At 70.2% G+C, this 54484-nt stretch carries 56 protein-coding genes, 1 tRNA gene and 3 pseudogenes (1 of these 60 cut by a window edge); 36 read left to right on the forward strand and 24 right to left on the reverse strand.

Going from position 1 to position 54484, the window contains the following annotated elements; all coding sequences use genetic code 11:
• The first annotated feature begins 3 nt into the window (after nt 1-3).
• Nucleotides 4-192, forward strand: a complete 189-nt coding sequence (locus ACGFSA_RS06850; RefSeq protein WP_393300664.1) for a DUF5703 family protein — start codon at nt 4-6, stop codon at nt 190-192.
• 70 nt (nt 193-262) lie between these two features.
• Here ACGFSA_RS06850 and ACGFSA_RS06855 read toward each other — a convergent pair whose 3' ends face one another.
• From ACGFSA_RS06855 to ACGFSA_RS06865, 3 genes are all read right to left on the reverse strand, one after another.
• Entirely contained in the window at nt 263-1045 is a 783-nt protein-coding gene (locus ACGFSA_RS06855) for a chaplin (protein WP_393300667.1), read from the reverse strand.
• Between the two features lie 137 nt (nt 1046-1182).
• The gene (locus tag ACGFSA_RS06860) at nt 1183-1416 is read right to left on the reverse strand and encodes a chaplin (RefSeq protein ID WP_393300670.1); all 234 of its coding nucleotides are present in this window, start codon (nt 1414-1416) and stop codon (nt 1183-1185) included.
• A gap of 152 nt (nt 1417-1568) precedes the next feature.
• A complete protein-coding gene (locus ACGFSA_RS06865; RefSeq protein ID WP_393300673.1) occupies nt 1569-2894 on the reverse strand; it encodes a M20/M25/M40 family metallo-hydrolase in 1326 nt (441 codons plus the stop codon).
• 184 nt (nt 2895-3078) lie between these two features.
• On the opposite strand from ACGFSA_RS06865, the gene ACGFSA_RS06870 reads away from it, so the two are divergent.
• Nucleotides 3079-3166, forward strand: a tRNA-Leu gene (locus tag ACGFSA_RS06870).
• A gap of 88 nt (nt 3167-3254) precedes the next feature.
• Here ACGFSA_RS06870 and ACGFSA_RS06875 read toward each other — a convergent pair.
• Complete coding sequence (locus ACGFSA_RS06875) at nt 3255-3500, reverse strand: hypothetical protein (RefSeq protein WP_393300676.1); 246 nt, start codon at nt 3498-3500, stop codon at nt 3255-3257.
• Between the two features lie 379 nt (nt 3501-3879).
• Here ACGFSA_RS06875 and ACGFSA_RS06880 point away from each other — a divergent pair, with 379 nt between their 5' ends.
• The 5 genes from ACGFSA_RS06880 (at nt 3880) to ACGFSA_RS06900 (ending at nt 9478) form a co-directional block, all read left to right on the forward strand.
• Nucleotides 3880-4410 carry a hypothetical protein gene (locus tag ACGFSA_RS06880; protein WP_393300945.1) on the forward strand — a complete coding sequence of 177 codons (531 nt, stop codon included), beginning with the start codon at nt 3880-3882 and terminating at the stop codon, nt 4408-4410.
• Between the two features lie 721 nt (nt 4411-5131).
• Entirely contained in the window at nt 5132-5557 is a 426-nt protein-coding gene (locus tag ACGFSA_RS06885) for an ester cyclase (RefSeq protein ID WP_393300679.1), read from the forward strand.
• Between the two features lie 23 nt (nt 5558-5580).
• Nucleotides 5581-6357 (forward strand): thioesterase II family protein, encoded by a 777-nt coding sequence (locus ACGFSA_RS06890; protein WP_393300682.1) that lies wholly within the window; start codon nt 5581-5583, stop codon nt 6355-6357.
• Nucleotides 6358-6368: 11 nt separating this feature from the next.
• Complete coding sequence (locus tag ACGFSA_RS06895; protein ID WP_393300685.1) at nt 6369-8735, forward strand: LuxR C-terminal-related transcriptional regulator; 2367 nt, start codon at nt 6369-6371, stop codon at nt 8733-8735.
• Nucleotides 8732-9478, forward strand: coding sequence for a 4'-phosphopantetheinyl transferase family protein (locus tag ACGFSA_RS06900; protein ID WP_393300688.1), 747 nt, complete (start codon nt 8732-8734; stop codon nt 9476-9478). The genes ACGFSA_RS06895 and ACGFSA_RS06900 overlap by 4 nt, the downstream gene beginning before the upstream one ends.
• Before the next feature lie 15 nt (nt 9479-9493).
• Here the strand turns inward: ACGFSA_RS06900 and ACGFSA_RS06905 are convergent, their stop codons facing one another.
• The 5 genes from ACGFSA_RS06905 to ACGFSA_RS06925 are packed head-to-tail and all read right to left on the reverse strand — an operon-like array spanning nt 9494 to nt 14713.
• A complete protein-coding gene (locus ACGFSA_RS06905; RefSeq protein ID WP_393300691.1) occupies nt 9494-9997 on the reverse strand; it encodes a hypothetical protein in 504 nt (167 codons plus the stop codon).
• 55 nt (nt 9998-10052) lie between these two features.
• Nucleotides 10053-11258: an FAD-dependent oxidoreductase gene (locus ACGFSA_RS06910; RefSeq protein WP_393300694.1), complete on the reverse strand. Its 1206-nt coding sequence runs from the start codon at nt 11256-11258 to the stop codon at nt 10053-10055.
• A 40-nt stretch (nt 11259-11298) separates the two neighbouring features.
• Nucleotides 11299-12324: a 3-oxoacyl-ACP synthase III family protein gene (locus ACGFSA_RS06915; RefSeq protein WP_393300697.1), complete on the reverse strand. Its 1026-nt coding sequence runs from the start codon at nt 12322-12324 to the stop codon at nt 11299-11301.
• Nucleotides 12321-12992, reverse strand: a complete 672-nt coding sequence (locus ACGFSA_RS06920; protein ID WP_393300700.1) for an SRPBCC family protein — start codon at nt 12990-12992, stop codon at nt 12321-12323. The genes ACGFSA_RS06915 and ACGFSA_RS06920 overlap by 4 nt, the downstream gene beginning before the upstream one ends.
• Entirely contained in the window at nt 12989-14713 is a 1725-nt protein-coding gene (locus tag ACGFSA_RS06925; RefSeq protein ID WP_393300703.1) for a thiamine pyrophosphate-binding protein, read from the reverse strand. Before ACGFSA_RS06925 ends, ACGFSA_RS06920 begins: the two co-directional genes overlap by 4 nt.
• Before the next feature lie 253 nt (nt 14714-14966).
• Here ACGFSA_RS06925 and ACGFSA_RS06930 point away from each other — a divergent pair, with 253 nt between their 5' ends.
• From ACGFSA_RS06930 to ACGFSA_RS06985, 12 genes are all read left to right on the forward strand, one after another.
• Entirely contained in the window at nt 14967-15218 is a 252-nt protein-coding gene (locus ACGFSA_RS06930; protein WP_393300706.1) for an acyl carrier protein, read from the forward strand.
• On the forward strand, nt 15215-16114 hold the full coding sequence (locus ACGFSA_RS06935) for a class I SAM-dependent methyltransferase (RefSeq protein ID WP_393300709.1): 900 nt from the start codon (nt 15215-15217) through the stop codon (nt 16112-16114). Before ACGFSA_RS06930 ends, ACGFSA_RS06935 begins: the two co-directional genes overlap by 4 nt.
• The gene (locus tag ACGFSA_RS06940) at nt 16114-17439 is read left to right on the forward strand and encodes an NAD(P)/FAD-dependent oxidoreductase (RefSeq protein ID WP_393300712.1); all 1326 of its coding nucleotides are present in this window, start codon (nt 16114-16116) and stop codon (nt 17437-17439) included. Before ACGFSA_RS06935 ends, ACGFSA_RS06940 begins: the two co-directional genes overlap by 1 nt.
• Nucleotides 17436-18455: an SDR family oxidoreductase gene (locus tag ACGFSA_RS06945; protein ID WP_393300715.1), complete on the forward strand. Its 1020-nt coding sequence runs from the start codon at nt 17436-17438 to the stop codon at nt 18453-18455. Before ACGFSA_RS06940 ends, ACGFSA_RS06945 begins: the two co-directional genes overlap by 4 nt.
• A gap of 13 nt (nt 18456-18468) precedes the next feature.
• Nucleotides 18469-19383: an SDR family NAD(P)-dependent oxidoreductase gene (locus ACGFSA_RS06950; RefSeq protein ID WP_393300718.1), complete on the forward strand. Its 915-nt coding sequence runs from the start codon at nt 18469-18471 to the stop codon at nt 19381-19383.
• 110 nt (nt 19384-19493) lie between these two features.
• Entirely contained in the window at nt 19494-20927 is a 1434-nt protein-coding gene (locus ACGFSA_RS06955; protein WP_393300721.1) for an MFS transporter, read from the forward strand.
• Between the two features lie 87 nt (nt 20928-21014).
• Nucleotides 21015-21998 carry an acyl-CoA desaturase gene (locus ACGFSA_RS06960; RefSeq protein ID WP_393300724.1) on the forward strand — a complete coding sequence of 328 codons (984 nt, stop codon included), beginning with the start codon at nt 21015-21017 and terminating at the stop codon, nt 21996-21998.
• Nucleotides 21999-22000: 2 nt separating this feature from the next.
• Nucleotides 22001-23644 (forward strand): AMP-binding protein, encoded by a 1644-nt coding sequence (locus ACGFSA_RS06965; protein WP_393300726.1) that lies wholly within the window; start codon nt 22001-22003, stop codon nt 23642-23644.
• 63 nt (nt 23645-23707) lie between these two features.
• On the forward strand, nt 23708-24802 hold the full coding sequence (locus tag ACGFSA_RS06970; RefSeq protein ID WP_393300729.1) for a pyridoxal phosphate-dependent aminotransferase: 1095 nt from the start codon (nt 23708-23710) through the stop codon (nt 24800-24802).
• 38 nt (nt 24803-24840) lie between these two features.
• Nucleotides 24841-26691 (forward strand): acyl-CoA dehydrogenase, encoded by a 1851-nt coding sequence (locus ACGFSA_RS06975; RefSeq protein ID WP_393300732.1) that lies wholly within the window; start codon nt 24841-24843, stop codon nt 26689-26691.
• Nucleotides 26692-26757: 66 nt separating this feature from the next.
• Nucleotides 26758-27399, forward strand: coding sequence for a hemerythrin domain-containing protein (locus tag ACGFSA_RS06980; protein ID WP_393300735.1), 642 nt, complete (start codon nt 26758-26760; stop codon nt 27397-27399).
• Between the two features lie 141 nt (nt 27400-27540).
• On the forward strand, nt 27541-28476 hold the full coding sequence (locus ACGFSA_RS06985) for a pseudouridine synthase (protein WP_393300738.1): 936 nt from the start codon (nt 27541-27543) through the stop codon (nt 28474-28476).
• A 10-nt stretch (nt 28477-28486) separates the two neighbouring features.
• Here ACGFSA_RS06985 and ACGFSA_RS06990 read toward each other — a convergent pair whose 3' ends face one another.
• The 3 genes from ACGFSA_RS06990 to ACGFSA_RS07000 form a co-directional block, all read right to left on the reverse strand.
• Nucleotides 28487-29116 (reverse strand): MBL fold metallo-hydrolase, encoded by a 630-nt coding sequence (locus ACGFSA_RS06990; protein WP_393300741.1) that lies wholly within the window; start codon nt 29114-29116, stop codon nt 28487-28489.
• The gene (locus tag ACGFSA_RS06995; protein ID WP_393300744.1) at nt 29116-30201 is read right to left on the reverse strand and encodes an S-(hydroxymethyl)mycothiol dehydrogenase; all 1086 of its coding nucleotides are present in this window, start codon (nt 30199-30201) and stop codon (nt 29116-29118) included. Before ACGFSA_RS06995 ends, ACGFSA_RS06990 begins: the two co-directional genes overlap by 1 nt.
• A gap of 362 nt (nt 30202-30563) precedes the next feature.
• Entirely contained in the window at nt 30564-31265 is a 702-nt protein-coding gene (locus tag ACGFSA_RS07000) for a FadR/GntR family transcriptional regulator (RefSeq protein WP_393300746.1), read from the reverse strand.
• Between the two features lie 144 nt (nt 31266-31409).
• Between ACGFSA_RS07000 and ACGFSA_RS07005 the strand changes: the two genes are divergently transcribed.
• On the forward strand, nt 31410-31919 hold the full coding sequence (locus ACGFSA_RS07005) for a gluconokinase (protein ID WP_393300749.1): 510 nt from the start codon (nt 31410-31412) through the stop codon (nt 31917-31919).
• 11 nt (nt 31920-31930) lie between these two features.
• A complete protein-coding gene (locus ACGFSA_RS07010; RefSeq protein ID WP_393300752.1) occupies nt 31931-33328 on the forward strand; it encodes a gluconate:H+ symporter in 1398 nt (465 codons plus the stop codon).
• 421 nt (nt 33329-33749) lie between these two features.
• Here ACGFSA_RS07010 and ACGFSA_RS07015 read toward each other — a convergent pair whose 3' ends face one another.
• Nucleotides 33750-35321 carry an APC family permease gene (locus ACGFSA_RS07015; protein WP_393300755.1) on the reverse strand — a complete coding sequence of 524 codons (1572 nt, stop codon included), beginning with the start codon at nt 35319-35321 and terminating at the stop codon, nt 33750-33752.
• 72 nt (nt 35322-35393) lie between these two features.
• The gene (locus tag ACGFSA_RS07020) at nt 35394-36353 is read right to left on the reverse strand and encodes a hypothetical protein (protein WP_393300758.1); all 960 of its coding nucleotides are present in this window, start codon (nt 36351-36353) and stop codon (nt 35394-35396) included.
• A gap of 222 nt (nt 36354-36575) precedes the next feature.
• Between ACGFSA_RS07020 and ACGFSA_RS07025 the strand changes: the two genes are divergently transcribed.
• Nucleotides 36576-37016, forward strand: coding sequence for an ASCH domain-containing protein (locus ACGFSA_RS07025; protein ID WP_393300761.1), 441 nt, complete (start codon nt 36576-36578; stop codon nt 37014-37016).
• Between the two features lie 187 nt (nt 37017-37203).
• Here the strand turns inward: ACGFSA_RS07025 and ACGFSA_RS07030 are convergent, their stop codons facing one another.
• The gene (locus ACGFSA_RS07030) at nt 37204-38862 is read right to left on the reverse strand and encodes an FAD-binding dehydrogenase (RefSeq protein WP_393300763.1); all 1659 of its coding nucleotides are present in this window, start codon (nt 38860-38862) and stop codon (nt 37204-37206) included.
• A gap of 181 nt (nt 38863-39043) precedes the next feature.
• Between ACGFSA_RS07030 and ACGFSA_RS07035 the strand changes: the two genes are divergently transcribed.
• From ACGFSA_RS07035 to ACGFSA_RS07055, 5 genes and pseudogenes are all read left to right on the forward strand, one after another.
• Nucleotides 39044-39937: a DMT family transporter gene (locus tag ACGFSA_RS07035; protein WP_393300766.1), complete on the forward strand. Its 894-nt coding sequence runs from the start codon at nt 39044-39046 to the stop codon at nt 39935-39937.
• An 11-nt stretch (nt 39938-39948) separates the two neighbouring features.
• Nucleotides 39949-40236: pseudogene (locus ACGFSA_RS07040) on the forward strand (SDR family oxidoreductase); the annotation flags it as partial.
• 15 nt (nt 40237-40251) lie between these two features.
• Complete coding sequence (locus ACGFSA_RS07045) at nt 40252-40797, forward strand: NUDIX domain-containing protein (RefSeq protein WP_393300769.1); 546 nt, start codon at nt 40252-40254, stop codon at nt 40795-40797.
• A 9-nt stretch (nt 40798-40806) separates the two neighbouring features.
• A complete protein-coding gene (locus ACGFSA_RS07050) occupies nt 40807-41202 on the forward strand; it encodes a YidH family protein (protein WP_393300772.1) in 396 nt (131 codons plus the stop codon).
• The gene (locus ACGFSA_RS07055; protein WP_393300775.1) at nt 41199-41510 is read left to right on the forward strand and encodes a DUF202 domain-containing protein; all 312 of its coding nucleotides are present in this window, start codon (nt 41199-41201) and stop codon (nt 41508-41510) included. Before ACGFSA_RS07050 ends, ACGFSA_RS07055 begins: the two co-directional genes overlap by 4 nt.
• Nucleotides 41511-41524: 14 nt before the next feature.
• Here the strand turns inward: ACGFSA_RS07055 and ACGFSA_RS07060 are convergent, their stop codons facing one another.
• Entirely contained in the window at nt 41525-42460 is a 936-nt protein-coding gene (locus ACGFSA_RS07060; protein WP_393300933.1) for an NADP-dependent oxidoreductase, read from the reverse strand.
• A gap of 36 nt (nt 42461-42496) precedes the next feature.
• Nucleotides 42497-42717: pseudogene (locus ACGFSA_RS07065) on the reverse strand (glucarate dehydratase); the annotation flags it as partial.
• Between the two features lie 128 nt (nt 42718-42845).
• Here ACGFSA_RS07065 and ACGFSA_RS07070 point away from each other — a divergent pair.
• Nucleotides 42846-43868: a phosphotransferase family protein gene (locus ACGFSA_RS07070; protein ID WP_393300778.1), complete on the forward strand. Its 1023-nt coding sequence runs from the start codon at nt 42846-42848 to the stop codon at nt 43866-43868.
• Between the two features lie 8 nt (nt 43869-43876).
• On the forward strand, nt 43877-45091 hold the full coding sequence (locus tag ACGFSA_RS07075) for an acyl-CoA dehydrogenase family protein (protein ID WP_393300781.1): 1215 nt from the start codon (nt 43877-43879) through the stop codon (nt 45089-45091).
• 147 nt (nt 45092-45238) lie between these two features.
• Here the strand turns inward: ACGFSA_RS07075 and ACGFSA_RS07080 are convergent, their stop codons facing one another.
• The 3 genes and pseudogenes from ACGFSA_RS07080 to ACGFSA_RS07090 all read right to left on the reverse strand — a co-directional run bounded on the left by ACGFSA_RS07080 (nt 45239) and on the right by ACGFSA_RS07090 (nt 46881).
• A complete protein-coding gene (locus ACGFSA_RS07080) occupies nt 45239-45832 on the reverse strand; it encodes a TetR/AcrR family transcriptional regulator (RefSeq protein WP_393300936.1) in 594 nt (197 codons plus the stop codon).
• 48 nt (nt 45833-45880) lie between these two features.
• Nucleotides 45881-46105 (reverse strand): annotated as a pseudogene (locus ACGFSA_RS07085) (long-chain fatty acid--CoA ligase); the annotation flags it as partial.
• Nucleotides 46106-46116: 11 nt separating this feature from the next.
• Nucleotides 46117-46881 carry an SDR family oxidoreductase gene (locus ACGFSA_RS07090; protein WP_393300784.1) on the reverse strand — a complete coding sequence of 255 codons (765 nt, stop codon included), beginning with the start codon at nt 46879-46881 and terminating at the stop codon, nt 46117-46119.
• Nucleotides 46882-47067: 186 nt separating this feature from the next.
• Here ACGFSA_RS07090 and ACGFSA_RS07095 point away from each other — a divergent pair, with 186 nt between their 5' ends.
• Both ACGFSA_RS07095 and ACGFSA_RS07100 read left to right on the forward strand, forming a co-directional pair.
• Nucleotides 47068-48345: an exo-beta-N-acetylmuramidase NamZ domain-containing protein gene (locus ACGFSA_RS07095; protein WP_393300786.1), complete on the forward strand. Its 1278-nt coding sequence runs from the start codon at nt 47068-47070 to the stop codon at nt 48343-48345.
• 267 nt (nt 48346-48612) lie between these two features.
• The gene (locus ACGFSA_RS07100) at nt 48613-49224 is read left to right on the forward strand and encodes a hypothetical protein (protein WP_393300789.1); all 612 of its coding nucleotides are present in this window, start codon (nt 48613-48615) and stop codon (nt 49222-49224) included.
• A 52-nt stretch (nt 49225-49276) separates the two neighbouring features.
• Here ACGFSA_RS07100 and soxR read toward each other — a convergent pair whose 3' ends face one another.
• Nucleotides 49277-49750: a redox-sensitive transcriptional activator SoxR gene (gene soxR, locus ACGFSA_RS07105; protein WP_393300791.1), complete on the reverse strand. Its 474-nt coding sequence runs from the start codon at nt 49748-49750 to the stop codon at nt 49277-49279.
• A gap of 137 nt (nt 49751-49887) precedes the next feature.
• On the opposite strand from soxR, the gene ACGFSA_RS07110 reads away from it, so the two are divergent.
• Entirely contained in the window at nt 49888-50349 is a 462-nt protein-coding gene (locus tag ACGFSA_RS07110; RefSeq protein WP_393300794.1) for a MaoC family dehydratase, read from the forward strand.
• Here the strand turns inward: ACGFSA_RS07110 and ACGFSA_RS07115 are convergent.
• Nucleotides 50340-50978 carry a TetR/AcrR family transcriptional regulator gene (locus ACGFSA_RS07115; RefSeq protein ID WP_393300797.1) on the reverse strand — a complete coding sequence of 213 codons (639 nt, stop codon included), beginning with the start codon at nt 50976-50978 and terminating at the stop codon, nt 50340-50342. The genes ACGFSA_RS07110 and ACGFSA_RS07115 overlap by 10 nt on opposite strands.
• A gap of 83 nt (nt 50979-51061) precedes the next feature.
• Nucleotides 51062-51352, reverse strand: coding sequence for a YiaA/YiaB family inner membrane protein (locus ACGFSA_RS07120; protein WP_345513546.1), 291 nt, complete (start codon nt 51350-51352; stop codon nt 51062-51064).
• Nucleotides 51353-51538: 186 nt separating this feature from the next.
• On the opposite strand from ACGFSA_RS07120, the gene ACGFSA_RS07125 reads away from it, so the two are divergent.
• From ACGFSA_RS07125 to ACGFSA_RS07140, 4 genes are read left to right on the forward strand one after another with little or no spacing between them, the layout of a single operon-like run.
• Nucleotides 51539-52213: a TetR/AcrR family transcriptional regulator gene (locus tag ACGFSA_RS07125; protein WP_393300801.1), complete on the forward strand. Its 675-nt coding sequence runs from the start codon at nt 51539-51541 to the stop codon at nt 52211-52213.
• Nucleotides 52214-52227: 14 nt separating this feature from the next.
• Nucleotides 52228-52947, forward strand: coding sequence for an ArsR/SmtB family transcription factor (locus ACGFSA_RS07130; protein WP_393300804.1), 720 nt, complete (start codon nt 52228-52230; stop codon nt 52945-52947).
• Nucleotides 52948-52979: 32 nt separating this feature from the next.
• Nucleotides 52980-54005, forward strand: coding sequence for a DMT family transporter (locus ACGFSA_RS07135; RefSeq protein ID WP_393300807.1), 1026 nt, complete (start codon nt 52980-52982; stop codon nt 54003-54005).
• Nucleotides 53938-54171: a hypothetical protein gene (locus tag ACGFSA_RS07140; RefSeq protein ID WP_393300810.1), complete on the forward strand. Its 234-nt coding sequence runs from the start codon at nt 53938-53940 to the stop codon at nt 54169-54171. Before ACGFSA_RS07135 ends, ACGFSA_RS07140 begins: the two co-directional genes overlap by 68 nt.
• On the opposite strand, the gene ACGFSA_RS07145 is transcribed toward ACGFSA_RS07140, so the two are convergent.
• On the reverse strand, nt 54168-54484 hold the final stretch of the coding sequence (locus tag ACGFSA_RS07145) for a Zn-dependent alcohol dehydrogenase (RefSeq protein WP_393300813.1). 763 nt of this gene lie beyond the right edge of the window; only the last 317 of its 1080 coding nucleotides appear in the window; its start codon lies off the right edge, out of view — the gene reads right to left on this strand; the stop codon is at nt 54168-54170. The two genes, ACGFSA_RS07140 and ACGFSA_RS07145, sit on opposite strands and share 4 nt — an antisense overlap.

Consider the following 54484-nt stretch of genomic DNA (forward strand, 5'->3'; position numbering starts at 1 on the left):
GCGATGCCGGAATACGAATTTGTCGATGTGTACGTACCGCGCGGGGTCTCCCGGAAGGATACCGCCCGCCTGCTGACCGACCATGCCGAGTACGGGCACTGGGAGTTGGACCGATTGACGCTGCGTCGTGACGGCAGCCGCAGGGTGCGGCTGCGGCGGCGGATCATTCGCCAGATACGCGCCACCTGGTGAGACGAGCGGGCCCCGCATCCGCGGGGCCCGCTCGTCTTCGTCCGGTCTGCCCCGGTGCCGCAGCCCGTGGTTATGCGGCCATCCGGGAGCGGCGGTACAACACCGTACCCGCGCCCGCCAGCAGCAGACCCGCGCCCGCGGGGACCAGCAGGCCGAGCCCGCCCGCTCCGGTGTGGGCGAGCTGGGGCTCGGGCGCGTTCGGCACGCCTCGCGGTCCGGGTACTTCGGGCTTCTCGGGGGTGAGCGGGGTGACCGGGGTGATCGGGGTGACCACCGGGGGCGTGCTCACGTCGGGGTCGTTCTCGCACGTGTTGCCGGTTGCGGGGCTGAGCAGGCCGCCGATGGTGACACTGTTCCCGCAGGCGTTCACGGGGACGTCGACGGGGACCTGGATGGTGTTGCCCGAGAGGATGCCGGGCGAGCCGTTCGCGTACCCCTCGGCCGTGGCGCCGCTGAAGCTTCCGTCGCCTCGGGCCCGGTGCTTGCGCGTTCCGGCGCGGTACTCGCGGGTGAGGTCGCCCATGGCACGGCCGGCCGCTGCGTGGCGGCCCGATGCCTGCGCACCCGACGCCTGGGCGCCCGAGCCGTGCCGCCCCGAGGCACTGCTTCCCGAACCGTTTCCGCAAGCGTTTCCGGCCGCCGGATTGAGCAGTCCGACAACACTCACGGAGTTACCGCATACGTTGACCGGGACGTCGACCGGGATCTCCACCGAATTCCCCGAAAGTAACCCCGGGGAATTCGACGCGTCGCCGGCCGCTCCCGCGTCGGCGTGTGCGTATCCGCCACTCAGCGCGAGCACTCCGCCCGCTGCCGCCATGGTCATCAGGCCTTTACGCGTGACCTGTCGCATAGGTTGTTCCCTGCCTTCTACCTTCTGGAATACCCCCGGACGTGACCGTGCGGGGGCGGAGCACCCGGAAGCCCCGGAGCGCATGGCGCGCGCTCCGGGGCCGCTGGGCTCAAACCCTTACGGGTTGACGCACAACGTCACGAGTTGGCGCAGTAGTTGCCAGAGGCGGGGTTCAGCAGCCCGATCACGGAGACCGTGTTGCCGCACAGGTTCACCGGCACGTGCACCGGAACCTGGATGGTGTTGCCCGAGATCACACCGGGGCTGCCGGCCGCGGCACCCTGGGCGCCCGAGTCGGCGACGGCCATACCCGCACCCGCGAGCACCAGACCACCGGTGACTGCCGCAGCGGCGGCGATCTTCTTGATCATTATTCCTCCTAGTTGCCAATGCGGTCCCAGCCGCGGACCGCATCACCTGTAACGAGGAATAAGTAATCGGGCTACGAGGCGATGACCCCTTTCACTCGTTCCGGTCACGCACGTACACGCTGGCGATTACCGGCGGAACAGGGCGCGGTAATTCAGCAGTTGTCGATGAAACGGTCGAGCACCCGCGCACCGAACTGCAGGCCGTCGACCGGCACCCGCTCGTCGACACCGTGGAACATGCCCGCGAAATCGAGCTCCGGCGGCAGCTTCAGCGGGGCGAACCCGAAGCAGCGGATGCCGAGGTCGGCGAAGGACTTGGCATCCGTGCCACCGGAGAGCATGTACGGGACGGCACGGGCGATCGGGTCCTCCGCCTTCAGCGCGACCTGCATCGCGTCGACCAGGGAGCCGTCGAAGCCGGTCTCCAGCGCCTTGTCGTTGTGCACGTCCTCGCGCTTGACCCGCGGGCCGAGTATCCGGTCCAGGTCGGCCAGGAACTCGTCCTCGAAGCCGGGCAGGAATCGGCCGTCGACGTGGGCGACGGCCTGGCCGGGGATCACGTTCACCTTGTAGCCGGCGCCGAGCATGGTGGGGGCGGCGGAGTTGCGGAGGGTGGCGCCGATCATCTTGGCGATGCCGCCCAGCTTGGCGAGCGTGGCGTCCATGTCCTCCGGGTCGAGGGAGGTGCCGAGCGCGTCGGACAGTTCGTCGAGGAAGGACCGTACGGTCTTGGTGACCCTGACCGGCCACTTGTGCCGGCCGAGCCGCCCGACCGCCTCGCAGAGCTCGGTGATCGCGTTGTCGCCGTTGGTCATCGAGCCGTGCCCGGCGGTGCCGTCCACGGTGAGCCGCATCCAGTGGATGCCCTTCTCGGCCGTCTCCACGAGATAGAGCCGCAGCTTCTCGTTGACCGTGAAGGAGAAGCCGCCGACCTCGCCGATCGCCTCGGTCACGCCGTCGAAGAGGTCCGGGTGCTTGTCGACGAGATACCGCGCACCGTACGTACCACCGGCCTCCTCGTCGGCGAGGAAGGCCAGCACGATGTCGCGCGGGGGCTTGCGGCCGCTGCGCATCCGGTCACGGACGACCGCGAGGGTCATGGCGTCCATGTCCTTCATGTCGACGGCGCCGCGCCCCCATACACAACCGTCCGCGACCTCGCCCGAGAACGGGTGGTGCGTCCAGTCCTGGGCGTTGGCCGGGACGACGTCGGTGTGCCCGTGGATGAGCAGCGCGGGCCTGGACGGGTCCTCGCCCTCGATCCGGGCCACGGTCGAGGCACGGCCCTTGTGAGATTCGAAGATCTTCGGTTCGAGCCCGACCTCGGCGAGCTTCTCCGCGACGTACTCGGCGGCCGCCCGCTCACCCGGGCCGGAGTGGTCTCCGTAGTTGCTGGTGTCGATCCGGATCAGCTCACGACAGAGGTCCACGACCTCGTCCTCGCCGGAGAGGCCGCCGGCCTTGTTCGTCTCGCTCACGCTGCTTCCTTCCACTGTCACCCTGGTGCTCCCCCCACATCCTCCCGCGCCCGGCCCGCACACCCAAGGGCGCCTGTCCCCGGTCACGCGCCGTTCACACGGCCAGGGGCGTGATCGAGCACCCCCGATTGTTTGCTATTGTTTTCCACGTCGGAACGGGCACGGCCCGCGAGACAGACACCTTGTCCGGGTGGCGGAATGGCAGACGCGCTAGCTTGAGGTGCTAGTGCCCTTTATCGGGCGTGGGGGTTCAAGTCCCCCCTCGGACACCAGCTGAGACCCCACTTCATGTGGGGTTTTCTGCTTTTCCGGGCTGTGGCGTGACCAACCACGTGACCAACAGCCCAGCGAATCCCCAGGTCAGACCAGGGATGACAGGCCGAGTCGGCCCGCACCGGAGGCGGCGAGCTTCCGCGCTCCGTCCTTCCGTGAGTGCCCGTACCGGGCCATCGTGTAGCCCGGCGAGTGGTGCCGGACGTTCGCCGAGACCTCTACGGGGTTCTCCCCGGCCTCAAGATCGTTCGTGACCTTGCTGTGCCTCCAGCCGTGGATGCGGAAGTCCTCGGGCAGGTGCAGCCGGTTCCAGCTGCTACGACACTCGATCACGAGAAGCCCATCACAGATGGAGCAGCGGACATCCGGTGGAACTTCGTTCCGGCCTGCGATGACTGCAATCGCTGGAAGAAGGGCCGCACTGCGAAGCACTGGGTAGCGAACCTGGACCTACACCACAGGTATCCGAAGGCAGGCTTCGCAACGCGGGCTATGCGGCCCGAGGTCTACGCCGGCATCACGAGGCGGGTAGAGCGCATGCAGCGGAAGATAGCAGACCCGGATCGCCGTGAGTGGTTCCGGTTGCACTACGGGAGCGAGCGGCATCGGAAGAAGACCGAGCTGTCCAAGATCCTTAGACCGACCGGCACATGGGGGGTGGGAGAAGGAGCGGGGCTGGGTGCGTGCAGCTGCAAGGCGGAGGAGCGACATCGTGGTCCTCCCAGTGCAGGCCGAAGCCCTCGCGATCGGTCCAGGACGCGTACGCGTTGGCCTGCACGGATGTGCCGAGGAACCGCTCAGCGATGCCACGGATGCGGCGGGTGCCGCCGGATTCGAGGCGCTCGTACAGGGGGTCCTTGCCGAAGCCGTTCATGCCCTCGATGGCGTTACGGAGTCGGAAGCCGGCGACCAGAGCACGCCGGTGACCTCACCCGCAGTGAAGTCGCTTTCGACGACACCGTTCGACGATGCCTCCGCGGCAGCCGATCTCCCGGCGGCGTGCGGCCGGACGACGGACAAGGTGGCGGAGGTGCGTGTCGTGCAGACCGATCGCCGACGGTTAGACAAGCACTCGAAGCTCCTGGCGAGAGAGATCTTGGTCGTGAACCCGTCTGCCAGGATCTTCGTCGTCGACTGCCACCGGGTTCGAACCAGTCCGCCCCTGCCAGCGATTGATTATCGCCAAGATCGCGTCGGATCTCCGGCCAGTCCGCCACGCCGATCACCACTCCTCCCTGTCTGATTCAACGAGCCAGACCCCTGGAGGGGGCCAACTTCCAAGCGTCGCCACTGGTCCACTTTTCAGCCGTCGCCGACACGACCCGCTGGTCGGACTGCTGCGAAGGATGCTAGGCCGGCGCAACGCACAACGCACAAGGGGCTTTCCCGCATCGTGGAGCTCGACCTCACCTGATCTCCCAGGCCCGGCGGGGACACTGACACGTTCAGGCCAAGATTCAACTCCCGGTTGCCCGGATGTGGATGCATAGCTTTGAATCACAGGCGCCAGATGGCAGCTGCACTAACGCGAAGGTAGCGGAGCTTCCTGTTCCGTTTCAGACGGGTAGGCGGAACCGGAAATCAGGGGGACCTATTTGAGGCGTGAGACGGCTGACGCGCTTCCTGTAGAGCTCTGGCATTCCACGATGATTGATGGATTCGCGTCGGATGGCTGTGATGATCGGAGGCGCAGGGTGGACAGCAGGTATGCCCTGAGGCGTCAATCTCCAAAGCCAGTGGTATCTGCCGTCCCGGTCGCGAGCCGATGCAGAGGACGGGAAACAACCGGCTGAGCCAAGACTGATCAAGCACTGAAGAGATGGCTGGTGTTCAGCATCCAACGAGCGGTGCCAGAGAAAGCCCTTTTGCACCGCAACGTCGCATCGTGTGGCGCGCAGTGGGTGCGGTCCTGAAAGGGCGTACCGGCCAGCACGCAAGGCGGCAGGCAACGGGGGAAAAGCGGCATGCACACACACAACGATCAGCAGGGATTTGGTACTGACCTACGTAAACAGCGCGAAGACGTTGCCATCGGGCACGTCGTTGCGATGCTATTGCGCTCTGCGGGCAGGCCCCGCGGTGTGTGCCGCATTGTGCCGTTCGGCGAGCAGCCGCTCGTTGGGGACGACGCGATCCGGCGCCACTTCGACGGGATGCTCACCGCGTTCCCGGACCTTGAGCACGAGGTGCTGTCGATCCACCACACGGCCGACGTGGTTATCCTGGAAGGCTGGTTCAACGGCACGCAGTCCGCCGACTGGCAGGGCATACCGAACCGGGGTCAGCGGATGGAGCTGCCCGTGACCGTGCTCTCCCAGTTCGACGGGGAGTTCCTCGTCGACGGGACGCTGTACTACGACCATACGGTCGCCGCCCGGCAGCTGATCTGATGCGCGGCCGGGGGACGTACGTGATGACGCCGTATCTGACGTGCTCGGCGCCGCTGGAGCCCGGGGCTGGGCTGGACCTGTTCTGTCTGCCGTGCGCCGGCGGCGGGGCGTCCGCCTACGCCCGCTGGCAGGAGCGGCTCGACCGTAACGGGGCCCGGGTACGGGTCCTGCCGATCCATCTGCCCGGGCGTGAGGAGCGCGCCCACGAGCCGCGGTTCGCCGAACTCGACGCGCTCGTCGCGGACCTGGACGAGCAGCTCGACGAGGCGTTCGCCCGGCCGCACGTCCTGTACGGGCACAGCATGGGTGCGTTCATCGCGCATGCCCTCACCCTCGCCCGGCAGCGGCGGGGCGCGCCGCTGCCGCGGGCGCTCGTACTCAGCTCGCACCGCGCGCCGCACGTGCGGCCGAGCCGGATCCTCGACCCGGACGCCGACGACGAGACGCTCGCCGCGAGCCTGGCCGAACTGGGTGGCATCCCTTGGGAGTTGGCCCGTCGACAGCGGTTCCGTGCGGCGTACATGCCGCTGGTGCGGGACGATCTGCGGCTGTGCGCGGGGTGGGTGGAGCCGGCGGACATCGAGCCGCTGCGGGTGCCGCTGCACCTGTTCACCGGAGTGGACGACCACCTCGTGCCGCTGCCGAAGATGGCGGCGTGGCGGGCGCACGGCGGGCGGGGCAGCGAGCTGGGGACCATGCCCGGCGGGCACTTCTTCATCCGCTCTCATGAGGACCAGCTGCTGGGGCGGCTGGCCGAGATCTTGGCACGGTACGGCACGGCCGACGCGGCGACGATGTGAGGAGTACCGGCATGCTTTGCACGGAACGGCAGCTCGGTGCCACTCTGCCCGATCTCGGATTCGGCGAGATCTACGGGCGTGAGCGCGAACTGGCCCTGGTCCGGGAGTGGCTGGACCGGGGGCAGGCGCAGGCGCGGCAGCTCACGCTGACCGGGCCCGCGGGCGTGGGCAAGAGCCACTTGGCACACGCGGCTGTGACAGCCTGGGCCCACGACGCCCACGGGCCGGCCCTGCTGTGGGCGGACCTCGCCGACTCGGAGGACGGCAAAGCGGTGTGGACGCTGGTCGGTGCCGGCACCGCGCGCGAGGCCGCCGAGCGTGTCGGGGCGGCGGAGCTGCTGCTGGTCCTGGACAACGGCGACCAGGTGGTGGCGGACATCGCCTTGGACGTCGCCGCGCTGCTCCGGGCGTGCCCGCTGCTGCGGGTTCTGCTCACCAGCCGCGTCTGGCTGGACATTCGGGCCGAGCGGATCCTTCCCGTCGGCCCGCTGTCCACCGGGGCGGGCTCGCCCGCAGAGGCGATCTTCGCTGACCGGGTGCGACCGTACTACCGGGCGGGCGTGGACGGCGGCCCGGGGCAGCTGGCTGTGGCCGACATCTGCCGGACGCTGGACGGGATCCCGCTGGCCATCGAGATGGCCGCGGAGGCAGCCGGCACGGAGGGTCCGCGCGCCCTGCTGGAGCGCCTGAAGCGCGGCGAGAGCCCGGGCAGGGGCCGCCCGCGCGACATACCGGAGCGGCACCGGAGTATGTCCGCCGCCCTGACCTGGGCGTCCGGGACACTGACCCAGAGCGACCTGGCGCTGCTGCGCCACCTGTCGGTGTTCGAGACGCACGTCGACCTGCCCACGGTGCGGCGCGTGACGGGACTCGGCCACGCCGCGGCAGTGGCCGGGATCGAGTCGCTGGTCCAAAAGAGCCTGCTCCTGAGCGCCCCCGGCCAGGACGGCGACCCCGAATTCCGCCTCACCCACATGGCCCGCTGCCTCCACCACGCGCGACTGGCGTCCGACGCCGCGGATCTGGCCGGCGCCCTGGACCGCCACGCCGCCCACTGGTCCGCCTTCGCCACCACCACGGCCACGGCCCTGCGAGCCGGCCGCCACGTCGATCAGGTCCTCCACACCGTCGCGGCCCACCTCCCCGACATCCTCAAGGCCACCCGCCACCTGGCCGGGCACGGCGACCACATCGCCGTACTACGCCTCCTGAGCGCCCTGGAGGGGCCCCTGCTCCGACAACGGCTGGCCCCGGAAGCTGCGGATGCGATCGAGCAGGCTGCCGACGCCTGGTCCACTGCAGCGGCGCGGAACGCCATCGAAGCGGACGCGCGAGGGGCCAACGGAACTGGAGCTCAGGACGTGATCCTGGCCGAGGCGCAGGGCATCGACCGGGTCGACGGGCAGGGTGCGGTTGTGGTCGAGGCGCTGATCGCGGTGGCCCGCTGGGCGCTCGGACACGGTGACCACCGCCGCGCGGAGCGGGCCCTCGACCGGGCGTCCGCCGCTGCGGCGGAGCTGCCCGCGATGCAGGCCCAGGTGACGGCGTTCACCGGGGAGTTGCTGCGCCGCCGGGGCGAGTCGACTGCCGCTGCCGTGCTGCTCGGCTCGGCCGTGCAGCGGCTCGACGCCCACGCGGACCGCCGCACCGCCGCCCTGGCTCGGCGCAGCCAGGCCCTGCTTCGGGCCGACGGCGGTGACCCGGATGCCGAGCAGCCCCTCCTTCACGCCTTGGATGACATTGCCGAGGACACGGCGCTCAGGGCCTCCCTTCTCATGGCGCTCGCCCGCGTGCGGCGCGTGCTCGGGCGGAACCAGGAGGCTTATGAGAGCGCCCGTGAGGCCGCGCGCTTGCTCGTGGGGATCGCGGACCCCCATCAGGTCGCGGAAGTGCTGGATACTGTGGCCGTCACCTTCATCGGCGGGAGTGACGACGACGCGCAGCGGCATGCCGTGGCCCGGGTACTCGTGTACGCGGAGGCCATTCGGAGGCGGTACGGCGCCGTCGCCGATGACGGGGCCAACGTGGGGGTGCTCAAGGAGCGGCTCGCAAGGAGCGTCGACGCGGCCCTACTGCGGCGGCTGCGGCTCGACGCCGAGCGGGTCTCGCCGCACGACGCGCTGGCCGCTGCGCTGTTCGCGACGCCGCCCGCACCCGAGCGGTCGCGGCCGGGGGCCGGGGCGACGCCGTACGGGCTGACTCCGCGCCAGTACGAGATCGCTCTGCTGGTCGCGGAGGGGCTCACCAACCGGCAGATCGCCCGGCGGCTGGGCATCTCGGAGTGGACGGTGACCAACCACCTGCGGGTGGTGATGCAGAAACTGGACTGCACCTCCCGGGTGCACGTTGTGCGGGTAGTGCAGGGGAGCACGGCATGAGCGGGGGCCGGGCCGCCGTTCATGTGTGGGTCGGCCGCGTGCCAGAGGTCCCTTCGCCCGCCGACCTGCCCCTGTTGGACGCGCGGGAGGCCCGGCGCGTTGCCGCGTTCCAGGACCCGGTCGCGGGCGCGCGGTACGCGGGGGCTCGGGCCGCCATACGACGGACCGTGGCCGCGTGGTTGGGGGTGGCGGCTGGGGACGTGGTCTTCGGCAACGACCCTTGCCCCGGGTGCGGGGACGAGCGCCATGGGCCGCCCCGGCTGCTGCACCCCGTTACCGAGTGGCGGGTCGGCGTGTCCCGGTCGGCTTCCTGGTGGATGCTCGCGCTCTCGCCCGGCGTGCCGGTGGGCGTCGATATCGAGGCGCGGGGGCCGCACCGGGTGCCTGCCGTGGTGCGGCGCTGTTTGAGTCCCGGCGAACGGGCTCATGTGGGCGACGCCCCCGAAGGCACCCGGCGGGACGACGCGTTGACTCGCTGCTGGGTGCGGAAGGAGGCCGTGGGCAAAGGGTGGGGCGTAGGGATCGGGACGGACCTCGCCGCGGTGGACGTGCAGCCTGGCCATGTGCGTGCTGTCGTGGTACGGCGTACGCCCCGAGGCAATGAGCCGTGGGAGGTGTTCGACCTTGCGGTGGGACCCGCCTGCCTTGCCGCGCTCGCTCTGCCCTCCGAGTGCGGGCTGCCCGTCAGCGTTCACCACGCGCCGGGGGCCCGGCCGCCCCAGGACGGCCGGGCCGACGAGTGACGTGACGGTCCGGGGTCAGAAGACGATCGGGCCGGGAATCTGCTTGCTGACGGCGTCGCAGGTGTTGGCGGCGCCGAGCACGTTCAGGCTGAGGGAGGCTTCGGCCGAGCCCGCGGCCGGGATGTACGAGTCGAGGCTGTCGCCCGCAGACACCACACCCGTCAGGGGGCCGATGGTGACCGGCTGGCCGGCCTTCGCGGCGTCGTTGGCGGTGCCGCTGAAGGCGACGGTGCCGCCGACGGAGCGCTCGAGACGGAGCGTGGCGCTGATGGAGTCGGCCGGGATGTCCGCAGGGGCGAGGCCACCGCTGGTGGAGATCCGGACCGAGCCGACACCGTTGTCGGCGGACGCCTCGATCGTCAGGTCGGTGGTCCCGTACGGGCCGCAGTCATAGGTCGCCGTGACCGTCTGGGTGGCCGCGGCCGCAGACTCGACTGCGGTGGCCGGCGCAGCGATGGCGAGGCCGCCCAGGAGGAGTCCGGCCGTGGCAATCGCGGTGTTCGTGCGTAACTTATGCATAAATCAACTTCCTTTCGATGAACGGTTGGTGCGCGGCGAAGGGGTGTCCTCGCTGCTACCCGGCCACATGGGTGTCATGCGGCCGGGGGTCCTGTGGTGTGACCGGCGGATGCCAGTCCGCAACGCCGTCGAAGCCGCGCAGCAGCAGCGCGGGGACGACCTTCGACATGGCCCTGATCGCGCCGTCACGGAGGGCGAGTGCGGCCGGGGAGCGCACGGACATCAGCCGGGACGCCCGTTCCGCGCGGCGGATGAGGGCCGTGGTGCGCGGGCGGCGCTGCTGGTCGTACCGGGCGAGCGCGGCCGGCAGGTCGGCTCCCGGCGCCGCGTGGTGGGCGAGCACCACGCTGTCCTCGATCGCCATGTTGGCGCCCTGGCCGAGAGTCGGCACCATGGCGTGCGCAGCGTCGCCGAGGAGGACGGCGCGCCCGCTCTGGTAGCGCTCCAGTGGCTGGGCCATGTGGAACACGTCGTGCCGGAGGATGTCTTCCTCACCGACCGAGTCGAGCAGGGCCGGCACGGGGTGGTGCCAGTGCCCGAACCGGCGTCGCAGCTCGGCCTTCTCCCCGTCCGCGGAGCGTCCGCCGCGCTCGGTGACGGCGCAGGCGTAGATGAAGACGCCCTCCGAGTCGCGGATCAGGCTGCCCCACACATGCCCACCGCCCCACGTCTCGTGCGGTACGAAACGGGGAGGGGTCGGCGCGAGGATGCGCCACACCGTCCAGCCGCCGTAAGCCGGGCCGGGGTGCTGGGGGAAGAGGACCCGACGGCTCGTCGAGTTGACGCCGTCGGCGCAGACGACGAGATCCGCCTCGTACACCACCTCACCGGCCGTCGACACCTTGGCCGGACGTCCGGGCCCGCCCGCGTCGGCGAGGAACGCGGGCTCGCCGGTGCGGATGCTGCCCTCGGGCAGCCGGCCGACGATCAGGTCGATCAGGTCGCTGCGGCGCAGGACGACGAGCGGTCCGCCGAATCGGGTGATGACGGACTCACTGGTCGTCCTGGCCAGCGGCCGCCCGCGGGGGTCCCGCAGCAGGGCGTCGCCGTCCCAGGCGGCGAGCCGTCTGACCTCCTCACCGAGGGAAAGCACGGCCAGCGCGCGCTGGGCGTTGGGGGCCAGGGTCAGCGCTGCGCCGACGGGGGCGAGGGTTGCAGCGCGTTCGAGGACCGTGATGCGCCAGCCGCGTCTGTGCAACCCCAATGCGGCCGTGAGGCCACCGATTCCCGCGCCGATGACGACCGCTCGTCGAGGGGACATGAACTCTCCTTCAGTTGTCTGTCAGGTGAGTTGCCGTGCGCTACGTCCGGGTGCCTCCCGACCGCCAGTGCACGACCGCGGCGCCCGCAAAGTCCCCCGCGTGGGCGAAGCCCGCCAGCATGAGCAGACTGTCGTCCTTGATCCGACCCTCACGGATGCCGTGATCCAGAGTAATGGGGACGGCGGCACCGAAGAGGTTCCCGAAGCGGTCGAAGGTGTCCAGGTGTCGGTCGGGGCCGATGGAGAGGCGTTGCCGCCACTGATCCAGGAACATCCGGTTGGGCTGGTTGGTGATGAGCGCGTCGAGGTCATCGGTCTTGAGGCCGAGCTGCTTACACAGACCCAGGACCACCTCGGGCACCAACCGGTTGCCGCGCTCGACGATGTCCTTGACGTGGCCGGGCGTGAACCCGACGTGCATCTGGCTGGTTCCCGCCTCCCAGTACTTGCGGCCGTCGCTCAGCGTCAGGCCGCAGTCCCGGGTGAACTCGCCGTGGTTGGCGATCTGGATGCCGAGCACCGGTGACTCGGCGGAGGCCGCCACGAGCGCCGCCCCGCAGCCGTCCCCGGGGATGACCGCCTCCGGGAGGCGGCGCACATCGGACTGGGTCATCACGGGACCCGCGCTGTTCTGCACGTTGAGCAGCAGCGCGGACGTGGCCTGGCCGGTGCCGATGAGGACCCGGGCCAGCCGCAGCAGATGGACGAAGGAGGCGCAGCCGCCGTTGTGCGCGTCGAGCACCCAGTCGGCCTTGATGCCGAGCCGGTGGGCGACTTCGGCACCAGGGCCGGTGAACGGGACTTCGGGCAGCAGGGTGTTGGTGAGGACCACGTCCACCCCACGCAGCGCGTCCTGCCCGATGCGCTCGGCGAGGGTGTGCGCGGCCTTCTCCATCATGTCGGCGGGCGTCTCGTCCCGGGGCACCTGATGGCGGAAGCTCGGCGCCTTGAACATGGTGTGGTCGGCGAGCGCGGCGTCCTCGTTCTGGTACCGCAGGAAGTACTCGGTGCCGACCGGCTCGCCCGGCAGGTAGGAGGCGAGTTCAAGAAGGCTGACGTCCCTCATGCGGTGGCGCTCTCGTGCCGGTGCTCAAGGATCTTCTTCAGGTTGTCGATTTCCACCTGGTGGCCGGCGTAGAACAGGGGCCACATGTCGCCGACCCACGGGCGCTCGGGCGTGGTCGCCAGCTCGGGGTGCGGGTTCTTGTCGTAGTAGGGGTGGCGGCAGTTGGTCCAGATGACGACCGAGCCGGGCTTGTTGAGGACGATCTCCGCCGGGACAATCCGGTGGAGGTAGTTCATCCACAGTTCCTGACCCTGGTCCCAGGCGCACCGCATGTCCACGGTCAGGGCGTTCGGGTCGCCATCGATCCGCATGAAAATCTTGGTCTCGTCGTCGAGGAGGACGTCCCGCCCCTGGTAGACGTCGGGAACGTCGGTGGGCGCGAAGTCGCGGGTGCTGTACGTGTACTCGTTGAGGTTGCGGACGTCGGTGAGGTACTCGTAGACCGCCCGCGGCGGCGCGTCTATGTACTGGTGCACGGTGACGAACTGCCCGTACACCTCGTCGTACGTGAAGCTCTCCTTCGTCATCTGCGCGGCGAGGGCCATCGCCTGTTCGCGCGGCGCGGTCTCCCAGCGCAGCAGGCCGGGGACGTCCTTGATGCCGGCCGGGACCGGGTCGGGGGCTACGTAGCCGTCGAGGGGGGTCGGGTTGCTGGCGGAGGTGGTCATCCTGTTACTGCTCCTTCTCGGGCGGGCCGCCCGCGGCCGGTAGCCAGCGCGTGCTGCTGGAATGGCCGGAACGGCGGCATTTCAGTGGGGTCGACGTCCACGCAGATCAGCGCGGGCGAAGTGGTGGCGTGGGCGTGATCCAGGGCCGCGCTCAGCTCTCCGGCGGTACAGACCGTCGTCGCGGCCAGGCCGGGGAACATGGCGGCGACGCCGTCGCCGATGCGAGCCGGGCGGAAGACGTTGTAGGAGTAGTCGCCGGAGAAGAACAGCTGCTCCCGGGTGGCGCACATGCCGTGCGCGTTGTTGTTGAGCACTACGAACGTCACGGGCAGGTCGTACTCAACGGCGGTGTGCACTTCCATGCCGTGCATGAAGAACGCCCCGTCGCCGGCGATGACACAGGTGCGGCGGCCGGTCGCGAACGCCGCACCGATCCCGGCCCCAAAGCTGTGCCCCATGCCGCCCATGCCGAGTGCGGCGATGAACCGGCCGCCCGCGGGCACATCGACGTGGTGGATCGCGACGGCCCCGGCGTTCCCCGCATCGGCCACGACGTTCGCCCCCTCGGGCAGGGCGGACGCGATGATGAGCACGGCGGTCCGCATGTCCAGCGCGGTGGCCGACGGGGGTGACTCCACGGTGGCGGGGCACTGCGTCCCCACTTCCGGTACGACGCCCCCATCTGCGGTCAACGCGTCGGCCAGCAATCCCAGTTCCACGGCTACCGGACCCGAGAGCCATACCAGTTCCTCGTGTGTGTCGAGGAAGGGCTCGCGGGGGTCGACGCACACCACTGGTACGCCCTTGAGGTAGTCGCGCAGGCCCGCTCCAGCCATCTGGGGCAGGCGGGTACCGGCCAGAAGTACGGCGGCCGCGCGTTCCAATACCTCCTGCACCTCGGCGGTGCCGATCACGCCGGCCACGCCCAGGTGGCGGGGGTCGCGAGGGTCGAAGACGTCCTTGGCGTCCGGAACGACGGCGACCCGGGCATTCAGCGTTCCGGCCAGGCGGGCCAGTTGGGGCCGGGCGTCGGCCCGGGCGACCGCCTCGCCGGCGATCACCACGACGCCGCCCTTGCGGCCCGCCGCCGCCCGCAACAGGCCCGCCGCACGAGCGCGTTCGGTGGCCTCCGAAAGCGGGAGTGCGGCCGGTTCGGCGGCCGTGGGCGGCTGCCACGACGGGATCACGGCCTGCTGCACGTCCTTGGGCAGCAGGAGTACCGCGGGCCCGGGCGCCACCGGGTCCGTCGCCGCCGCGAAGGCCCGCGGCAGTTCGTGGACGATCGATTCGGGATCGTCCACGCGTACGCAGTGCACGGCAAGCTCGGCGAACATCCGCGCTGCGTCGATCGACCCGGCCAGTCCACTGGTCTCCTGGAAGGAGCCGCAGCCGTCCAAACCGGTCGGTGGCTGCCCGATCAGCACGAGAGCCGGTACGTAGGAGGCCCTGAGTTCGGCGATGCCGGGCACCAGGTTCATCGCGCCGGCGCCCGAGGTGGAGGCGATCACTGGTATGCGCTGCGAGGCTCGGTGGTATCCGTCCGCCATGGTGGCCGCGGAGAACTCGTGCTTGGCCACCACGCCCTGCAGGCCGGCCTGCGCATGGTGCAGTGCGTCGTACAGGTCCTCGATATTGGCGCCGCTGACTCCGAACACATGGCGGACTCCCAGCCGGTGCAGGAAATCCACGACGAAGTCGACCACGCGGGGTGAATCTCTCATTGGCCGTCCCCCCTTCAGACGGTAGTTCCGCCATTACAAAGCGCCCGCTCACCGCGGACAAGTGACTTGGTTCTGTCAGCAGACACACACCGCACTGGCCAGTTCCTACTAGTCGGGGGTTCCTTCGAGGGGCGGCGATCTGCCATGCGCGGTAGCGGCCGACCGGCAGGGATCTGCCATGCCGGTCTGTCATGTATTCGGTCACGCCGCGCCGTTAGGTTCTCGGCATATCGACGAACGAAAGGGAAATACCGTGATCACCGTCGCGACCGTCTGCTCACTCATAGAGAAGAAGCTCGGCAGCAAGGCCGCGGGCCTGACCCTGGACGACAACACGGTCTTCGACGCCGTCGGCCTGTCCAGCCTCCAGATCGCCGACATCGTCTACACCATCGAGGATGACGCCGAGATCGAGCTCGACCCGAGCCAGGCCGCCAACATCAAGACCGTCGGTGACCTGGTCGCGCTCGTGGAGGCCACAAAGTCCGCCGGTGCGGCGGCATGACCGCCGTCACCACCGCTTACCAGGGCGCCACCGCCGAGGCGATCAGGCACCACTACGACGTCTCCAACGACTTCTACGCCCTGTGGCTGGACAGCTCCCTCACCTACACCTGCGCCCTGTGGGACGACTCCGGCGCCGGCCCGTCCGGTGTCGAGGAGACCCTGGAGAGCGCCCAGGCCCGCAAGCTGGACTACCTCATCGAGGGGGCCAGGGCGGCCGGCGCGCGGCGCGTCCTGGACGTGGGCTGCGGCTGGGGAAGCCTGCTGAAGCGGCTGACCGGGATCTACGGCGTCGAGCACGCCGTCGGCCTCACTCTCAGCGACAGTCAGGCCGAGCTGGTGCGCGATGCTGCGCTGCCGGGTACGGAGATCCGGGTGGAGAACTGGCGGGACCACCAGCCGGACGAGAGCTACGACGCGATCATCTCCATCGGCGCCTTCGAGCACTTCGCCACCACCGGTCTGTCCCGGCCGGAACGGATCGCCGCCTACCGGGAGTTCTTCGAGCGGTGCTCCGCATGGCTGCCGACGCGCGGCCGGATCGCCCTCCAGACCAACATCAAGGGCAACAACACCGTGATGGACAAGGCCACCGTGCGTGAGCTCATGTTCATCATCGACACGATCTTCCCGGAGTCGGAGATCCCGGCGCTCTCCGAGGTCGTCGAGTCCTCCGAGAAGCTCTTCGATGTCGTCTCGGTGCGCAACGACCCGGATCACTACGCTCGAACGTGCGCCGAATGGCTGCGTCGGCTGCGGGTGAACCGCGAGTCCGCCGTTCGGGTCGCGGGCGAGCAGAACGTCCTCAACTACGAGAAGTACCTGGGTGCGAGCGTCCGGCACTTTGAGAACCGGCACCTGGGGTTGTCGAGGATCATCCTCGAAAAGGGGCGGTAGTGGGTTCACGCAAGCACGTCGTCTACTGGCACGAGACCGAGTCGGTCACACCTGAACCGCCTCTGCGTGACACCAGCGACTGCGATGTCGCCATCGTCGGCGGCGGATACACCGGCCTGTGGGCCGCGTACTTCCTCAAGGAGGCCGAGCCCGCGCTCGACATCCGCGTCGTTGAGGCCCAGTACTCCGGGTACGGGGCGTCCGGCCGCGCCGACGGGTTCGTCACACCGACCATTGGCAAGGACATCCAGGCCCTGGTTCGGGAGTTCGGCACGTCCCGCGCCCTGGAGGCGTCGCAGGCCGTGGGCCGGTCCATCCTGGAGATCGGCCGGTTCCTGCGCCGTAACAAGATCGAGGCGGGGTACGAGGCCAACGACTACCTGATGGTCGCCACCGATACGGCTCAGCTGCGCCGGCTGCACGAGGACCGGGAACTGGCCACCAGGATCGCCCGCCGGGAGCAGCCCGAGATCATGACTGCCGCGCAGGCGCAGGCCGTCATCGGCTCCCCCGCCGTGCTGGGCGCCATGCGGACCGGGGGGGCGCTGGTCAACCCGTTCAAGCTGGCCCGCGGCCTGGCGAAGGTCGTCAAGGACCGCGGCGTCACCGTGTACGAGAACACGCCCGTGCTGCGCGTACTGCCCGGGGTGCGGCCCACGGTCGTCACGCCCGGCGGCCGTATCACCGCCGACAAGGTGATCATCGCGGCCAACGCACACCAGTTCACGTTCGCGCCGTTCCGGAACAAGACCGTGCCGATCTGGAGCTACGCGATGGTGAGCGAACCCCTCACCGATGAGCAGCTCGGCCGGGTCGCCTGGGCGGGCCGCGAGGGCATGGTCGAGGCGAAGACGTTCCTGACCTGCGCCCGGTTCACCGCCGACAACCGGCTGATGTTTGCCGGCGGCCCCGCCCTGTACTTCATGGGCCGCGACATGCGTCGGCGGCGGATGAACGACCAGCGCGCCTACCGGGCGCTGCGCGAGGAGTTCCACCGGTTCTTCCCGATGTGGGGCGACGTGGAGTTCACCTACACGTACGGCGGCACCGTCGACGTCACCCGGGACTACGCCCCGCACTTCGGGCGACTCCCGGGCACCAACGCTTTCTACGGCTACGGCTTCAACGGCAACGGTATCGCCGCCACCCACACCGGCGGAAAGGTGCTGCGCGACCTGGTCCTCGGCAAGGACTCCGAGTACGCGCGGCTGCTGTACGTCGACGACGAGCACCGCAAGCAGCGCAGCTTCCCGCCGGAGCCGCTGCTGTACGTCGGCGCCCGCGCCACCACACGGCTCATGGAGTGGAAGGAGTCCCGGGTATGACCGAACTGCGCCGCACCGTGCTGTTGACCGGCGCCTCCGGCGTCGTCGGCCAGGCCATCCTGCGGGAGGCGCCCGGCCGGCCCGTCCGGATCATCTCCATGGCCCGGCCCGGTGGCACGGCCCTGCCGCCCGGCACCGACGAGGTCCTGGGCGCCGACCTGGCGCAGCCCCGCTTCGGCCTCGACGAGGACAGCTACGCGGCCCTGGCTCGTGACGTCGACACCGTCATCCACTCGGCCGGGCTGACCGAGTGGGGCCTGCCCGGCGAGCGGTACAAGCCGGTCAACGTCGACGGAACCCGCCGTGTGATCGACTTTGCGGAACGCGTCGGCGCCACCGTCCACTTCATGAGCACCGCCTTCGTGGCCGCGCTCTTCACGGACGCCCCGTACCAGCTCAGCGACACCAACGTCACGACGAACTACGTCCGTTCCAAACTACGCTCCGAGCAGATGCTGCGCGACAGCGGCATCCGGCACACCGTGTTCCGGCCCACCAACCTGATCGGCGACTCGGCCACCGGCTGGACGTCGCGTGGCCAGATCGTGCAGCTGATGTCCGACTGGATCTGCCGTGGCCGGGCGCCCTTCATTCCCGTGCACCAGGGCAACCGGATCGACATCGTGCCGCAGGACCTGCTCGCGAAGGCCGTGTTGAGAGCAGTCGAATTGGGCGACGACGAAGGCTCGTTCTGGGTCACCTACGGCGACGAGGCCATGGACATGGAGCGTGCCGTCGAGGTGTGCGCCAAGCACGCGTCCGCCCTCGGACGGACCCTCGGCTCGATCCCGGTCACCGACCCGGACGCCCTCGACCCCGAGGAGCTGCTCAGGCTGCCTCCGCTGGCCCGTTCGTACCTATCGGTGCTGCGCGACGTCAGCGAGGTGACGCGGTGCAGCGGCGGTGTTCTGCCGACGTCCATGCCCGAACTGCGCACGCGCTATGGCATTCCGCACGTCCAGGACACCGACGCCTATCTGCGGACGCTTGAGTACGCCTCCGCCCACCTCAGCTAGAGAGGACGCACACGTGAACGACGAGTGGAAGCCGCCCAGGCTCGATGGGACCGTCGCGGTGGTCACCGGAGCCAGCCGGGGCGTGGGCCGCGGCATAGCCCTGGCCCTCGGTGGGGCGGGGGCCACGGTGTACGTCACCGGACGCAGCACCCGCGGCGAGGGCCGCACCGAGGGCCTGCCTGGCACGGTCGACGACACCGCCGATGAGGTCACCGCCCGGGGCGGCACCGGCGTCGCGGTGCGCTGCGACCACCGCTCGACCGATGACAACCAGGCCCTCGCCGACCGGATCCGCGCCGACCACGGCGGCCTGGACTTGCTGGTGAACAACGCCTGGGCGGGCTACGAGCGCTCCGCCGACGTCCGGTTCGACGCGCCGTACTGGGACCAGCCCATGTGGCGGTACGAGCTGTGCGAGGGGTCGCTGCGTGCCCAGTACGACATCACGCGACTGCTGACCCCGCTGATGTTCGAGCGGCCGAACGGGCTGATCGTTGGCATCGGCTTCACCGACGGGGACACCTACCTCGGGCAGGCCGCGTACGACGTGTTCAAGGCCGCCAACGACCGACTGAGCAAGGCGTTCGCGGCCGACCTCCGCAAGAAGCGGGTCGCGGCGCTCTCGCTGCACCCCGGGTTCGTCCGCACCGAGCGGGTCGAGGCGGCCTGGGAGGCACTGGGCGACGGCCCGGCCGCAGTGGTGCACTCCCCCGAGTACGTGGGCCGCGCCATCGCCCACCTGGCGGCCGACGCCGAGGTGCGGGAGCGGTCGGGCCAGATCCTCACGGTCGGCGATCTGGCCGACGAGTACGGCTTCACCGACGTCGACGGGCGGCGGCTGTCCGCCTTCCGGCTGGAGGGCCGGATGAGTCTCGCCACGCGCATGGACCGGCTGAACCGAGTGGTGGCCAAGGCGACCGCTTCCTGACCCACCCGCGTGCCGCGTGGCACATCCCCACACGGCACGACCATCCCATGGGAAGACAGCGAACAGGAGTAGGCATGGGCACGGGAACAGCCCCATCCACCGCGACCGCAATGACCGGAGCGACTGGCAAGGCGGCAGCCCTTGTGCTCGCGGTGACATGCGGCGCACAGTTCATGGTCATCATCGACGACACCGTCGTCGCGATGGCGCTGCCGACGATCCGCACGGCACTGGACTTCGAACAGGCCTCGCTGGCCTGGGTCGTCGACGCGTACATGCTGCTGTTCGGTGGCTTTCTCGTGCTCGGTGGCCGGTGCGCGGACCTCTTCGACCGGCGAAAGGTGTTTCTCACCGGCCTCGGTGTCTTCACCGTGGCGTCGCTGGCCTGCGGTCTGGCCACCACGTCCGAGATGCTGATCGTGTCGCGCGGCGCACAGGGCTTCGGCGCGGCACTGCTCAGTCCGGCCGCCCTGTCCATCCTGATCAACGTCTTCACAGAGGCGAAGGAACGACGTAAAGCCCTCGGTGTGTGGGGCGGCCTCACCGGCGTTTCCGGAGTCTCTGGTGTGCTTCTCGGCGGTGTCGTCACCGACACCATTGACTGGCGCTGGGTGTTCTTCATCAACATTCCGGTCGGCATCCTGCTGTTCGCGCTCGTCCTACGGCCCGCCTTGGCCGACCGTATGGCGCCGGCCAGGGGGACGTCGACCGACACCACCGGCGCTGTGCTCATCACGTCCGCGCTGCTGCTGCTCGTCTACACCGTGATCAGCACCAGCCACCGCCCGTGGGGCTCCACCGCCACCATCGCCGGGCTCATCGGCTCCGGCCTGCTGCTGACCGGCTTCGTCGTCAGGGAGCTGCGAACCCCGCAGCCGCTGATCCGGCTCGGCATCTTCGCCAACCGGCAGATCGCCGTGGCGAACGTGATGATGCTGCTCGCCGCCTCCGGCCTGTACGGGATCTTCTTCTTCCTGACCCAGTACATGCAGATCCTGCAGGACTGGTCGCCACTGCGGGCCGGGCTTTCGTGGGCGCCGTTCGGCGTGACCATGGCGGTGTTCTCGGGTGTCGCGATCCAACTGCTGCCGAAGCTCGGCAGCCGCGTCCTGTGCCTGCTCGGACTGGCCACGGCGACCGTCGGACTCGGCCTGCTGTGGGGCGCGCCCGTCAAGGCCTCGTACGCGTCGGACATCCTGCCCACGCTGCTGCTGTGCGCCGCCGGATACGGGCTGGCAATGGTGCCGCTGGTGGTGGCCGCGGTGAGCGGTGTGGCCAAGTCGGACTCCGGAGCGGCCTCCGGGGTTCTCAACACAGGTCAGCAGATCGGCGGCGCCACCGGCCTCGCCGTGCTGGCCGCGCTCGCCGGCAGCCGCCTGGACGACGAGGTGGCCGCGGGCAAGGCGCTGCCCGATGCCCTGCTGGCGAGCTTCCACTCGTCGTTCCTCGTCGGCACGGTGCTCAGCGCCTGCGCCGCCTTGCTCGCGCTGGCCCTGCCCGCACTGCGCACGGAGTTCGACCCGGAGACGACCTCGGGCGTCTGACACGCCCCGGACCGTCACGTCGAGTGCAACACCACCTAAGTACTGAGGGGAAGAGGGGATATGGACGGCAGGGAACATCGCTGGTACATGCTCGCGGTATCCGTGGTCCCGCTGCTCGCACTCGGCGTCGCCATGGTGCTGGCATGGAACAGAGTCCTTGGCTGGACCGACGTTCTGGTCACGGTGATCATGTACGTGATCTCGGGCATCGGCATCTCGACCGGCTATCACCGGCTGCTGACGCATCGCGCGTTCGAGACGTACAAGCCGATACGGGTGGGGCTCGCGGCGGCCGGTGTGATGGCGGGCCAGGGGCCGCCGATCATCTGGGCGGCCCACCACCGCAAGCACCACCGGGTCGCCGACAAGGAGGGAGACCCGCACAGCCCGCACCTGGGCTTCGAGCCCGGTTTCAAAGGCGCTCTCACCGGTATGTGGCACGCCCACCTCGGCTGGCTGTTCAACACGAAGCTCAGCTCGGACCCGATCCGCTACTGCCCGGACCTGGTACGGGAGAAGCCGCTGCGCCGGCTGAGCGAGAACTTCCTGGCCGTCGTCGCCGCCGGCATCCTGCTGCCCGGCCTGATCGCGTTCGCGCTGACCGGCGGCTCCGTCCAGGCCCTGCTCACCGGTATCCTGTGGGGCGGCCTGGTCCGGATCTTTCTGATCAACCACATGACGTACGCGGTCAACTCGATCGGCCACTACTTCGGCCGGCGCCGCTTCTCCACCACGGACGAGTCCCGGAACGTCGCCTGGCTGGCCCTCCCCTCGTTCGGTGAGGCCTGGCACAACAACCACCACGCCTTCCCCCGGTCCGCCCGGCACGGTATGAAGTGGTACGAGGTCGACATCTCCGCAATCTTCATTTGGAGCCTGGAGAAGACGCGGCTGGCCTGGAACATCATCCGGATCGACCCCGAGCGCATGACGATGCGGGAGGCCGGGATCAGCCGGGTGACCGGCAGCGCACTCAGCCAACAGGAGCTCCTGGTCAGCCAGCAGAAGCTCGCCCCGATGGCGGAGCGGTCCCGCGGAGGCTCGGACATCTCCCTCGTGGACGTGGAGTGACCATGGCGGCCGAGAGCGGACTGTGGGACCTGCTCCTGCGGGGCGAGTCGCACGGCACGCTCCACCACTGGGACGGCGAGGGCTTCGCGTATCTGCCGTGGCATGAGGTCGTCGCGCAGGCGCACGGCATGGCAGCGACCCTGCGCGAGGCCGGCGTGCGGCCCGGCACCCGGGTCGCCACCGTTCTCACCAACTCGGAGCACACTGTCCGCGGGCTGCTCGCGGTCTGGCTGGCGGGGGGCGCCGTCGCGTCATTCCCGCTGCCGGCCCGCGGGCAGACCCCGGAGGAGTACGGCAACCAGCTGACGGTACTCAGCGAGGGCCTCGACCCGGCTGTACTGCTCGTCGACGAGCGCCTGAGGCCCCTGGTCCCGGCCGGGCTCACCGCCCAGCTGCCAGTGCTCACGTGGACATCGCTGTACGGCGGCGGGCGTATCGACCCGTCGCCGCCCGGTGACGAGGACACCGCGTTCATCCAGTACTCGTCCGGCAGCACGAGCCTGCCCAAGGGCTGCGAGCTGAGCGTCCGCGCCATCGGCACCCATCTGCACATGCTGCGGGAGATGTCGGACGGCCGGCCGGGCCAGGAGACCATCGCCTCCTGGCTGCCGCTCTCGCACGACATGGGCGTGTTCGGCACGATGCTGCACGCTTGGGCGTTCGATCACGACTTCGTACTGTCGTCGCCCGAGCGCTTCGGCATGGCGCCGCGTACCTGGTTCCGGGACATGTCCGAGTTCGGCGCGACGATGACGGCCGGTACGAACACCGCACTGCACCTGGCGACCCGGGCGCAGGGCCGGACGGCCCTGCCCAAACCGCTGCGGCTGAAGGTGTTCGTGGTGGGCGCCGAGCGGGTCGACTGGGACACCCTGAACGCCGCCGCGGAGACGTTCCGCTCCTCGGGCCTGGCCCCGGAGGCATTCATGCCCGCGTACGGCATGGCCGAGGCGACGCTCGCCATCTCCAGCACGCCGCTGGGCGAGCGGCCGTCGGTGCGTCACTTCGACGGCGCGGCCCTGCTCGACAGCCGGGTCGTGGAGGTCCCCGAGGACGCGCCGGGCGCCACCCGGCTCGTGTCCAACGGGCCTCCCCTGCCCGGCGTCCGGGTACAGCAGGCCCGGGCCGGCCGGGTGTCGGAGCTGCTGGTCTCCACACCCAGCCTGGCCAGCCGGTACCACGGAGACCCGCAGCGCACCGCCGAGCGGTTCCGCGACGGCGCACTACACACCGGTGACCTGGGATTCGTACACGACGGCGAGGTGTTCTTCGTAGGCCGCGCCGACGACCTCATCTCGGTCGGCGGACGCAATGTTCACACCGGGGACATCGAGTCGGCGATCGAGGGCCTTGGCCCAGTCCGCAAGGGCTGCTCGGCGCTCGTCGAGATGCCCGGCTCGCCCGTCTCCCGGCTGGTGCTGCTCCTCGAACCGGCCCGCCGCAGCGACGACTTCCGGTCGATCGCCGACCGGGCCGCCACGGTGGCCCTGGAGAAGTCGGGCATCGCCCTGTCCGAGTGTGTGTTCGTGGAGCGCGGCCATCTACCCCGGACGCCCAGCGGCAAGATCCAGCGGTTCCGCTGCCGGAGCCTCCTCGGCCAGGACGACTCCCGGCTGAAGACCATCGCCCGCATCCGGTTCGACTGAGCCGTACGCGCCGACCGGGCCGTACCCAGGGGCACGGCCGGCTCACGACAGAAAGGATCCACCATGTCCCAGGGCCAGACCCTGCCACCGGGCTTCTTCGCCGACACCGAGATCGCGGACGGCGGGGACCACCTAAGGCTCCACCTCAACGAGAACCCGTACGGTCCGCCGCCCGGCGCGATCGACGCGGTGCATGACGAGTCCACGCACCACCTCAACCGCTACCCGGACGCCGACTGCCGACAGCTCCGCGAGACCCTCGCCGCCTACTTCGGCGTCACCCCGGACATGGTCGCAGTCGGCAACGGCACCGACGAGCTGGTACTTGTCACCTCTCTGACTTTCCTCCGCGAACCCGGCACGTCCGTCGTGACCACCGCGACGACCTTCCCCGGGTACATGATGTCGGCCGCGTCCGTGGGCCGCGCTCCCGTCACCGTCCCGCTGGACGGCGTCGGCCTGCCCGTCGAAGAGCTCGCCGAACGGATCGGCGCGGGCGCCGACCTCACGTTCCTCTGCAACCCGCTCAACCCGACCGGCGCGCTCCTCGACCGGGCGTCCGTCACCCGGCTCCTCGACGCCGCCGAATCCGGTGGTGGCGTGGTCGTGTTCGATGAGGCATACATCGACTTCGCCGGGCCCACCCACGAGTTCGCCCTCGAAGCGGTACGCGCAGGCCGGCGCGCCCTGGTGATGCGGACGTTCTCCAAGGCGTGGGGCCTGGCCTCCGTACGCATGGGCGTTGTCATAGGCCCCGCAGACCTGATCGCACGGGTCTCCGCCACCGCAGGCGCACTGCCGTTCAACGTCAACCGGCATGCCCAGCGGGCCGTCCTGCAGGCCCTTGAGCAGCCGGAGTACCTCGACCGGGTGCGTACCGAGAACGCCCGGGTGCGGGAGCTGCTCTGCAAGTCGCTGGACGTGCTGGGCCTCACCTACGCGCCGTCCGCGAGCAACTTCGTCATGGTCGACGTGCCGCCGCCGGGCGACAGCGCCCGGTTCGCGGCGCGCCTCGCTGCCGACCACCGCATCTTCGTCCGCGCGCTGGACGCGCTCGGCATGCCTGGCCGGCTCCGTATCTCCGTGGGCACCGAGGCCGAGGTGGAGCGCCTCGCCACGGCGCTTGGGGCCATGCTCGACGGCCCTGGAACGCTCTGATCCGCAGACCGGAAGAACAGGGAGCAAGGCCACCAACCATGGGCCATTATCAGCCAAACCTGCGAGACCTGGAGTTCACCTTGTTCGAGGTGCTGGGCTGCGCAGACGCATACGGCCACGGCGCCTTCGCGGGCACCGACGAACACACGGCGCGTACCGTGCTGGCCGAGGTGGCGCGGCTCGCCACCGGTGAACTGGCGGACGCCTTCACCGACGCGGACCGCAACCCGCCCGTGTACGACCCGGTAGCCGGAACTGTCACTCTCCCCGACTCCCTCAAACGGGCGTACCGCGCATGGACGGACGGCGGCTGGCACCTGCTCGACCTGCCCGCCTCGCTGGGCGGCACCGACGTGCCGCCGTCCCTCCGCTGGGCCGTTGCCGAGCTGGCGCTCGGTGCCAACCCAGCCGTCTACCTGTACCAGGGCCTGGCCGGCTTCGCGAAGATCCTCGACCGGCTCGGCACCCCCCAGCAGAAGCGGCTCGCCCGGCTGATGGTCGACCACCGGTGGGGCGGGACGATGGTGCTCACGGAGCCGGAGGCCGGCAGCGATGTCGGCACCTGCCGCACCAGGGCCGTCCAGCAGCCCGACGGAACTTGGCACATCGAGGGCGTCAAACGGTTCATCACATCAGGCGAGCACGATTTGTCCGAGAACATCGTGCACTTCGTGCTCGCCCGCCCCGAGGGCCACGGCTCTGGCACCAAGGGCCTGTCCCTGTTCCTCGTACCGAAGTTCCTGGTGGAGGACTACAACACCGGTCGGCTCGGTGCCCGCAACGGTGTCCGTGCCACCGCCCTCGAGGACAAGATGGGGCTGAAGGCGTCCGCGACCTGCGAGCTGACGTTCGGCGCCGAACAGCCCGCCGTCGGGCTGCTGCTGGGCGACGTCCACGACGGCATACGGCAGATGTTCCAGGTTATCGAGCAGGCCCGGATGATCGTCGGTGCCAAGTCCGCAGCGACCCTGTCGACCGCGTACCTCAACGCCGCCGCATACGCCCGGGACCGGGTCCAGGGCGCCGACCTGGCATCCCTCGCGGACCGGAACGCGCCGCGCGTGCCCATCATCCGCCACCCCGAGGTGCGCCGCGCTCTGCTGCTGCAGAAGGCGTACGCGGAGGGGCTGCGCGCTCTCATGCTCTACACAGCCACCGTCCAGGACCGGCTTGCCGCCGCAGAGGCCACCGGTACGCCCGACCGGGCGGCGAAGGCGCTCAACGACCTGCTCCTGCCCGTCGTCAAGGGCTACAGCTCCGAGCGCGCCTGCGAGCAGCTCAACTACGCCCTGCAGATCCTTGGCGGCGCCGGATACACCCGGGACTTCCCGTTGGAGCAGTACATCCGCGACGCCAAGATCGACACTCTGTACGAGGGCACCACCGCGATCCAGGGTCTCGACTTCTTCTTCCGCAAGATCGCCCGGGACGGGGGTGAGGCGTTCGGCGCACTGCTCACCGAGGTGGAGAAGACCGCCCTCGACACTTCCACCGGCGGCGAACTGGACGACACGCGCGCGTTGCTCGCCCGGGCCCTGGAGGACCTGCGGGGCATGGCCCAGTCGAACAGCGGGCGGCTGATGGAGTCCTTCACGGACCCGGCTGCCGTGTACCAGGTGGGCCGTAACACCACCCGGCTGCTGATGGCCACCGGCGACGTACTGGTCGGGTGGCTGCTGCTGCGCCAGGCTGTCGCCGCCGAGGCGGTCCTGACGGAACTGCCCGTCGACACCAGTGGCGCGATCCGGGCACGCCGGGCCTTCTGCGTGGGCAAGATAGCCACTGCCCGGTTCTTCGCCCAGGAGGTGCTTCCGCTGCTGACCGCCGAACGCTCCATCGCGGACCGGGTGGACACCGTCCTCATGTCCCTGCCGGAGGACGCCTGGTGAGGCCCGCGGAGACAACCGCGCACCCCTGCACACCGGGCCTACGCTGATTCCCCAAGGAGTACCCGCATGTCCCAGTCCTTCGCCGCTCTGCCCCCTGCCCATCAGACGATGCTGCTGGCCCACCGCGCGATGGTGCGCGACCTGGGCCGGGTCGCCCGTACCGCCGAGCGGCTGGCGCAGTCGCCCGACACCGAACGGGCCGCCGCCCTCCGGGAGTACATCGACAAGCTGTTTCTGCTGATCGAGCACCACCACGAGGGCGAGGACGAGTTCCTCTGGCCGCGACTGCGGCAGCTGGGAGCGGACGAGGAGGCACTCACCCTGATGACCACCGAGCACGACGAATTGTCGAAGCTCCTGCACAGCTGGCATGACGTCAGCCGCCGACTTGGTACGGACCCCGGCGCAGCGGCTGAGCTGGCGACGCTGACGGAGGGGGTGCGCGACCAACTCGCGAAACACGCCGGGGACGAGGAGCGGGAGCTGTCCGAGCGGCTGGCGCCGGTGCTGGGCAATCAGATCTGGAAGGGGTTTGCGACACACATGCGCAAGACGGCACCGAGTTGGACCCTGAAGTTCATGCCGGCCTGGCTGTCCTCCGTGGCCGGCCCCGGCGAGCGGGGTGGGGTGCCCGCGCCGCCGGTGGCGGCGCTGTTCAAGGGCTGGCTGGAGAAGCGGCAGCGGGCAGCGTTCGGCGAGAACTACTGAGCCGAAGAGGTGACGCTGCCGCCGGTCCGACACCGCCGGTGAGCTGCGCCGACGCTGTGACAGGATGACCGGCACCATGACCACCAGCACCGTCAGCAGCTGCCGCGCCCCGGGCGCCGACGCACCGGCCGGGACCTCGCGATGAGGGGCCGGGCAAAGCCTCCGTCGGCGCCCCTGCCGCAGCGGGACGGCATCGACCCGGTGCGGGTACGGCTCCCCGAGGATCCGGGCGGGGAATGGCCGACGGTCCGTGACCATCTGCTGGCGCGGTTCGGCGGTGCGATCGGGGCGGACCGGGTGGACGCGATGCTCACCGAGGGCAGGTTCGTCTCGGTGCAGGGGCCCGTGGCGGCCGACGAGCCGTACACGGCGGGCCGGTATCTCTGGTTCCACCGGGACTTCGCGCCCGAGGAGCCGGTGCCGTTCCCCGTCGGTGTCGTGTACCGCGACGCGCATCTCGTCGTCGCCGACAAGCCGCACTTCCTCGCCACGACACCGCGCGGCCGGCACATCACCGAGACAGCGGTGGCCCGGCTCCGCCGCGAGCTGGATCTGCCGTCGTTGCAGCCCGCACACCGGCTGGACCGGCTGACGGCAGGCCTGGTGCTCTTCGTCGTACGGCCCGAGGAGCGGGGCGCTTACCAGACGCTGTTCCGCGACAAGCGGGTGCGCAAGGAGTACGAGGCGGTGGCACCGTACGACCCGGCGCAGGCCTTCCCGCGCACCGTACGCAGCCGGATCGTCAAGGAGCGCGGGGTGATCGCGGCCCGGGAGGAGCCGGGCGAGGCGAACAGCGAGAGCCGGATCGAGCTGCTGGAGCACCGGGCGGGGCTGGGCCGCTACCGGTTGCTGCCCGCCACCGGGCGCACCCACCAGCTCCGGGTTCATATGAACAGTCTGGGTCTGCCGCTCGTCCATGATCCGGTCTATCCGGTGGTCGAACCGGAGGGGGCGGCGGACGACTGGACGCGTCCGCTGCAGCTCCTCGCCCGGGTGCTGGAGTTCACCGATCCGGTCACGGGCGGGCCGCGCCGCTTCGAGAGCGGGCTGCGGCTCTCCGCGTGGCCGGACCGGTGATCCCCTGACGTCAGTGCCCGCGAGCGATCCACTCGTCGAGGTGCGGCGCCTCGGCGCCGATCGTGGTGGAGTCGCCGTGTCCGGTACGAACGGTGGTGTCCGCCGGCAGTGCGAGCAGCCGGTCCCTGATCGACGCGACGATCGTCGGGAAGTGCGAGAACGACCGCCCGGTGGCGCCGGGCCCGCCCTGGAAGAGCGTGTCCCCGGTGAAGACGGTGGACAGCTCGGGGGCGTACAGGCAGACCGCTCCCGGGGCATGACCGGGCGTGTGCAGGACCTGGAGCGTGGTCCCGGCGATCTGCAGCTCCTGGCCCTCCGCCAGTTCGGCGTCGGGTGTGCGGTCCGGGTGGGTCTGCTTCCACAGCGGCAGGTCGTCGGGGTGCAGCATGATCGGCGCACCCGTGGCGTCGGCGAGGGCCGGGGCGGCGTCGATGTGGTCGTTGTGGGCGTGCGTGCAGACGATGGCGCGCAGCGTGCGGCCGCCGAGCGCGTCCTCGATGGCGACCGGATCATGGGCGGCGTCGATAACGATCGCCTCGGTGTCGTCGCCGATGATCCAGACGTTGTTGTCGACGTCCCACTCGCCGCCGTCGAGGGCGAAGGTGCCGGAGGTGACGAGGTGGTCGATGCGGGCCGTCATCAGAGCACCACCACCGAGCGCAGCACGTCGCCTTCGTGCATCCGGGTGAACGCCTGCTCGACGTCGCCGAGCCCGATGGTCTCCGTGACGAACGCACCGAGGTCGATCCGGCCCTGCTGGTGCAGGTCGATGAGCATCGGGAAGTCGCGCGAGGGCAGGCAGTCTCCGTACCAGGACGACTTGAGCGAGCCGCCGCGGCCGAACACGTCGATCAGCGGCAGTTCGAGCTGCATCTCCGGGGTGGGGACGCCGACCAGGACGACCGTGCCGGCGAGGTCGCGGGCGTAGAACGCCTGCTTGTACGTCTCCGGGCGGCCGACCGCCTCGATGACGACATCGGCGCCGTTGCCGCCGGTCAGGGCGCGGATCGCCTCGACCGGGTCGGTGGTGCGGGAGTTGACGGTGTGCGTGGCACCCATCTTCTTCGCCGTCTCCAGCTTGCGGTCGTCGATGTCCACCGCGATGATCCTCGCGGCGCCGGCCAGCCGGGCGCCCATGACGGCCGCGTCGCCGACACCGCCGCAGCCGATGACGGCGACCGAGTCGCCACGGCCGACCTCGCCGGTGTTGATCGCGGCCCCGATGCCCGCCATGACGCCGCAGCCGAGCAGCCCGGCGGCGGCCGGGGAGACCTCGGGGTCGACCTTGGTGCACTGGCCCGCGGCGACCAGGGTCTTCTCCGCGAACGCTCCGATACCGAGCGCGGGCGACAGCTCGGTGCCGTCCAGCAGCGTCATCTTCTGCTTGGCGTTGTGCGTGTTGAAGCAGTACCAGGGGCGGCCGCGCCGACACGCCCGGCACTGCCCGCAGACCGCACGCCAGTTGAGGACGACGAAGTCGCCGGGCTCGACGTCCGTGACTCCCTCGCCGACGGACTCCACGATGCCCGCGGCCTCGTGGCCGAGCAGGAACGGGAAGTCGTCGTTGATGCCGCCCTGCTTGTAGTGCAGGTCGGTGTGGCAGACGCCACACGTCTGGATCTTCACCACGGCCTCACCGGGACCGGGGTCCGGGATCACGATCGTCTCGACCCGTACGGGCTCGTTCTTTCCCGGTGCGATGACCCCTTGCACCTGCTGCGCCATACCGTGGTCTCCCTTGTCGTGACGGTCCCGGCTTCTCTGATGTTCGACCGACATCCGAAGATCGAACACGAACAACCGTACGCGGTCGTAGGTGTCCCGGCAGCGGCGGCACGGTGGCGCGCGGGAGGCGGCCCCCACCGGAGGTTCCGCGGGGGCCGCCTGCCGGCGGGTCAGGCCTCCATGTCGTGGACCCGGCGCCCGCCGACGTACGTCTGGAGGACGCGGGTGGCGCCGATCTCCTCGGGCGGGCCCGCGTACGGGTCGCGGTCCAGGACCGCCAGGTCGGCGCGGCCCTGCCCTCCGGATCCGGGCCCCGACCCGCGGCTCCGGGGTGGGTCCCCGCAAGGCGCGTACCCGCGGTCTCAGGGGGCGAGCACGTCCAGTTCGTGCAGGGCACCCACCGCGATCTCCTTCGTCAGCCGCTCCGCCTCCGCCACGTCGCCCTCCCGCACCGCCTCCGCGAGCCGTACGTGGAGCGTGACCGCCGCCGGGTCCGGGTCCTCGAACATCACCTGGTGATGGGTGCGTCCCGCCAGCACCTCTGCGACGACGTCCCCGAGCCGCGCGAACATCTCGTTGCCGGAGGCGTTGAGCACGATCCGGTGGAACGCGATGTCGTGCTCCAGGTATCCCTCCAGTTGCTGGCCGCGTGAGGTCGCGACCATGCCGAGGGCGCATTCGGTGAGGGCGGCGCACTGTTCCGGCGTGGCGTGCCGGGCGGCGAGTCCGGCCGCGACCGGTTCGATCGCCGAGCGCAGGACGGTCAGGGAGCGCAGCTGGCGCGGCCGGTCGGTGCCGGCCAGACGCCACCGGATGACCTGCGGGTCGTAGACGTTCCACGCCTCGGTCGGCTGCACGGTCACGCCGACCCGGCGCCGGGACTCGACCAGGTGCATGGATTCGAGGACCCGGATCACTTCACGGACGACCGTGCGCGAGACGTCGAAGCGCTGGGCCAGCTCGTCGGTGCGCAGCACCCGGCCCGGCGGGCAGTCCCCCGCGGCGATCTCCAGACCCAGGGTGTCCAGCACGTGTGTATGCAGCCCGGGGCCCTGTGTGGTCATGGGCAAAGCCTACGGGTCACGCACCTGGAACAAAAAGTACGACTTTTATGTCACAGAATCTTGAATAAGTCGTACGTATAGGTTTCAGTTGCGCGACGGACCGGTGTCGAGGACGACATCGACGGAGACAGCGAGGCACCACCAATGAGCACCCCCCACGTAGTCGTGGTGATGGGCGTGGCAGGGACCGGCAAGACCACGATCGGCCCCCTGCTCGCCGCCGAACTCGGCGTTCCGTACGCCGAGGGCGACGAGTTCCATCCCGCGGCGAACATCGCCAAGATGTCGGCCGGCACCCCGCTGGACGACTCCGACCGGTGGCCCTGGCTCGATGCGATCGGGCAGTGGGCGCACGACCGGGCCGGACTCGGCGGCGTCGTCAGCAGCTCGGCGCTCAAGCGGGTCTACCGCGACCGGCTGCGCGCCGAGGCCCCCGGTGCCGTCTTCCTCCACCTGACCGGTGACCGGGCCCTCATCGAGGAGCGCATGGCGGACCGCAAGGGCCACTTCATGCCGACCGCGCTGCTCGACTCGCAGTTCGCCACCCTGCAGCCGCTGCAGGAGGACGAGGTCGGCGTCTCCGTCGATGTGTCCGGCACCCCCGAAGAAATCACCCAGCGAGCCGTCGCCGCGCTGCGCCGGCTCGAAGACTAAGGATCCCCACCGTGACCAGTCTCAGCGTCGAGATGTTGGCAGCGGACGCCGTCGAACCGATCACTTCGGCAGGCAACGCGCAGTTGGGCATTGCCGTCCTGGCCGGCATCGCCGTCATCGTTCTGCTGATCACCAAGTTCAAGTTGCACGCGTTCCTCGCGCTGACCATCGGCTCGCTGGCCCTCGGCTCCTTCGCCGGTGCCACGCCCGCCAAGACGATCGCCAGCTTCACCGCCGGTCTCGGCTCGACCGTCGCGGGCGTCGGTGTCCTGATCGCGCTCGGCGCCATCCTGGGCAAGCTGCTCGCCGACTCCGGCGGCGCGGACCAGATCGTCGACACGATTCTCGCGAAGGCGAGCGGGCGCGCCATGCCGTGGGCGATGGTCCTCATCGCCTCGATCATCGGTCTGCCGCTCTTCTTCGAGGTCGGCATCGTGCTGCTGATCCCGGTCGTGCTGCTCGTCGCCAAGCGCGGCAACTACTCCCTGATGCGGATCGGTATCCCGGCGCTGGCCGGTCTCTCCGTGATGCACGGGCTGATCCCCCCGCACCCCGGCCCGCTGGTGGCGATCGACGCCCTCGGCGCCAACCTCGGTGTCACGCTGGCGCTCGGTGTCCTGGTCGCCATCCCGACCGTGATCATCGCGGGCCCCGTCTTCTCCCGTTACGCCGCACGCTGGGTGGACATCAAGGCGCCCGAGAAGATGATCCCGCAGCGTCCGTCGGAGGACCTGGAACGTCGCCCCAGCTTCGGCGCCACGCTGGCGACCATCCTGCTGCCCGTCGTGCTGATGCTGGTCAAGGCCCTCGTCGACATCGTCGTGGACAACCCGGAGAACCACGTCCAGCGGGTCACCGACGTGATCGGCTCGCCGCTGATCGCGCTCCTCGCGGCCGTCATAGTCGGGATGTTCACGCTGGGCCGGGCAGCCGGTTTCAGCAAGGGCCGCCTCTCGGTCACCGTCGAGAAGTCCCTCGCCCCGATCGCGGGCGTGCTGCTGATCGTCGGTGCGGGCGGTGGCTTCAAGCAGACCCTCATCGATGCCGGTGTGGGCCAGATGATCCTGGACTTCTCCAAGGACTGGTCGATCCCGGCGCTGCTGCTGGGCTGGCTGATCGCCGTCGCGATCCGGCTCGCGACCGGCTCGGCGACCGTGGCCACGATCTCGGCGGCCGGTCTGGTCGCCCCGCTCGCCGCCGACATGTCGACGTCGCACGCTGCGCTGCTGGTCCTCGCAGTCGGTGCGGGCTCGCTTTTCTTCAGCCACGTCAACGACGCCGGTTTCTGGCTGGTGAAGGAGTACTTCGGGATGAGCGTCGGCCAGACGGTGAAGACCTGGTCGGTGATGGAGACCATCATCTCCGTGGTCTCGCTCGGCTTCATCCTGCTGCTGTCGCTGGTCCTTTAGAGGAGCTCGCAAAATGGGAGTCCGATCAGCTCGCGGCGTCTGGTGCGTGCGATCGCAAGGCGTCGGAAGGTCCTCGTAGCGGAGCTACTAGGGCATTTCGGCAACGCAGCGAGCGTGCGTGCCAGACGCCGCGAGCCGGGCGCCCATTTTGTGAGCTCCTCTTAGGGCCCCTCCGGGGCAGGTCCGGCGAGTCGTCCGGCGACTCGCCGGACCGTCCTTCCGGCCTCTCGGCGCATTCCCCCACAGCGGGTGTTCGGCCCGCGCCCAATGGCGCTCGACCGACCCGGTGCGCACGCCACGGCGTACGGCCCACGGGTGCGCCTGCGGCATCGGGAGGGCGACTGTCCACCCATCCATTCGAGCACCCGCGGCCGCATGTCACCAGGGGCCGCGGGTGTCCGTCACACTTCGGTAACGGGCCTCAGTGGTGGACCGCACCGCTCTCCGCCGCCTTCTCCAACTGGAACGCCTCGTTGCCCAGGCCGATCCTGGCGTGCACCGCCGGCTTCGTCGAGCGCAGCACCGCCCCGTAGACCAGACCGATGACGAGCGCGGCGACGACGACTCCGGGCAGCAGCCAGTTGAGCACCGAGCCGGGACCGGATCCGACGAGTACGTCGAAGTCCCGGACCGTGAAGACGGCGATGGCCACCAGCGCCGCACCGGCCAGACCGGAGGCGACCAGCCGCCACAGCTGCGCCCGGCCGGCACCGCGCTTGACGAAGAAGGCGATCACGGCGAAGGAGGCGGCGGCCATCAGCACGATGACGCCGAGCGCGCCGACGTTGCCCATCCAGGTGAACAGGTGCAGCACCGGGGCGGTCGGGTCGCCGACCGCATTGTCGTCCGTGAACGCGAAGGCCAGCACGATGACCAGGGAGACGACGGACTGGAGCAGCGAGCCGGTGGCCGGGGCACCGCTGGACTTGTTGGTCCGGCCGAACGCGGCGGGCAGCAGGTTCTCACGGCCCATCGCGAACGCGTACCGGGCGACGACGTTGTGGAAGCTGAGCAGCGCCGCGAACATGCCGGTGACGAAGAGGACGTGCAGCACGTCGGTGAAGGTGGTACCGAGACGGTCCTCGGTGAGACCGAACAGCATCCCGGGGCCCTCCTTCAGCGAGGTGTCGGCGATGAAGTCGGGGCCCGCGGCGACGGTCAGCGCCCAGGAGCCGATCGCAAGGAACAGGGCGGCGTAGCCGACGGCGAGGAACATCACCCGGGAGACGACGATCTGCGGGCGGCTGGTCTCCTCTGCGTACACCGGCGCCTGCTCGAACCCGACGAACGCGGCGATGCAGAAGCAGAGCGCGGTGCCGAGTCCGGCGCCGGTGAGGGTGTCCGGGTTGAAGGCGTGCAGCGACAGTCCCTCCGGTCCCGGCTTGGAGACGGCGGCGATGTCGAAGATCACGACGAGGGCGCACTCGACGACCAGCAGCACGCCGAGGACCTTGGCGTTGAGGTCGATCTTCAGCCAGCCGAGCACACCGACGATCACGACGGCGACAACTGCCGGAATCCACCAGGCGAGTTCGATCTCCAGATAGGTGGAGAACAGGCCGGAGACCTCGAAGCCGAGGATGCCGTAGATGCCGACCTGCATGGCGCTGTACGCGACCAGCGCGACGAGTGACGCACCGGCGCCCGCGGTCGGGCCGAGTCCTCGTGCGATGTACGCGTAGAAGGCACCGGCGTTGTGGACGTGCCGGCTCATCTCCGCGTAACCGACGCTGAACAGCATCAGGACGATGCCCAGGATGACGTACAGCAGCGGCTGGCCGACGATGCCCATCACGCCGAAGACGGTGGGCATCACCCCGGCGACGACCATCAGAGGGGCGCTGGCGGCGAGGACCGAGAGAAGCAGTCCCGGGGTGCCGAGCCGGTCCGCCCGCAGGGCCCGCTCCTCACCCTTGTAGGTGCTGATGCCGCCCGTGTCGCTCGTCACGCCGGTGGTGCCGGTCTCGCTCGTTCTTGAACTGCCCGTCGACATGGCGGGGGTGGTCCCTTCGTTGAGGAGAAATGCGGGGAGGTGCACAACGGGGGGTGGCGCGGCGGCGGGCGTTCACGGGGTTCCGAGTGCGGCGCCGCGTGCCGTGAGGAAGGTCCGGTACGGGTCCCGGCCGGAGTACGACCAGGGCGCGGGCGTGGCATGGTGGCCGATGCGCTGGAAGAGGGCCGCGGCCTCCGCGGACCGGCTCCCGCACACCTTCGCGTGGGCCAGGAAGTTGAGGTCGGCACGGTTGCGCGGATGGTCCTCGCGCTCCCACTCCAGCCACCAGTCGAAGGCGGCCTTCATCACCTGCCGGGCCCGCCGCCCCTCCCAGTGCCCGGAGCCCACCGGGTCGTCGGACTCGCTGCCCGTGGCGACCAGGACGCGGTAACGCTCGGCGTGCGCGACGACCGGGAGGACGGCGAGCGGCGAGTCGGCGGGGGCCCGTTCGGCGGCCCAGGCGGCGAAGTCGTAGACCTCGTGCAGCGGGTCCTGGCCGCTGTCGGGATGGTTCTCGGCGAGCAGGGCCGTCATCAGATGGTGCGCGTGGTGGTGGTCGGGGTGGCGGAGGCGCACTTCGTCGAAGTACTTCCCTGCCTCCTCCTGGGTGCCGTGGCCACGGGCCAGCATCAGCTGCCCCAGCCAGGGCGTGGGGTCGTCGGGGGCCAGCCCGGCGGCACGCAGACAGGCGTCGCGGGCCGCTTCGGGGGTGTCCTTGCCATGCAGGGCGCGGACCACGGTGGCGCAGGCCAGCAGGGTCGCGGCATCGGCGCTCTCGGGTTCGGCAAGCAGCCAGTCCTGGGCCCATCCGGCGGCGGACGGGGTCTCGGCGAGAGAGACGACGCGGTGGCCGCGGCGGTCCCAGTCATGGCCGGTGGCGACCAGCAGGGAGCGGGCCCTGGTCCACCGCCCCTGGGTGAACTGTCCTCGTACGTCGATGAGTTCGGTGTCGTCAAGTGCCGTGTCGAAGGGGTGGCCGGAGCGCCCGCCCCGTCTTCGGGAGCGGCCCAGAGAAGGCGGGGGCGGCGACACCGCTGGTTCCTTTACGGCATGGGTACGAGCACAGTACGGGCCTGGCGCAAACACGTACGAGGCAGGTACAGATATTCCGAACGCGCCACAGCAAAGCGGCAGACGGGGCTCCACGTCAAGAGCCGGATCGATCAACTACGCTCATTTTCAGCTGGGTTGGCCGGAACTCAGACCTTCACCTTCTCTCCTTCGGGAGGTGCCGGGACATGTGAGACTGGCGCCATGTCGAACCGTGAAGCTCTCAAACCGTTCCTTCTCGCCTTTCCCGGGCCGCTGCGCGACCAGCTGGTGGGGGCGGTGCTCGCCGGCGTGAAGGTGTCGACGACGGGACTCCTCGCGGAGTACGCGGTGGAGCAGGAGGAGCTGCCCGCGGTGGGCGAACGGTCGGCGCTGATCGATTCGGACGGCCGGGAGATCGCGGTCGTCGAGGTGACGGGGGTACGGGTCCTGCGGCTCGGTGACGTCGGTCTCCAGCACGTGCTCGACGAGGGCGAGGGCGACACGTCGGTGGCGCAGTGGCGCGCGGGCCACGAGCGGTTCTGGCACGGGGAGGAGATGCGGGAGGCGCTCGGCGACCCGGAGTTCACGGTCGATGACGACACGCTGATCGTCGCCGAACGGTTCCGGGTCGTCGAGTTGCTCGACCCCGTCGTCGGGGGGTGACGCGTCTGCGGCCAGGGCCCCTCGTTCGGATCATGCCGGGCTCGCGGGGTCCGGCACGCGGGTCTGCGGCGTTGTCGTCGGTCGCCGACTCACTCCCTCCTCCGCCTTGCGGCTGCACGCACCACGGCGACACCAGCCGCTCCCCGATCCGGCCCGATCCGAACGGAAGACCCCAAGAGCTGTCCCGTCAGGCGCCGACCGCCTCTGCCGCGGCGCGGCCCGCCACCCGCCCGGAGAAGATGCAGCCGCCGAGGAACGTCCCTTCGAGCGAGCGGTAGCCGTGCATCCCTCCGCCGCCGAATCCGGCCGCCTCCCCCGCCGCGTACACACCGGCGAGCGGCGTGCCGTCCTCGGTCAGCACCCGCGACGAGAGGTCCGTCTCCAGTCCGCCGAGCGACTTGCGGGTGAGGATGTTCAGCCGCACGGCGATCAGCGGGCCGGCCTTCGGGTCGAGGATGCGGTGCGGTGCCGCCGTACGGATCAGCCTGTCGCCCAGATAGGCGCGGGCCCCGCGGACCGCCGTGATCTGGAGATCCTTGGTGAACGGGTTGACGATCTCGCGGTCCCGGGCGGTGATCTCGCGGCGCAGCGCGTCCGCGTCGATCAGCTGCTCGCCGGTGAGCGCGTTCATGCCGCGGACCAGTGCGTCGAGGTCCTTCTCGACGACGAAGTCCACGCCGTTGTCCATGAACGCCTTGACCGGGCCCGGCACGTCGGCGCGCGCCCGGCCGATCACGTCACGGACCGACTTCCCGGTCAGGTCGGGGTTCTGCTCGGAGCCGGAGAGCGCGAACTCCTTGCCGATGATCTTCTGGTCGAGAACGAACCAGGTGTAGTCGTGGCCGGACTTCATGATGTGTTCGAGGGTGCCGAGCGTGTCGAAGCCCGGGAAGAGGGGGACCGGTAGCCGCTTGCCGCGGGCGTCCAGCCAGAGCGAGGAGGGGCCCGGCAGGATCCGGATGCCGTGCTTGGCCCAGATCGGGTTCCAGTTCTCGATACCCTCGGTGTAGTGCCACATCCGGTCGCGGTTGATGTGGTGGGCGCCCGCCTCCTCGGTGATGCCGAGCATGAGTCCGTCGACATGGGCGGGGACGCCGGAGAGCATCTTCGCGGGCGGGGTGCCGAGCCGCTCGGGCCACTGGGCGCGGACGAGGTCATGGTTGCCGCCGATGCCGCCGGAGGTGACGATCACCGCCTGTGCCCTCAGCTCGAAGGTGCCGGTCGCCTCGCGGCTGCTCGCCGTGCCGCGCTCGGCGCCGCTCGGCTCGAGGACTTCGCCGGTCACGGTGTCGACAGCCCCCGCGGTGCGGCCGAGACCGGTGACCCGGTGGCGGAACCTCAGCCGGACAAGCCCCTTGGCTACGCCCTCACGGACCCGGCGTTCGAACGGAGCGACGACGCCGGGGCCGGTGCCCCAGGTGATGTGGAAACGGGGTACGGAGTTGCCGTGGCCGGTCGCGCCGTAACCGCCGCGTTCGGCCCAGCCGACGACGGGGAAGATCCGCAGCCCCTGGGCGTGCAGCCAGGACCGCTTCTCCCCCGCCGCGAAATCGACGTACGCCTCGGCCCACTTCCGTGGCCAGTGGTCCTCCTTCCGGTCGAACCCCGCGGTGCCGAGCCAGTCCTGAAGGGCCAGCTCCTGGCTGTCCTTGATCCGCATGCGGCGCTGCTCGGGCGAGTCGACGAGGAAGAGACCGCCGAAGGACCAGTGCGCCTGACCGCCGATCGACTGCTCGGGCTCCTGGTCGAGCAGGATGACCGTGCGGCCCGCGTCGACGAGCTCGGCAGTGGCCACGAGACCCGCGAGCCCTGCCCCGATCACGATCACATCAGCGTCGTACGCCATGGGTTCCGTCCTTGTCGGAGTGGGCCGGAGCGAGCCGGAAGTTACTCGTGCGTCAGATCTTGGGCACCGGCCGGTACTGCGTCAACCGCCCGGTCGGCGGCGCTCCGGCCGCGCCCCTGCCACCGAGGCGCTATCGTCGAAACAAATCACCCTCCCCTGGCCGGACTTGAGGAAGAGAAGCGTGTCGGTCCTGGTCCTCGTACTCGCCGTGAGCGCCGCCTGCTGTCTGGGATTCGGCTTTGTCCTGCAGCAGGCCGCTGCCGAGCACGCCCCAAGGAGCGACTTCCTCTCCCCCCGGCTGCTGCTCGACCTGATGCGGGTGCCGAGCTGGCTGGCCGGGATCGGACTGATGGTCTGCGGCATGGCGCTGGGGGCGCTGGCCCTGGGCAAGGGCGAGGTGTCCGTCGTCGAGCCGCTGCTGGCGACCAATCTGCTCTTCGCGATGGCTCTGTCGCGCCATCGCACCGGGCAGCGGCTGGGCCGGCAGGGCTGGGCGGGGCTCTGGCTGCTGGCCGGCGGAGTCACCGCTTTCCTGCTGGGAGGCCGGCCGCAGGGTGGCGAGGTGGTCACGAACGAGCTGCGGCACTGGCTGGTGATCGGCGTGGTCGTGGGCATCGCCATGATGCTGACCACGTTCGCGAAGCGCTCGCAGCACGGAGCGGCCCCCGCTCTGCTCGCGGTGGCGGCCGGGCTGCTGTACGGCCTCCAGGACGCGCTGACCCGGGTGAGCGGACAGCGGCTGTCGGACGGGGGGTGGACCGCCCTGGTGACGGGCTGGCAACCGTACGCGGTGGTGGTGCTGGGTGTGACGGGTCTGATCCTGGTGCAGAGCGCCTTCGAGACGGGGCCGCTGCGGACGTCGCTGCCCGCGCTGACCGCCGCCCAGCCGCTGGCCGGGATCGCCTGCGGGGTCGGGTTCCTCGGCGACCAGCTGCGTACCGACGCGGCCGCGCTGGCCTGGCAGGCGACGGGTCTGACGGCGATCGTCGTCGGGATCATGCTGCTGGGGCTGCATCCGGCGATGCCGGAGGGGCGCGGCCACCATCACCGCAGGCGCAGCCTCCAGCCGTACTGACGGGCGGCCGGGAGCTGGACACGGCGAAGGTGCGGGTGAACTCCGTCCACCCGGGCATGATCCACACGCCGATGACGTCGGTCGGCATCCAGCAGGGCGAGGGCAACTACCCGAACACCCCGACGGGCCGGGGCGGCGAGCCGTCCGAGATCGCCCAGGCCATGGCCTTCCTGCTCTCGGACGCCGCCTCCTCCATCACCGGCGCCGAGCTCGCCGTGGACGGCGGCTGGACCACCGGTCCGACCGTGAAGTACGTCATGGGTCAGCGATCCCCGGCCGGGTCCCGGACTCCGGCCTGAGGTTGGATGGGCGGCATGACTGCTGCTGACGAGATCCTGGACATCGTCGACGAGAACGACGTGGTCGTGGGGCAGGCCCCGCGCGGTGAGGCGACCGCGCGGGGCCTGCGCCACCGCTGCGTCTTCATCGAGGCCCGGGACGCCGAGGGCCGTCTCTTCGTGCACCGCAGGACCGCGACCAAGCTGGTCTTTCCCTCGCACTACGACATGTTCGTCGGCGGGGTGGTCGGCGCGGGCGAGTCGTACGACGAGGCGGCGCTGCGGGAGGCCGAGGAGGAGCTCGGGGTCTCGGGGCTCCCCCGCCCCGAACCGCTCTTCACGTTCCTCTACACGGGCGGAAAGCACACCTGGTGGTCGTACATCTACCAGGTGCGGTGCGAGCTTCCGGTGAACCCGCAGGTGGAGGAGGTCGCCTGGCACACCTTCCTCACCGATGACGAACTGGCGGCGCGGCTCAGCGACTGGCAGTGGGTGCCGGACGGTCTGGAGACGTACCGCCGGCTGCGGGAGTACCGGGCAGGTCACGCCCCGACGGGCAGTCGGCGACAAAGTGATCGATAAGGTGCGGGCGTGAAAGAGTTCGTACAAGGTGTGAAGCTGTGGTTTGCGCCGCAGCGGATCCGTGAAGAGGGCAACACCCCCGACTACCGCTTCTCGCTCGCCAACGAGCGCACCTTCCTCGCCTGGATCCGGACGGCTCTTGCGCTCATCGGCGGCGGTTTCGCCGTCGACCAGTTCCTGCCGGAACTGGCCTGGGGCGTCAGGGCGGGGCTGGCGCTCGCACTGCTCGCCGCCGGTGTGTTCTGTTCCCTGCGGGCGGTCAACCACTGGGTACGGTGCGAGCGGGCGATGCGGCGCGGCGAGGACCTGCCGGTCTCCCGGTTCCCGACGCTGCTCGGTGTCGCTGTCGCCGTCGTCGCCGTCGCGATGGTGGTGGTGGTCCTCTTCGGCTGGGAGGGCCGGTGACCGCCGGGGAGCGGGACCCCGGACTGCAGCCCGAGCGGACCCGGCTGGCGTGGCGGCGCACCACCCTGTCCTGCACGGTGGTGGCACTGCTGGCGGGCAAGGCGGCGCTGCACGGGGGTGCGACCCCCGCCGGGATCGTGGCCGTGTCGCTGACCATGCTGGCCTGGCTTGCGTTTCTGCGGGTGGCGCACCGGCGGGTGCTCGGGTTGGGGACCGCGCGGCCTCAGCCACTGGCACCGCGCGGCGCCCTGACGGCGGCGGCGTGCACGATCGCACTCGCGGTGTTCGCCGTGGCAGTGGTCTTCTGAGGGGTGCGCGCCGGTCAGCTGTCCCAGGGGACGGTGACGACGATCTTTCCCCGGGTACGTCCCTCCTCGTTGAGCCGCTGGGCGTCGGCGGCCTGCTCCAGCGGGAAGACCCGGTCGACATGGACCGAGACGATGCCCTGCTCGGCCAGTCCCGCGAGCTGGGTGAGATCCGCTGCGTCGGGCCGTACGAAGGCGTAGCGCCCGCCGTACGAGAAGACCTCGCCGTCCGCGATGGACGCCAGCCGTCCCTCGGGTTTCAGTACGTCCGCGGAGACACGGAGGGCCTCGCCGCCCACGGTGTCGAAGGCGGCGTCGACCCCGTCGGGAGCCAGGGCCCGAATCCGGTCGACGAGCCCTTCGCCGTACTCCACCGGTTCGCCGCCGAGCTGCCGGATGTACTCATGGTTGCGTTCGCCGGCGGTGCCGATGACACGGGCGCCCGCATGCCGGGCGAGCTGGACGGCCAGTGAGCCCACGCCGCCGGCGGCCGCGTGGACCAGCACGGTGTCGCCGTCCTGGATCCGAAGTGTGCGGTGCAGCACCTGGTACGCGGTGAGACCGGCCAGCGGCAGCCCCGCTGCGGCCTCGAAGCTCAGGCTCAGCGGTTTGCGGGCGAGGGTGCGCACGGGGGCGGCGACGTACTCGGCAAACGTGCCGCGGGACAGGAAGTCCTCCCGCACATAGCCGATGACCTCGTCGCCGACGGCGAACTCGTCGACGGCGATTCCGGGCTGCACGACGACTCCGGAGACGTCCCAGCCGGGGATCACCGGAAAGACGGCCTCCAGTCCGGACTGGAGGTGGCCCTCCCTTGCCTTCCAGTCGACCGGGTTGACGGCAGCGGCCCGCACCTTCACCAGAACGCTGTCCGGGCCGACCTTGGGGTCGGGCCGCTCGCCGTACTCCAGGACGTCGGCCCCGCCGTACCTGCTGTAGCTGATCGCCTTCATCATCCGACCATCCGGGCTGCTCAGGCGGCCCGCAACTCAGACGGTGACCGCTTCGAGGGGCGGCAGGAGCGTCACCCACTCCGGCTCGGCCTTGCGCACGGCCGCAGCGTCGTCGCGCTCGCACATCGTGCCGTCGTCGTCGAGCCGGCGCCGGTGCAGGACGGCCGGTCGCTCCCGGCCGAGTTCGACACCGAGCCCGGGGCATCGGAAACGGTCAGCCGGCCGTCCTCGAAGACATGGCGGCTGGTGACGACATCCCTGAACACCAGGGTCCCGACCCGCTCGGCACGGAGTCCACGCACCTGATTCCGGGAGTTCACTGGACGACATACCGACTGGTCGGCATCATGAGCATCGACGTCTTTTCGCCCCGGAGGTGCGCACGATGAGCTCAGTCCATCCGCCAGGTCTCGACCTGGACCGGCTCCGCGGACATGTCGACCGCGAGCGGCCGGGTCTGGTGAACGGACCGCTCGAGGCCCGGCTCGTCGAGGGCGGCCGCTCCAACCTGACGTACGTCGTCACGGACGGCACGGGCCACTGGGTCGTCCGCCGGCCTCCGCTCGGCCATGTCCTCGCCACCGCGCACGACATGAAGCGTGAACACCGGGTCATCAGCGCGCTGCACCCGACGGCCGTGCCGGTGCCCGAGCCGCTGCTGCTGTGCACGGACGACTCCGTCATCGGATCGCCCTTCTACGTCATGGAGTACGTCGAGGGGACCCCGTACCGCACCGCCGAGCAGCTCGCCCCGCTCGGTGCCGAGCGCACCCGCGAAGTCGTGCTGGGCCTGGTCGACACGCTGGTGGAACTGCACGCCGTGGACCCGGAGCCGGTGGGACTCGACGGCTTCGGACGCCCCGAGGGGTTCCTCGACCGGCAGCTGCGCCGCTGGGGCAAGCAACTGGACGCCTCCCGCAACCGCGAACTGCCCGGTATCGACGAGCTGCACGCCGCGCTCGGGCGCGAACTGCCCGTCTCCCCCGCGCCCACCGTCATTCACGGCGACTACCGCCTGGACAACGTGCTGATCGGCTCCGACGACCGGATCAAGGCCGTCCTCGACTGGGAGATGTCGACGCTCGGCGACCCGCTGACCGACCTCGGTCTGCTGGTCATGTACAGCTCCGACCTGGGTCTGCCCAAGTCCCCGGTCTCGACCACCAGCGGAGCGGCCGGCCACCCCACGCCCGCCGAACTGATCGAGCGCTACGCGGCCCGCTCCGGCCGGGACACCTCCGCCATCTCCTGGTACACCGCGTTCGCGTGGTTCAAGCTCGCCGTGATCCTGGAGGGCATCCACTACCGCTACACCCTCGGCCAGACCGTCGGCGCCGGCTTCGACCGCATCGGCGATCTCGTCCCCGTCTTCATCGAGCACGGCCGCACGACCCTCCAGGAAGGCTGATCACCCCCATGGACTTCGCATTCGACGCCCGTACGGAAGAGCTGCGCACCAAACTGCTCACCTTCATGGACAAGCACGTGTACCCGGCCGAGACGATCGCGCACGAGCAGCGGGCACTGCTCGCCTCCCCGTGGGACACCCCGCAGATCATCGAGGACCTCAAGGCCGAGGCGCGCAGGCAGGGTCTGTGGAACCTCTTCCTGCCCGACGCGGAGCACGGTGCCGGGCTGACCAACCTCCAGTACGCACCGCTCGCCGAAATCACCGGCCGTTCCCCGCAGTTGGCGCCGACCGCGCTCAACTGCGCGGCGCCGGACACAGGCAACATGGAGGTGCTCTTCCAGTTCGCCACGGACGAGCAGAAGAAGCAGTGGCTGGAGCCGCTGCTCGCCGGGGAGATCCGGTCGGCGTTCGCCATGACGGAGCCCGAGGTGGCCTCGTCGGACGCGACCAACATCGAGACGCGCATCACGCGGGAGGGTGACGAGTACGTCATCAACGGCCGCAAGTGGTACATCTCCGGGGCGATGAACCCGGACTGCCGGATCTTCATCGTGATGGGCAAGACCGACCCCGAAGGCGCCGACATCCGCCGCCAGCAGTCGATGATCCTCGTCCCGCGCGACACGCCCGGCCTCGAAGTGAGGCGCGCCATGCAGGTGTACGGGTACGAGGACCATGACCACGGCGGTCACGCCGAGGTCGTGTTCACCGATGTGCGGGTGCCCGCGACGAACCTGATCGGCGAGGAGGGCGGCGGCTTCGCCATCGCGCAGGCGCGCCTGGGTCCCGGCCGGATCCACCACTGCATGCGGCTGATCGGGATGGCCGAGCGGGCCATCGAGCTGATGTGCAAGCGGGCGGTGTCCCGTACGGCCTTCGGCAAGCCGCTCGCGCAGCAGGGCGTCGTGCAGAACTGGATCGCGGACGCACGGGTCACGGTGGAACAGCTGCGGCTGCTGGTGCTGAAGACGGCATGGCTGATGGACACGGTGGGCAACCGGGGGGCGCACACGGAGATCCAGGCCATCAAGATCGCCACCCCGCGCGCGGTGGTCGACATCCTCGACCAGGCGGTGCAGTTGCACGGCGCGGGCGGCGTGAGCCAGGACTTCCCGCTGGCGGAACTGTGGGCGGCGGCGCGGACGCTGAGGCTGGCGGACGGGCCGGACGAGGTGCATCAGCGGTCGCTGGCGCGGCGCGAGATCAAGCGGTACGTGTAGCGGGGCGGCACGGGCCGCAGCCGCGCCACGTCCTCCGAAGCCGGACGGGCTGAGCATCTGCCCGTCCGGCCCGTGGATGGAGTCGGACCGCACTCGGGAACCCGGAGCCGGCCGGGCGGATGCCGCTCCCCCGCCTCTGATCCGGCGTCAGGGGCGCAGTGCGCGCAGCAGCAGATCCGCCAAGTGGTCCGCGACCTCCTGCTGGCTCAGCGGACCGTCCGGGCGGTACCACGTCGACAGGTGGTGCACCGATCCGAAGTGGTAGTCCACCACCAGATCCGCCGGCGTCGCCGTGGAGAACACCCCGCTCCGCTGCCCCTCCTCCACCAGCGCCCGGAACCGCTCGTGGTAGCGGCGCCGCTCCGCCCGTACCTGCTTGTTCTTCTCCGGGCTCAGATGGTGCATCGAGCGGAAGAAGATCGCCGCGTCGTCGAGGTTCTCGATCGTCGTGACGACCACGTCCGCCGCCGCGTCCCGCAGCCGCTGCTCGACCGGTGCCTCCGCGTCCGCGAACGCGTCGAGGCGTTCCTGCTGGAGTCGCAGCACCCGGGAGTAGACCTCCTGGAGGAGATCCTCCTTGGAGCCGAAGTAGTGGTAGAGCGCGCCCTTCGTGACGCCTGCCGCCTCGACGATCTCCTGGACCGACGTCCGGTCGTAGCCCTGCTCGGCGAAGAGCCGGGTGGCGGCGGCCAGCAGCCGCTGAGGGACGGGGGCGTCGTTCTCGTCCGTCGTTCTGGCCATGGCCGCCACCTGCCTTTCCGTAGTGAAGTCGTACACGTTCTCCTGCTGGGAACGCAGTTCCCGCCTGAGGATCTTCCCACTTGCCGTCTGGGGAAGTCCGGCCAGGATCTGGACCTCGCGCAGGTGCGTGTACGCGGCCAGCCTCTCCTTGCAGTACGCACCCGGTTCGTCGGGTTCGGCCGAGGAGCCGGGTCGCAGGATGACGTATGCCCGGACGGTCTCGCCGCGGTAGGCGTCGGGGACGCCGACGACGGCCGCCTCCCGGACCGCCGGGTCAGACTCGGTCATGCGCCGGTCTCCTCCCACTTCTGCTGGAGGTGGTTCATATTGCTGAGCCAGTGGTCGGTGTCCTTGGTGCGGGCCCGGTAGTACCCGGCGACCTCGGGATGCGGCAGGACGAGAAAGCGGTCCTCGGCCATGGCGTCGAAGAGGGCGTCGGCGACATCCTCCGGCTCGATGGCGCTGGGGGCGAGGACCAGCTCGCCGGCCGAACCGGCGGCGGTCAGCATGTCCGTACGTACGCCCTGCGGGCAGATCGCGTGGACCTTGATGCCCCGGTGGCGGTAGGTCAGCGAGAGCCATTCGGCGAAGGCGACGGCGCCGTGCTTGGTGACGCTGTACGGCGCCGCGCCGATCATCGTCAGCAGTCCGGCGGCGGACGCGGTGGTGACGAACCGGCCGCCGCCGCGCTCCAGCCAGTCCGGGAGCAGCGCCCTGGCCGCGCGGACATGGGCCATCACATTGACGTCCCAGGCCGCGGCCCAGACCTCCTCGTCGGCGAAGACGTCACCGGGCGAGGCGAGGCCGGCGTTGGCGCAGTAGATGTCGACGGTGCCGTCCAGTGCGTCCCGGGCGGCGTCCACGATCTGCGAGGCGTCTCCGGCGACGGCGGCGCCGCCGATCTCCTCGGCGAGCGCCTTGATGCGGTTCTCGTCGAGGTCGTTGACGACGACCCTGGCGCCTTCCGCGGCGAATCTGCGGGCCAGAGCGGCACCGATGCCGCCCCCGGCCCCCGTGACCACCACGCCCGCGCCCTGCACCGTACTCATCGGGTTCCGCCTCTCTCAGCCGACTTCCCCAGCAGACTAACCAGTCGGTATGTCCTCGGGGAAGGGTCCGGCCGGGAGCTTGTCGCCACTCCTGTCACACCACTCTCGTCCGCCTCGTTCCATGCGGGCTATGCGCGCGCTAGCGTGCGTGACCATGACAGTCGGAGCGATCATGGAGGTAGCCGAATGAGCCTGTCCAGACGTGGTTTGCTTGCCGCCGGTGGTGCAGTGGGAGCCTTCGCGGCGGCGGCTGCCGGAACCGGGAGCGCGGCCGCGGGCCCCCTCCCCGGCACGGGGCAGGGCTCCGGGCGCAATCGGGTCCGTACCGGCTTCGACCGGCTGGCGGCGGACGGCTATGCGCTGCTGAAGGGGCAGAAGGTCGGGATCGTCACCAACCCGACCGGGATCACGTCCGACGTGCGCCACATCGTCGATGTGATGCACCCGGACGAGCGTGTGAACCTGATCGCGGTCTTCGGCCCCGAGCACGGCTTCCGCGGCACGGCGCAGGCGGGCGGCTCGGAGGGGCGGTACGACGACCCGGCGACCGGACTCCCCGTCTACGACACGTATCTGAAGAGCGGACAGCCGCTCGCCGATGTCTTCACCGCGTCCGGTGTGGACACCGTCGTCTTCGACATCCAGGACGCGGGCGCCCGCTTCTACACGTACATCTGGACGCTCTACGACTGCATGGAGGCGGCGGCGCTCGCGGGCAAGCGGTTCGTCGTCCTGGACCGGCCGAACCCGGTGACCGGGCGGGCCGCGCTGGGGCCGGTCCTCGACCCGGCGTTCTCGACCTTCGTGGGGCGCCGGGAGATCGCGCAGGCCCACGGCATGACGGTCACCGAGCTGGCGCTGCTCTTCAACGCGGAGTTCCTGGCCGCGCGGCCGGTCGAACTGGACATCGTGAAGATGTCGGGATGGCGGCGCGCGGACTTCTTCGACGGGACCGGGCTGCCGTGGGTGCCGCCGAGCCCCAACATGCCGACGCCCGACACGGCGCTGGTGTACTCGGGCACCTGTCTGTTCGAGGGTACGAACCTCTCCGAGGGGCGGGGGACGACCCGGCCGTTCGAACTCCTCGGCGCGGAGGGGATCGACCACCGGTGGGCAGCGGCCGCGAACGCCCTCGACCTGCCCGGAGTCGCTTTCCGCGAGGCGTACTTCGCCCCGACGTTCTCCAAGTTCCAGGGGAAGACGGTCGGCGGGGTGCAGCTGCATGTCCAGGACCGGGAGGTGTTCGATCCGGTGCGCACGGGGATCGCGCTGCTGGTGACGGCGAAGCGGACGTGGAGCGGGTTCGCCTGGCGCCCGGACAACTGGATCGACAAGCTCACCGGTCATACGCGGGTCCGCACGATGATCGATGCGGGGGCGGACACGGATGAGGTGGTCGGGGCGTGGGAGGCGGAGCTTGCCGCGTTCCGGGCGGTGCGGAAGAAGTACCTGCAGTACCGGTGAGGTGAGCCGGGCGGGCCCGGGAGTTCGGGCCCTCCCGGTGAACCGGTTCCGTCCTCGAACGCCGGACGGGCTGGAACGTGTGCCCTACCGGCGGGCTGTCACTTTCTCGGAATCACCACATGACGCCGCGTCAACCTCGCGTCCGAGCACCCTCCGACGTGGGGCGTCTCAGTCAATGGACGCGAATCGCCTTCCGATGGAGCCGAAACGGGCCGTCGTACGTCCATACCTTGACGCCGAAGTACGAGCGACGGAGGTGGCAGTGCGATGGCCGGTTTCCGGAGTCTTGCGAGACAGGTCCGCGATCCGCGGGGTGACCTGGCGCTGCGGCGGTACTCGCTGCGCAAATGCCTGGAGAGGTTCGCCCCCTACGGTCACCGGGCGACGTGGGACCACTTGTGCACCCGGCACACGATGGAGCCGGAGGACCGGTCCCCCGACCCCGTGCGGCTGGTGCACGCGCTGGAGGAACTGGAGGCGGCGCGGGCTGTCTGGCTCCGGTACGAGGCCGGGTTCGCCGAGCGTCGCAAGCGGGAGAAGCGCGAGGGGCTGCGCCGGCCGGGCGCGTTCGACGACTGGCACCGGCGCATCTGGGGCGGGAACGGGGTGGCGCGCTGCGAGAATCCGGCGGTCCACCCGTCGGCGCCGCTCCCCGAGGTGCTGGGCCGGCTGGTCTCGGCCCTGGAGTCGCAGCCCGGCCCGGCGTGCCCGGTGTGCGCGGAGAACAGGATCGTCTGGCGTCAGGACCTCGACTGCGAGCCGTGGTCGGGCCCGGTCTGCACGGGCTGCGGGATCGTGGTCCCGCGGCCCGTACTGACACCGGGGGCACTGGCGAGGGCGCGGCGGATCCAATCGAGGGACCTGGCGTCGGCGGCATGAGGGGCTCGGGGGCGACGGAACGGCGGCGCGCCCCCGGCTCTGCGGACGCTTCCTACGGACAGCCCGCCGAGCGACGCTCCGGCATCAGGCGTGAACCGCTGATCGTGTCACCGGAGATGTCGTTCGGGTTGGAGAGCACACACGTCTCCAGCGACAGACAGCCGCAGCCGATGCAGTCGGTCAGATGGTCGCGCAGCCGTCCCAGCTGCTTGATCCGTTCGTCCAGTTCGGAGCGCCACGCCTCGGACAGCCGCGCCCAGTCGTCGCGGTCCGGGGTGCGCTCCTCGGGAAGTTCGGCCAGCGCCTCCCGGATCGTGGCCAGCGGTATGCCGACCCGCTGCGCCGCACGGACGAAGGCGACCCTGCGCAGTGCGTCCCTGCTGTAGCGCCGCTGGTTGCCGCTGGTGCGGCGGCTGCTGATCAGGCCCTTCGCCTCATAGAAGTGCAGGGCCGAAACGGCGGCGCCGCTGCGCGCGGAGAGCTGGCCGACCGTGAGTTCATGGAGTGTCTGTGGGATCTGGGGCACCCCTCCAACCCTACGTGCCCGCCTCCGCGCCGGTCCGTCGTTGACAGGAACGCACCCGCCCAACCATGCTGAGCAAGCGCTTAGACAGGCGGTGCATGACGACGGACGGCCGAGAGCGGGAAGGCAGGACCAGGGACATGGCAGAGCCGAGGATCTTCACGTCCGCGCAGGAGCTGCGCGACGGGGTGGGCGAGCAGCTGGGTCACAGCGAGTGGCTGGAGATCGACCAGAAGAGGGTCGACCTGTTCGCCGAGGCGACCGGGGACCACCAGTGGATCCATGTGGACCCGGAGCGGGCCGCGGCCGGCCCGTTCGGCACGACGATCGCGCACGGCTATCTGACGCTCTCACTGCTCCCGGCGCTGGTCCCGCAGGTCATGCGGGTCGAGGGCATGAAGATGGGCATCAACTACGGGACCAACAAGGTCCGTTTCCCGTCCACCGTGCCGGTGGGCTCCCGGCTGCGCGCGACGGCCGTCCTCAGAGACGTCGAGGAGACGGGCGGCGGCGTCCAGGTCACCGCCGTCGTCACGGTCGAGCGCGAGGGCGGCGACAAGCCGGTCTGCGTCGCCGAGTCGGTGTCGCGCTACTACTTCTGAGATGCCCTGCGGCGGGCCGCGACCATGCGCAGGACGAGGTCGGCGTAGAGATCGCCGACCTCGTCCGGCGTACGGCTCCCCTGCGCGCTGAACCAGCGCGCCACGTCGATGCAGAGCGAGAGCACGGCGAGCGTGGTCCCCGGGACGTCGGGGACATCGAACTCCCCCGCCTGCACGCCCTCGCTGATGATCCGGCGGATCACCGCATCGCTCTTCCTGCGCAGGGCGACGATCTCGGTGCGGTGCTCCTCGCTCAGGGCGTCGAGTTCGTACTGGACCACGCGGGCGGTGGTGTGCCGCTCGGCATGCCAGCGGACGAAGGACCGTACGGCGTCAGCGAGCCGCTCGGACGCCGTGCCGCCACTGTCGGCGGCCGTCTCCAGGAGCAGCAGGGCGCGGTCGTGACCGATCCTGCTGATCCGGTGGAGCAGCTCTTCCTTCGTCTTGTAGTGGATGTAGAGCGCGGCGGGACTCATCCCGGCGCGGCCCGCGATGTCACGGGTGGTGGTCGCGTGGTACCCGCGCTCGGCGAAGGCGTCGACGGCCGCGACGAGGAGCCGCCTGGCCGCCTCGGGCGTCACCTCGCCCCACGGCGAGCTCTCGCCGCCGGTCTCCTCCGCCGTACTCATCGTCACCGACCCCTTCCCTTCAGCAGGACGAACACCATACCCCGAACCTGAGCAAGCGCTTAGGGGTCGGGTGCATGAGATCGTCAGAGCTTCTGGAAGGGGTCGTGCTCCGCGAGGATCTTCTCCAGCCGGGCCTGGTCGACCCGGCTGATGATCTGCCCCGCCTCCTGGCGGTCGCGGATGACCTTGGCGAGGGTGAAGCAGGACGTGACGAGGTACAGGACGCCGACCGCGAGAAAGCCCCGCACCCAGGCGTTCGCGTCGAGGAAATAGATACCGAGGGTCACCGCGCCCATCGCCACCCCGAAAGATGCGACGGCCTGACCGTAGAAGGCTGCGGTGCTCTGCTGCTTGACCGATGTCGTCTCACTCATGGGGACAGCTTCGGCCGCCGTGGCACCCGCCACATCCGTCCGCGTACTCAGTCCGGCACCCAGTCGCCCGTTCGAGCGGGACGGCCCAGAAGGCGGAGACCCCCGTCAGCGCACGGCCGACCTTCGGCACTCCCGCTTTTGATTAGCGCTGCTAGTTTTTTGTTCGCAGGCCCTACTATGTGCGGCATGGTCCGACCGCGCAAACCCCTCCTCAGCAGAGACCGCATCATCGAGGCGGCGGGCGCCCTGGTGGACTCCGAGGGACTCGAAGCCGTCTCCACCCGTCGGCTCGCGGCCGAACTCGGGGTCAGCGGGCCCTCGCTCTACAACCACTTCCGCAACAAGGACGAGATCCTGGACGCGGTCGCGGACTCCGTCTCCGCGCAGGTCGACCTGTCGATGTTCGACGAGGGCGACGGCCGTGACTGGCGCGCCGCCCTGCACGACTGGGCGGTCTCCTACCGTGCGGCGCTCGCCGCACACCCGCACATCGTCCCGGTGCTGGCCCAGGGCCCCGGCCGACGTCCGGCCGGGCTGCGGGTCGCCGACGCGGCCTTCGGCGGCATGGTCCGCGCGGGCTGGCCGCCCGCCCAGGCCACGTACATCGGCGCACTGATGCGGTACTTCGTCACGGGCTCGGCACTAGGCTCGTTCGCACGCGGCTTCGTGGACGACGAGACGGCGTACGACCCCGCCGACTACCCGCACCTCGGCCAGGCCCATCTGCTGGCCGACCGCCGCCAGAAGGTCGACGAGGGCGCGTTCGAGACCGGACTGCGGGCGATCCTCGACGGTCTCGCCCTGCAGTACGAGCAGCGGGCGCCCGCGGCCACGGTTCGGCCCACGACGAAGCGTTCCTGACCCATGCTGGGTACATGGCACCCATGGCACCCCACGACCCGGCCGCGCCCCGCCTCGCCGCCCTGGCCGCGCTCCTCGCCGACGAGACCCGCGCCTCGTTCTGTCTGGCCCTGCTCGACGGGCGTGCCTGGAGCGCGGGTGAACTGGCGCGGTACGCGTCGGTCGCGCCGTCGACCGCCAGCGAACACCTGGGGAAGCTCGTCGCGGGCGGGCTCCTGACCGAGGAGCGGCAGGGCCGCCACCGCTATCTGCGGCTCGCCGACGAACGGACCGCCCACCTCGTCGAGGACCTCGCCGCCCAGGCCGCGCCCGGCGACGAGGAACGGCCGCGAACGCTGCGGGCGGCGAGCACCAGCAGCGCGCTGGCCCGCGGACGCACCTGCTACGACCATCTCGCCGGCCGGATCGGCATCGCCATCGCGGACGCGATGACCGTACGGGGACTGTTGCGGCAGGACACCGGCTTCGCACTCACCGACGCGGGCCTGGGCTGGTTCGGGGAGCTGGGTATCGGGCTGGACACCGGGACCCGGCGTCCGCTCGTACGCGGCTGCCTGGACTGGACGGAGCGCCGGCCGCACCTGGCGGGAACCGCGGGCGCCGCGCTGTGCAGGCACGCCCTGGACACCGGGTGGTGCGTACGGATCGGCTCCGGGCGGGCCGTGAAGGCGACCGCGGCCGGGGAGCGGGCGCTGCACGAACTCCTCGGGATCGAGCCGGAAACAATTCGGTGAGGACCGAACCGTTCCCCGCTTACAGTCGGCCCATGACGACGACACCCATACCGGCCTCCTCGGCGGCCACCATGCCCGCAAGCCGTGACTGGCGGGCGATTGCCGCAGCGTGCACGAGCGTGGTCCTGTGGGCCTCCGCCTTTGTCTCCATCCGCAGCGCGGGCGACGCGTACTCCCCCGGGGCGCTCGCCCTCGGCCGGCTGCTCGCGGGCTCGCTGATGCTCGGCGCGATCCTTCTCGTACGCCGCGAAGGGCTGCCGTCCAGGGGAGCCTGGCCGGGCATCCTCGCGTCCGGGCTGCTCTGGTTCGGGCTCTACATGGTGGTGCTCAACTGGGGCGAGCAGCAGGTCGACGCGGGCACGGCCGCCATGGTCGTGAACATCGGCCCGATCCTGATCGCGCTGCTCGGTGCCCGGCTGCTCGGCGAGGGGCTGCCGCGCAGGCTGGTGATGGGCATGGCCGTGTCGTTCGCGGGAGCCGTCGTGGTCGGTCTCTCCATGTCGGGGCACGGGGGTTCATCGGTGCTGGGGGTGGCGCTCTGCCTGCTGGCGGCGGTGGCGTACGCGGCCGGGGTGGTCACCCAGAAGCCCGCGCTGCGGCACGGCTCGGCCCTGCAGATCACCACATACAGCTGTCTGATCGGTACGGTCGCCTGTCTGCCGTTCTCCGGTGTGCTGGTCTCCGAGGCGGCCGACGCACCGCTCTCCGCGACCCTGAACATGGTCTACCTGGGCATCTTCCCGACCGCCCTCGCCTTCACCACCTGGGCCTACGCCCTCGCGCGCACCACCGCCGGAAAGATGGGCGCCACCACCTATGCGGTGCCCGCACTGGTGGTGCTGATGTCATGGCTGCTGTTGGACGAGGTGCCCGCGCTGCTCACCGTCGGCGGCGGCCTGCTCTGTCTTGCCGGGGTAGCGGTCTCCCGCATGCGTCCGCAGACTGGGCGGACGCGGAACAGTCCGGCACAGCCGGTGGAGGGACGCCCAGATGACGCCGAGCGCCAGGAGACCGACCGGCCCCGGGAAGAAGCGGAAGGAGCAGTCGGGCAAGGCTGACGAGAAGCAGGCCGCCCTCGCCCGGGCGGCCCGCGACGGCGGCGCCGAGCTCGACGGCTTCGACGTGATCGACAGCGGGGACGACGACCCGGTCCTGGCGACCATGGAAGCCCGTCTCCTCACCACGAGCCGGTCGCAGGCCGAGCCCACGCCGGAGCCGGCCTAGAACACCACGAGCGCGCGGCCGCCCTTGCCCGCGATCATGTTGTCGAAGGCCGCCGGGATGCCGTCCAGCGCGATCCGTTCGGTGACCATCATGGAGAGGTCGAACCTGCCCGCCCGGATGTGCTCGGCGAGGACCGGCAGGTCGCGGGCCGGGTCGCTGTTCCCGTACACGCAGCCCGTCAGGGAACGCCCCCAGTGGAATATCTCCAGGGCGTTGAAGGTCACCTGCTGGTCCTTGCCGCCGATGCCGACGACCGTGGTGCGGCCGCCGCGGCGGGTGGAGTCCCAGGCGCCGCGGATGGTGGCGGGCCGGC

Origin of the sequence: Streptomyces sp. NPDC048496 (genome assembly GCF_043200055.1) — a bacterium.
Taxonomy (GTDB): Bacteria; Actinomycetota; Actinomycetes; order Streptomycetales; family Streptomycetaceae; genus Streptomyces.

What these genes read in the sequence shown, in the direction of transcription:
- ACGFSA_RS07025 (WP_393300761.1), top strand. Translation starts at nt 36,576, where the DNA reads ATGTCGAACCGTGAAGCTCTCAAACCGTTCCTTCTCGCCTTTCCCGGG.
- ACGFSA_RS06920 (WP_393300700.1), bottom strand. Translation starts at nt 12,992, where the DNA reads ATGACCACCTCCGCCAGCAACCCGACCCCCCTCGACGGCTACGTAGCC.
- ACGFSA_RS06990 (WP_393300741.1), bottom strand. Translation starts at nt 29,116, where the DNA reads ATGACGGCCCGCATCGACCACCTCGTCACCTCCGGCACCTTCGCCCTC.
- ACGFSA_RS07070 (WP_393300778.1), top strand. Translation starts at nt 42,846, where the DNA reads ATGAGCTCAGTCCATCCGCCAGGTCTCGACCTGGACCGGCTCCGCGGA.
- ACGFSA_RS06980 (WP_393300735.1), top strand. Translation starts at nt 26,758, where the DNA reads ATGTCCCAGTCCTTCGCCGCTCTGCCCCCTGCCCATCAGACGATGCTG.
- ACGFSA_RS07130 (WP_393300804.1), top strand. Translation starts at nt 52,228, where the DNA reads ATGGCACCCATGGCACCCCACGACCCGGCCGCGCCCCGCCTCGCCGCC.
- ACGFSA_RS07125 (WP_393300801.1), top strand. Translation starts at nt 51,539, where the DNA reads ATGGTCCGACCGCGCAAACCCCTCCTCAGCAGAGACCGCATCATCGAG.
- ACGFSA_RS06960 (WP_393300724.1), top strand. Translation starts at nt 21,015, where the DNA reads ATGCTCGCGGTATCCGTGGTCCCGCTGCTCGCACTCGGCGTCGCCATG.
- ACGFSA_RS06985 (WP_393300738.1), top strand. Translation starts at nt 27,541, where the DNA reads ATGAGGGGCCGGGCAAAGCCTCCGTCGGCGCCCCTGCCGCAGCGGGAC.
- ACGFSA_RS06910 (WP_393300694.1), bottom strand. Translation starts at nt 11,258, where the DNA reads ATGTCCCCTCGACGAGCGGTCGTCATCGGCGCGGGAATCGGTGGCCTC.
- ACGFSA_RS06975 (WP_393300732.1), top strand. Translation starts at nt 24,841, where the DNA reads ATGGGCCATTATCAGCCAAACCTGCGAGACCTGGAGTTCACCTTGTTC.
- ACGFSA_RS07095 (WP_393300786.1), top strand. Translation starts at nt 47,068, where the DNA reads ATGAGCCTGTCCAGACGTGGTTTGCTTGCCGCCGGTGGTGCAGTGGGA.
- ACGFSA_RS06905 (WP_393300691.1), bottom strand. Translation starts at nt 9,997, where the DNA reads ATGCATAAGTTACGCACGAACACCGCGATTGCCACGGCCGGACTCCTC.
- ACGFSA_RS06970 (WP_393300729.1), top strand. Translation starts at nt 23,708, where the DNA reads ATGTCCCAGGGCCAGACCCTGCCACCGGGCTTCTTCGCCGACACCGAG.
- ACGFSA_RS07090 (WP_393300784.1), bottom strand. Translation starts at nt 46,881, where the DNA reads ATGAGTACGGTGCAGGGCGCGGGCGTGGTGGTCACGGGGGCCGGGGGC.
- ACGFSA_RS06900 (WP_393300688.1), top strand. Translation starts at nt 8,732, where the DNA reads ATGAGCGGGGGCCGGGCCGCCGTTCATGTGTGGGTCGGCCGCGTGCCA.
- ACGFSA_RS06935 (WP_393300709.1), top strand. Translation starts at nt 15,215, where the DNA reads ATGACCGCCGTCACCACCGCTTACCAGGGCGCCACCGCCGAGGCGATC.
- ACGFSA_RS06955 (WP_393300721.1), top strand. Translation starts at nt 19,494, where the DNA reads ATGACCGGAGCGACTGGCAAGGCGGCAGCCCTTGTGCTCGCGGTGACA.
- ACGFSA_RS07120 (WP_345513546.1), bottom strand. Translation starts at nt 51,352, where the DNA reads ATGAGTGAGACGACATCGGTCAAGCAGCAGAGCACCGCAGCCTTCTAC.
- ACGFSA_RS06890 (WP_393300682.1), top strand. Translation starts at nt 5,581, where the DNA reads ATGACGCCGTATCTGACGTGCTCGGCGCCGCTGGAGCCCGGGGCTGGG.
- ACGFSA_RS07100 (WP_393300789.1), top strand. Translation starts at nt 48,613, where the DNA reads ATGGCCGGTTTCCGGAGTCTTGCGAGACAGGTCCGCGATCCGCGGGGT.
- ACGFSA_RS07075 (WP_393300781.1), top strand. Translation starts at nt 43,877, where the DNA reads ATGGACTTCGCATTCGACGCCCGTACGGAAGAGCTGCGCACCAAACTG.
- ACGFSA_RS07015 (WP_393300755.1), bottom strand. Translation starts at nt 35,321, where the DNA reads ATGTCGACGGGCAGTTCAAGAACGAGCGAGACCGGCACCACCGGCGTG.
- ACGFSA_RS06925 (WP_393300703.1), bottom strand. Translation starts at nt 14,713, where the DNA reads ATGAGAGATTCACCCCGCGTGGTCGACTTCGTCGTGGATTTCCTGCAC.
- ACGFSA_RS07030 (WP_393300763.1), bottom strand. Translation starts at nt 38,862, where the DNA reads ATGGCGTACGACGCTGATGTGATCGTGATCGGGGCAGGGCTCGCGGGT.
- ACGFSA_RS06855 (WP_393300667.1), bottom strand. Translation starts at nt 1,045, where the DNA reads ATGCGACAGGTCACGCGTAAAGGCCTGATGACCATGGCGGCAGCGGGC.
- ACGFSA_RS07110 (WP_393300794.1), top strand. Translation starts at nt 49,888, where the DNA reads ATGGCAGAGCCGAGGATCTTCACGTCCGCGCAGGAGCTGCGCGACGGG.
- ACGFSA_RS07135 (WP_393300807.1), top strand. Translation starts at nt 52,980, where the DNA reads ATGACGACGACACCCATACCGGCCTCCTCGGCGGCCACCATGCCCGCA.
- ACGFSA_RS06945 (WP_393300715.1), top strand. Translation starts at nt 17,436, where the DNA reads ATGACCGAACTGCGCCGCACCGTGCTGTTGACCGGCGCCTCCGGCGTC.
- ACGFSA_RS06860 (WP_393300670.1), bottom strand. Translation starts at nt 1,416, where the DNA reads ATGATCAAGAAGATCGCCGCCGCTGCGGCAGTCACCGGTGGTCTGGTG.
- ACGFSA_RS06995 (WP_393300744.1), bottom strand. Translation starts at nt 30,201, where the DNA reads ATGGCGCAGCAGGTGCAAGGGGTCATCGCACCGGGAAAGAACGAGCCC.
- ACGFSA_RS07045 (WP_393300769.1), top strand. Translation starts at nt 40,252, where the DNA reads ATGACTGCTGCTGACGAGATCCTGGACATCGTCGACGAGAACGACGTG.
- ACGFSA_RS07005 (WP_393300749.1), top strand. Translation starts at nt 31,410, where the DNA reads ATGAGCACCCCCCACGTAGTCGTGGTGATGGGCGTGGCAGGGACCGGC.
- ACGFSA_RS07060 (WP_393300933.1), bottom strand. Translation starts at nt 42,460, where the DNA reads ATGAAGGCGATCAGCTACAGCAGGTACGGCGGGGCCGACGTCCTGGAG.
- ACGFSA_RS06850 (WP_393300664.1), top strand. Translation starts at nt 4, where the DNA reads ATGCCGGAATACGAATTTGTCGATGTGTACGTACCGCGCGGGGTCTCC.
- ACGFSA_RS07115 (WP_393300797.1), bottom strand. Translation starts at nt 50,978, where the DNA reads ATGAGTACGGCGGAGGAGACCGGCGGCGAGAGCTCGCCGTGGGGCGAG.
- ACGFSA_RS07140 (WP_393300810.1), top strand. Translation starts at nt 53,938, where the DNA reads ATGACGCCGAGCGCCAGGAGACCGACCGGCCCCGGGAAGAAGCGGAAG.
- ACGFSA_RS06895 (WP_393300685.1), top strand. Translation starts at nt 6,369, where the DNA reads ATGCTTTGCACGGAACGGCAGCTCGGTGCCACTCTGCCCGATCTCGGA.
- ACGFSA_RS06965 (WP_393300726.1), top strand. Translation starts at nt 22,001, where the DNA reads ATGGCGGCCGAGAGCGGACTGTGGGACCTGCTCCTGCGGGGCGAGTCG.
- ACGFSA_RS06885 (WP_393300679.1), top strand. Translation starts at nt 5,132, where the DNA reads ATGCACACACACAACGATCAGCAGGGATTTGGTACTGACCTACGTAAA.
- ACGFSA_RS07080 (WP_393300936.1), bottom strand. Translation starts at nt 45,832, where the DNA reads ATGGCCAGAACGACGGACGAGAACGACGCCCCCGTCCCTCAGCGGCTG.
- ACGFSA_RS07000 (WP_393300746.1), bottom strand. Translation starts at nt 31,265, where the DNA reads ATGACCACACAGGGCCCCGGGCTGCATACACACGTGCTGGACACCCTG.
- ACGFSA_RS06915 (WP_393300697.1), bottom strand. Translation starts at nt 12,324, where the DNA reads ATGAGGGACGTCAGCCTTCTTGAACTCGCCTCCTACCTGCCGGGCGAG.